Below are 52,960 nucleotides of genomic sequence, written 5' to 3' on the forward strand. Positions count from 1 at the left end.
TGTGCAAAGCGTCAAATCCAAGTGTATCAACCGTCTTTATCCATTTTTCAACCGTATAGTGGGATGGAATACTATACCGAGTCGCCAATGTTTTATAACCGCCTTCGCCTCTGTGATACGCTTCAACTACCTGTTTTTTAAATGCATAATCGTATTTAGTCACTAAAATACACCCTAAGTTAGATCTTGTGGTCTAACTTAGGGGGCGCACTTCATATCTCTTGTTTTCCTTGATTCAGTATTTGCTCTTCTTTAATGAAATCATTGACTAGAACTGTAATCTGAGGCCATTGATTAAAACGCTCATAAAATAATTTCTCAGCTACCAAATTATCTGAGGTACGTTGACTAGCGATTAATAAGTGAATTCCTATAACTTCATCTTTTGATAAGTTAATACCATATTCTTTCTTTATAAGTGGTATTAGAGACTCTAGCAATACGAAATCCCTTTTATGATCAAATATCATCTGCCTAACGATTTGAGGCAATTCTATAAATTGTTTTTGAGAGCTTCTTATCATAGAAATGAATAAGTAATAATAAAATGATTGCGCCATAGCTCCCGTATCAATCTCATAATTCCCTAAATCATTTGATAGATGTGATAATACTATCTCATGCAAGCCTTCCGGAGGATATACAGTGTAGGGAGTTTGTTCGCCCTCATAAAAAAAATCATAAAAAAACTTTCTTATATTTACTTCTTTTCCAGTCAGGTTTACTGGATTCTGTGTTAATCTTATTCCATAATCTGTGAAAATAGGCTCTACTTGAAGAAAAAAGCGTTGTATCTGGCTCTCTGAATAATGATAGTAATCAGCTAAATTAGCTAAATTTTCTAAGTCTCCCCAAAATATATTACCTATTACTTCAAACCATAACTCTTCTTCCAAAAGAAGTGTTTTCTTTTCTCTATACAATACACGATCTATTTCTTTAAAAATATATCCAGTATTTTTAGGAATGAATTCAGCAATATTAAAAAAATATTTTTTTAGCTTAGCAATATCTTTTATAATAGTTCGATTAGATGTATCTACACGCTCAGCTAAACCAGCGATTGTAAATTTTTTTTCTTGTTCAATTACCGATAAAATACGCATCCATCGTCGAGTAACCGTATTTGTAATGAATTTTATTTGAAGATCTCGCAAATCTATCCCTCCAGATAGCTTATTCTCTCTTCATACTACCATAAATTTTTTCTGCTTATATATTTCAGCTCTCCTTTTCAAGAATAATATACTTTTCTTCGATTAATATTTTAGATACCCATTGATATACAGAGTATACTTTTTTATCTAGTATGTTTATTTTCAACTGTTCTCAACTGAGTTAATTACTGGAAGAGCTATTAAATGAGGAATATAAACAGATCAAAAAACTGTTAAGTTTCTGACCCTTCAAATGGATTGTTCTAAAATACAATGACTACTATTTTTAGCCTAACATAGATTTTGTTACAAGTTTCTGTAAACGATATTGAATAATCCCCATAGAAATTTGATCAAAAAAAGAGTATCTAGAAACAATGTTTTCTGTACACTTTTTCTCAAAAAATTAACCTTGGATATTTTATGATTCGATAAATGATTTTGCCCAACCTACATGGCCACTAATAATATTATATATATTTCATCAAAAAGATTGGGCAATAGGGTATACCCTGTTGGCTCAACAATGTTGTTTATATAGCTATGTTGATAACGAAATTTTGATATACAAATACTCTGCCATGCTTGAAATTCTTTAAATGTTGAAAAAAATAAACACAAATTTCCTACATCCCTTTTTTCACCTTATTCTTCCCAGGGCAATTAAATAATAGTTGAAAAAATAATAAATAAAAACAAAAGTAAAATTCCAACAAGTGGTTCAATCCAAATTTTTTCTGAATTAATAAATACATTCTTTTTATTTTTAACTAGTCCTCCACCATATTCTTTTGGAAGGGTTAGTTCAAAGAGAAACCCAAATAATAATGGTATCAAGACTGTATACTTAGGTCCTCTTATCAGTAAGTAGACAGCTGAGCAACTAAGGAAGAACTGTATTACTTTGACTATTCTGATAGAACGAATCGTTTTTAATTTCAAGATACTGTCCCCTTTCTTTTATACAAGATCCATAAATTTGTCTTTCCTACTTTCCACTTAAATATATCACGTTATTTTTAAATAATCACAACTCTCTAATAAAGTGTCGTTTTAGACTAAAAACCGCTAAAAATTTTAGAATCTGGACGATAGGATTATATAAAAACTATATAAACCAATACTTTTAAGTGCTTTGGATTTAACAAAACAACAAAAAAACACAGCGATAACCATTCAGTTATCCACTGTGTTTTATCTAACTATTTTACTAAATTCTAAATTCCCTCTTCATAAAAACGTCCGAGGATTTGGACATTCTCCGCAATGCTGACAAATGCTTGTGGATCGGATGATTTCATTGCTTCACGTAATAAAGGAAGCTCATAGCGAGTAACGATCGTCATTAGGACCGTTTGTTTATCGTGTTTATATGCGCCTTCTGCTTCATTGATGATCGTGATGCCACGACGCATACATTTTTGGATTGCTTCTATCACTGCTTCGGGATGTTTTGTCACGATCATGACTTGCATCTTTTTTTGTTTTGTATAGACGACATCGGTTACCTTGCCGCTTACAAAAATCGACAATGCACTATAAAACATATACTGCCAACCGAAGAGCAAGCCCGCAACGAAAACAATCAACGCATTGAAATAAATGGAAATCGAACCGACTGATCGACCGGTTTTTTTGCGAATCGTGATACTCACAATATCTAATCCGCCAGAAGACAAGCCGTTTTTCAACGCTAAGCCAATCCCAACGCCCGTGACTGCACCACCGAATATTGCACAAATGATTGGATCGGTCGAAAGAATCGTTTGTGGCATGATATGAATACTAAGCGATGTTAAGGTCACAGTTATAAATGTAAAAATCGTGAATTTTTTTCCAAGTTTGAACCAAGCTAAAAAAAACAATGGAATGTTTAACAAATACAGTGTAGTTGAAACAGGGATCTCAAAACCAATCACTGATTTTGACAGCGTCGTTAAGATTTGCGCAAGACCTGTTATCCCACTTGAATAGATATTTCCTGGTTGATAAAAAAAATTCAATGCGACTGAAGCAATCAGCGCATAGACGATCGACACCGAAAGTTTGGTCGTATAGTCATGATACGCCCAATTTTCGAAAGTTTTTTTCATGAGAAAAGCCTCGCTTTATCTGGTATGCCCTTATTATAAGATCTTTTAAGATTTAATCAAGAGACATCTTTGAAAAAAAGATTGTAATTTCCAAAATAATAGAAAAAAGGTTGTGTCAGCGTCACACGCACGAATAAATCGCGACTTACCTGTGACACTTTCACAACCTCTAAATTTCTAAAAAAGGAATTTAACTTTACTGCTTGTTACTCAACTTCTGTAACATCGATATTCAATTCAAATAATTGAAGATCAGAAACAGTGCTTGGTGCATCACTCATCACATCGGCTGCTTTACCATTTTTAGGGAAGGCAATCACTTCACGAATATTATCTTCACCTGCAAGTAACATCACAAAGCGATCAAGTCCTAAAGCAATTCCTCCGTGTGGTGGGAAGCCATAGTCTAACGCACTTAACAAGAACCCGAATTGTTCTTCCATTTCTGCTTCAGAGAATCCTAGTGTTTTCAATACTTTTTCTTGTAATTCTCTCGTATGGATACGTAATGATCCTCCGCCTAACTCATAGCCATTCAAGACGATGTCATATGCCTCTGCATAGACTTTAGCTGGATCAGTTGCCAATAATTCAACATCTGATGCTTTTGGCATCGTAAATGGATGGTGAGCGGAAACATAGCGGCCTTCTTCAGCTGAATATTCAAATTGTGGCCATTCTGTCACCCATAAGAAATTGAATTTTGACTCGTCGATCAAGCCTAATTCTTTTCCTAAGCGGGAACGGATCGCGCCAAGCGTTGCGGCAACGACTTCTTCTTTATCCGCACCAAATAATAAAATATCGCCGACTTCAGCGTTGGTTGCTTCAATCAGTGCTTCAGATGCTTCGCCCATGAATTTCGCGATTGGACCTTTCAAGCCATCTTCTTCCACTTTTAACCATGCTAAGCCTTTTGCACCGAACTGAGTGGCATATTGGCCAAGATTGTCTAGGTCTTTACGAGAATACTTGCTTGCTGCATTTTTCGCATTCAATGCTTTGACCACTCCGCCATTTTCAAGTGCCATTTGGAAGACTTTAAACTCAACGTCTTTCACAACAGTACTCAAGTCGATCAATTCCATGTCAAAACGTGTATCAGGTTTGTCACTTCCATAGCGACTCATTGCTTCATCATACGTCATGCGTGGGAATGGCAAAGTGACTTCGATACCACGTACGTCTTTCATCACTTTAGCAATCAAACCTTCTGTATACGTTTGGATTTCTTCAGCGGTCAAGAACGTTGTTTCGATATCGACTTGCGTAAATTCTGGTTGACGATCGCCACGTAAATCTTCATCGCGGAAGCAACGAACGATTTGATAGTAACGATCAAATCCAGCGTTCATCAATAATTGTTTGAATAGTTGTGGTGATTGTGGCAATGCGTAGAAATGCCCTGCATGGATACGTGAAGGAACTAAGTAATCTCTTGCTCCTTCAGGTGTTGATTTACCTAGATATGGTGTTTCAATATCCAAGAAATCATGGTCATCCAAATAGTGACGGATCGCTTTTGTTGTATCGTTACGCAATTTGATGTTTTTCGTCATTTTTGGACGACGTAAGTCAAGATAGCGATATTTCAAGCGAATCTCATCATTGATCGTTTGTTCATCTTCAATCAAGAAAGGCGGTGTTTTAGCTTGGTTCAAGATAATGATCTCATCCGCAATGATCTCAAACTCACCAGTTGCCATTTTAGGATTGATTGCTAGTTCATCACGATTTTTGACTGTTCCAGTTACTTCAATGACGTATTCACTACGGCATTTATCGGCGATTTCCCATGCTTCTTTATTGATTTCTGGATTAAAGACGATTTGAACGATTCCTTCACGGTCACGTAGATCGATAAAGATCACGCCACCTAAGTCACGTCTTTTTTGTACCCAGCCTTTTAATGTAACTGTTTGTCCTAACTGCTTTTCTGAAACAAGTCCACAGTATACTGTTCGTTGTGCCATCATTTTTCCTCCTGTTCAGTCGATAACGTCATTTCATCATAAACTTTGTCAAAGTGGTTATAGATTTCTTCTAATGCATAACTTTTCTCTGTACGATTAGCCATTGATTTGACGTTGATTGTTTGATTTGCTAATTCATCGGCGCCGATCACTAAGACCAACTTCGCATCGGCTTTATCTGCTGTCTTAAATTGGGCTTTCGCTTTACGTCCCATGAAATCACGATCGGCAGAAAAACCAAAATCACGGATTGCTTGAACGATTTTCAATGCTTCGATATTTGTTTCTTCACCTAATGCGACAACATAAGCATCTAATGAATTCAGTACAGGGACAGCGACTTCCTCTGCTTCCATCGTTAATAAAATGCGTTCGATCCCCATCGCAAAACCAAATCCAGGTGTCGCTGGTCCGCCTAGTTCTTCAACTAAGTTATCGTAACGTCCTCCCGCACAAATTGTTGCTTGTGCGCCCATTTTAGGTGCGTCACTCATTACTTCAAAAATCGTATGCGTATAATAATCCAATCCACGAACCATGTTGCTGTCGATTTCGTAAGGCACATCTAACGCATCCAACATGGCAATCACTGTTTCAAAATGCGCTTTGGCTTTTTCACTTAAATAATCTAAGATCGATGGCGCTTCTACGACAAATTTTTGATCACGTTTATCTTTGCTGTCTAATACACGCAAAGGATTTTCGTGTAAGCGGCGTTGTGAATCTTCACTTAATTCAGCTTCGAATGGGACAAGATAATCGATCAACGCTTGGCGATAGGCTTGACGTGTTTCTTGATCCCCTAAAGAGTTGATCACTAAGCGGATTTGACTGATCCCAAGTTGTTTGAAGAAGTCTAACGCCATCACCATGCTTTCAACATCTGTCGCAGGATTTTCAGAGCCAAATGCTTCTACACCGATTTGGTGGAATTGACGTAAGCGGCCTTTTTGGGGACGCTCATAACGAAACATTGGTCCCATGTAAAATGTTTTGTAAGGTTTAGTATATTCTGGCCCAAATAATTTGTTTTCAACAAACGAACGAACGATTGGCGCAGTTCCTTCTGGTCGTAACGTCACATGACGCTCGCCCTTATCGTAAAAATCATACATTTCTTTTGAAACGATGTCCGTCGTATCGCCTACACTGCGAGCGATCACTTCGTAATGTTCAAAAATCGGCGTGCGGATCTCATTATATTGATAATCTTTGAATAATAAACGGGCAGTTTCTTCAACAAATTGCCATTTTTCGGATTCTCCAGGTAAAATATCATTTGTTCCTTTTGGTCTTTGGAAGTTCATCTTTTTCTCTCCTTTTCTTCACACTATGTAGTCAATGCAAACAAAAAACACCCTTGTTCGCCATGAACAAGGGTGAATGATTATTTCATACACGGTACCACCTATATTTGAAAGATTGCTCTTTCCTCTCACGATTAACGCTCGTCTACGGGACGGCTTTGCACGCGTCCATCTCCAGAGTGTCTTTCAGAAACTACTTGTTTTAGATCGCTCTCAGCCACGACGATCCTCTCTTATAAAGCCTTTAGTTACTTACTCGCTCTTTCATCGATATTTAAATATTAATTATAACCTACTAAAAACACAGCTTAAAGTCAAGTATATTCTTGCTGATTTCTTTTTCAAAGTCTTTTTGATTCAGCTTTTGTTCTTTTTGATTTAGACTAAATAAAAAAGGAGGTAGAAAAATGTCAGAAGTAAAAATTGGTCATTCTCAAGTATATGCCGAAGCAATCGGCTTAGGTGCAAATGCAGTTGGAGGGCATAATCTTTTTTCTGGATTAGCGGATGAAACCGGAAAAGAAGTTGTCAGAGCCGCCTTAGATAATGGCTTGAACCTCATCGATACTGCTTATATTTATGGCGAAGGTCGTTCGGAACAATTGATCGGAGAAGTCTTGCAAGAACCAGCTTATGATCGTTCCCGCATAATCATTGCCACCAAAGCGGCACATTTGCCAGATCAACCGAAAAAATTTGATAATTCTCCTGAATTTTTGAAAAAATCAGTTGATGAAGCTTTAGAACGTTTGCAGACAGATTACATCGATATTTTTTATATCCATTTTCCAGATGAAGAGACGCCTAAAAACGAGGCAGTTGCCGCTTTGCACGAACTGAAAGAGGCCGGGAAAATCCGTGCAATCGGTGTATCGAATTTCACTTTAGAACAGTTGAAAGAAGGCAATCAAGAGGGCTATATCGATATCGTACAGGATCAATTCAGTTTGATCCATCGCACAGCGGAAAAAGAATTATTCCCCTATCTTGAAGCCAATGCGATTGGTTTTGTTCCTTATTTCCCACTTGCCTCAGGTTTATTGACAGGAAAGTATGATTTAGAAAGTCCGAAACATTTTTCTGCTGATGATCCTAGAAAAAACAAACCAAACTTTCAAGGTGAGCGCTATGAACGTATCATTGCAGCGGTCGACCAACTTAAACCAATTGCTGAAAAGTATCAAGCAACAACTGCTCAATTAGTCTTAGCATGGTACATCGCGCACCCACGTATCTCATTTGTCATTCCTGGTGCCAAGAAACCAGAACAAGTCGCAGATAATGCCAAAGCTTTGGATATTCATTTATCTTTAGAAGATGCCCAAACAATCGATCAGTTATTCCGAGAGTTTGAATAGTACCCAAAAACAACCATCGCAAGAAAATGCGGTGGTTGTTTTTTTATTATGTACAAGATGTTTCAGCATAATCCTAGCTCTTTTTTCATTTCGTCATGCGAGACACTTTCATCAAATTTCTGATGCTCCTTCATCGCTTCATTATAGATCGCCAAGTCCATTTGTTTTTCTAGCGTACCTAATATCATCGTGCTGGCTAATTCCGATATTGTCAGTCCTTTCAAATCAGCCATTGCCAACATCCATGCTGTTCCTCTGATACCCGAATGGTAATTTTGCTCATTCCTTTATCCCTTCTGTGTATTGTTTTAGAACGAGGTCGGAAGAGAAGGTCTCTATCACCTAAGAGGCTACTTCTCTTCCACTACCTAATCGATTCTAAAGTGAGAGAAAAGTGAATGATAATTTTATCTCTCACTCAATGATCAGCTCAATCTGAAAACCTACGTTATTCTTTATATAACAAACCTCGACTATTCGGATAAGTCGGAAATTGATTGAATGGGATCGTCCAATCTTGTTCTGGAACAGAAAAGGCAAAACGATTCACTAATTGATCAGATAAGACGCGCAAACTATGCAAAGTGATCCATTCACCTGCGCATCGGTGCATTCGTCGGAAATCACCGCCACCTTGAGCAATCATTTCGTACTCTTCTTCATAGGAGATTTTTTTCGCTTTGTCGATATATCGTTTGATCAAAAACGCCTCGGGTGATTCAATCGTTCGTTCGTCATGATTCGTTCCATACAAATCTAAGATCACCCAGCTGTCTTTAGGGATGCGATAGCCATCTACTTCAACATCTTGTAAAGCAAATGCCGGTAACATGGGGAAAAATGGATAATATCGACGCATTTCCTGAATAAAAGGATCTTGTAACTGAGTAAAATCATTTTTTAGTTGTTGATAGATATCTGGACGACTGAATAGCGCATGCCCCATCAATACTGCCCATACTGTCAATGCCACAGTCGGCCGAATGATATTCAACAATTCCACCGCTGCAATATCCAAAGGCAAAAGATTCCCTTTAAGGTCAGTCGCATTCGCAAAAGCATAGAGCGCTACATTTTCTTTTCCGGCTATTGGATTTTCTCGTGCTTCTTCTAACAACTCTTGCGCCCATTTTTCTGATTTTTTTCGATTCTCTACCCCTTTAAAATGATCGATCGGCGAAGTCACTGTTCCACTGATCATGGCGATTTGATAATCTGCCAATTGGTTGATCTCTTCTTCTGAATAATCCGCTAAGTTGATTCCAGACCATTCACAAATGGCGGTAAAAAGTACTTTTTTACTCAGGTCAAATAACTCAAAGGTACCATGCTGTTGTTCCAACTCATGTGCCAACACTCGATCTAATATTTGATGATAGTCTTCCATTCGCTCTGGCGTCATCAAATCCATAAAAATTGCTTTACGATGATGATGCTCCGCGCCATCTAAAGACTGTACGCCATCTTTACCGAACAATGTTTTTTGCACCATTTTAGGCATTGCGCCTTCTCTTTTGAAATTTCTTGGATCATAAAAACGTCTTGCTGCCTCTTCTCCGTAGATGATCACAGCTTCCTTATTGAATATCTTTGCTTTCACAACAGGTGATTGGGCTTCTTCTCTTAATGTTCCTAGCATTTTGTAGCCTTCGTTATAGTATTTTTTGATTTCGGTCATTTTGATATCGACCACTGGAATTTTTTGCATCTTTTTATTCCTCCTAATAAATAACTTTAGATATTATTAGGATACTCCTTGTCAGATAAAACTGACAAAAGAAGTGTTTGGGGCAAAACTCGATCATTTTTCCTCTTGTGCCGCCTATACCCGAAGAAATGATTACTTCACGACTCATTCAAGTTAAATAAAATTTCATTATAACGTTCCGTCGCTCTGTCACTCACTTGTCCTTTTTCACAAAAAGATAATTTTCTTAACTTAGGTACCACTCTTTCCACTCGAATCATTCCCTCGTCTAATTGGGAAGCCAACGAATGTAGTGCTTCTTTAAATCGCACGTCTTTTCTAGCATATTTGTAAAAAGATAGAACATAGACATAATAAAATAAATTGTAACTTCTAAATGGGTATGCTACTTGCATGAATAGTGTCCCGATCCCATGATGGCAAGGTCCAATCGGCTTTTTTATCGTCCAATGAGTCAATAAAAATTCCACTGCTTGGTCCAACCGCTCATCAATGTTGATCCATTCGGAGAAACGAAAAGCATCTAAAACTGTTAAGGTCGTCATCGGTGTAGAAAATTCAGTTTCAGGACCTTTGCCATAACTATACTTATTGCACTTCCATCCGCCATCATCTTCTTGAGTCGCTAGAAAATAATCAAATGTCTTTTTGAGTCTCTTGTCTGTTGCATGATCCAAATAACACAATGTTCGAAGTGCAGCGGCTGTATGGCAGGGGTAGATCGCACCCTTTGGCGAAACTTTGAACCGTCCATCTTCCCGCCATGTTTCAAAGATCAAATTCGCCGTTTCTTGCATGACCTTTTCTCCAGGTAAAACACCGGCATCTAAAAGATACAACGGGCATTCTAACGTAGTAAAAGGAGCGCCTTTGATCAACTTTTTATCTGGTGTTGCCCAGTAATCAAAGCCATTATCGTAGCGATGAGAAAGGATTTCGTCTATCGTTGCTTGATTCTTATTAGCCATTGGCAAGCACCTCCTATCCTCTATTTTAACTTATCTACGTACTCCTGACGAACAAAAACAGAAAGCGCATTCTTAAATTGAGAACATAGCAAACAAAAATAAGCCTGATTTTGAAATATTCCATCAAAATCAGGCTTGTTCTTTTTATAAAAATCATTTGTTTTGAGAATCGATGATGATCGTCACTGGCCCATCATTGACCAGAGACACAGCCATATCTGTGCCAAATTCGCCTGTTTCCACTGTGATTCCTCGTTGTCTTAGCCCATCATTAAAGGCTTCGTATAAAGGAATCGCTGTTTCCGGGCGAGCCGCTGCGATAAAACTTGGGCGATTGCCCTTTTTTGTATCTGCAAAAAGCGTGAACTGAGAAATACTCAACAGAGCACCTTTGACATCTTCAATACTTAGATTCATTTTCCCTTGTTCATCTTCAAAAATACGCATCTGGGCGATTTTTTTGATCAGATAATCCACATCTGTTTGCGTATCTGTTTCATGAACACCTAGTAAAATCAACAAACCATGATTGATACGACCAACTTCCTGCTCATCGATCGATACAGCCGCTTGACTTACTCGTTGGATCACTGCGCGCAAAATTCTACCTCCTAGCCATTCATCCGGCGTACACTGTATACATCCGGTACGGTCTTGATTTTATCGACAATACTTTTTAGGTGAGACAAGTTCCGTATCCCTACTGTTAAATGGATCGTTGCCATTTTGTCTTTATTCGTTCGTGCCTCAACACTGTTCAGATTTTTAGTCATGGCATTCACCGTCTGTAAGACGTCATTTAACATGCCCGAACGATTGTAGCCATAGATTTCCAAATCAGCATCATACTCTTTGTTCGTATTTGAAGTGTCTTCCCATTCCACGTCAATCAAACGTTCTTCTACATTTGGCTTATCTGGTTGGACATTTGGACAGTCTTTACGGTGGATCGAAATCCCACGTCCTTTTGTAATGTAGCCCACAATATCATCACCTGGAACAGGATTACAACAACGGCTGATTCGGATCAACAAGTTCTCAACGCCTTGGATGACCACGCCACCTTCATGACGAACCTTCATTTTTTCAGGCTCTTTTTTAGGTTGGTTCATCAGCTCTTCTGCTTCTTGTTTTTGTTGCTCGATTTTTTGTTCTTTTCGCTCTTTTTCAGTCAAGCGATTGGCCATCGTCAATGGACTCACTTCGCCATAACCGATCGCAGCATACATGTCTTCTTCTGTTTGGAAATTCAAACGTTCTAATGCTTCGTTTAATTTGCTTTTCGAAAGGATCTCCTTCGGTACAAAGCCAAGATCTGTAATACACTTCACTAAAGCTTCATGACCTTTTGTCACATTCTCGTCTCGATCTTGTCCTTTGAAGAAACGCTTGATTTTATTTCTAGCTTTACTTGTAGCGACTAACTTCAACCAATCTCGACTTGGACCAAATGAATTTGGAGATGTCAAGATTTCGATAATATCGCCATTTTTCAATTTGTAATCTAATTGGACCATTTTCCCGTTGATTTTAGCACCAGTCGTCTTGTTCCCAATATCTGTATGGATGCTATAAGCAAAGTCTAGCGGTCCTGAACCTTTTGGAAGCTCAGTGACATCGCCTTTTGGAGTGAATACATAGACTTTATCGCTAAAGATATCGCCTTTCACACCTTCCATGAATTCTGAAGCATCGTAACTTTCATCTTGCAATTCGATAATTTCATGGAACCAACTTAACTGCTTCGTCATCCCATCTGGTTCAACTTTATCGCCTTTACCTTCTTTATACGCCCAGTGAGCAGCAACCCCGAACTCGGCGATTTCATGCATTTCCTGTGTACGAATCTGGATTTCGACAGGATTGCCTGCAGGTCCGATGACAGTCGTATGCAAAGATTGGTACATATTCGCTTTAGGCATGGCAATATAATCTTTGAACCTACCTGGCATTGGTTTCCATTTCGTATGGATCGCCCCTAGCACCGCATAACAGTCTTTGATCGAATCAACAATGACCCGAATTGCAAGTAGATCGTAAATTTCATTGAACTGCTTTTTTTGGTCTTTCATCTTTCTGTAAATGGAATAAATGTGCTTTGGACGGCCGTAGATTTCCGCAAAAATCCCTAATTCTTCCGTAGCTAAACGAATATCCTCAACAGTTCCGCTGATATAGTTTTCACGTTCTTCTCGTTTTGTCTGCATCAAGTGAACGATTCGGTAGTATTGCTTTGGATTAAGATAACGCAATGCCGTATCTTCTAACTCCCATTTGATTCGACTGATCCCTAAACGATGCGCAAGCGGTGCATAGATCTCTAAGGTTTCTTGTGCAATGCGTCGCTGTTTGTCTTCTCGCAAATGTTTCAACGTACGCATGTTATGTAAACGATCGGCTAATTTCACCATGATTACACGTAAATCTTGAGCCATAGCTAGTAACATTTTACGATGATTTTCTGCTAATTGTTCTTCGTGGGATTTGTATTTGATTTTACCTAACTTCGTCACACCATCAACTAACATTGCGACATCATTTCCAAAGGCTTCTTTTAAGTCGTCTAAGGTCACTTCTGTATCTTCTACTACATCATGTAAAAAACCTGTTGCCACTGTATGGGGGTCCATCCGTAAGTCTGCAAGAATGCCTGCAACTTGGATTGGATGGATGATATAAGGTTCCCCTGATTTGCGAAACTGTCCTTCATGTGCAGCCGTCGCATAGTCACACGCTTTTTGCACGAAAGCAACATGCTCAGGGCCCATGTATTGGCTAACCATCTTAATGACAGCAGGTCCCGTCAATATTTCTTCTTTTGGCATGGGAAACATCCCCCTTTCTACTAATTGATCAAATCATGAAACGATCTTTATCGTGAAAATCCTCTTTTTCCTTTACGGATCAGGATTAAATAATTGTTCTTATTATACCGATTGTCTTAGTGTTTTTCAATTCCTTCTCAACTAGGAATGAGCCGCTCACTCTTTTGTAATCGGTCAAAAAATTGAAAATAGTTCTTCGTTCATTTATGCGTAAAATCTTTTTTGATTGTCGCGCACTTATTTTTCTTGTGAGGCTTGTAGTTCTAATTGAAAACTCGCCGCACTTAACAAATACAATGGCGCAGTTTCCGTTCGTAGGATTCTTGGACCTAGACCACAAAGAATACCACCTTGTTCTTCGAAATAGGCAACTTCTTTTGCGGAAAGTCCGCCTTCTGGTCCAAACACTGCGAGGATTCGAGTACCTGGCATAACAGATTGGAGTATCTTCACTAAATTAGCAGCTTCTCCTTGTTTTGCTGATTCTTCATACGCAATCAAAAGGACATCATAAGAAGTGAGACTGGCATAAAATTCTTTCTCTGTTTCCATCAATGTCACTTGCGGTACCACTTGCCGATGCGACTGTTCCGCCGCTTCTTGCGCAATCTTAGCTAACCGTTCTTGGCGCTTCTTCCGTTTTTTTGCATCCCATTTCACAACAGAAGCAGCAGCAGGGAATCCTACAAACGCATGAGCGCCTAATTCCGTCCCTTTTTGTACGATCCAATCTAACTTGTCCCCTTTAGGATAACCGCTAGCAATCGTGATGTTACATGGCAATTCTTTTTGAACACTTTCTTTTGCCACTTCGACTAAGAAGACTTCTTTTTCGGTCATTTCAGTGATTTCCGCAACGATCGCGATTTGGTCGTTAAATGCTAAATAGACGTGATCTTTCGCTGCCATTCGCATGACTCTTGCCATATGATGATAGGCTTCGCCTTCTAATACATAACGTTCTTGTGGGCGATAAGGTTCATCTAGAAAATATCGTTGCATTTAATCCACCTCAGGTTTTTTTAGCATAATGGCATACCAATCTTTTTGTTGGAACACTTGATCAACGACAAACCCTTGTTCTTCCATCGCCGCAAGAACCATCTCTTTTTTCTCTTCAATGATTCCAGAAACGATCAATGTGCCAGTTTGTTTGAGTAAACGCCACGCATCAGGGATCATCAATAAAATGATATCTGCCAGAATATTGGCCACGATCACATCACTTTCGATCTCGATTCCTTTCAATAGATCATTTGCTGCCACATGGACATCTTTTGCTACTTCATTTAGATCCATATTTTCTTTCGCTGAACGAACCGCTACTTCATCCAGATCATAGGCGTAGACCTCTTTTGCCCCAAGATGTTTCGCTGCAATACTCAACACCCCTGAACCTGTCCCAACATCTAAAAGCCTTTCTCCGCCGCGTAAAGTCGACTCCAAGGCTTGTAGTGTTAAAGAAGTTGTTGGGTGTGTACCCGTGCCAAATGCCATCCCTGGATCTAATGTGATGATTTTTTCTAATGGATCATTTGTTTGATAACTTTCCCAACTTGGTACGACAGTTAGTAGACGTGTGATCCGTACCGGATGATAATATTTTTTCCAAGCAGTTGCCCAATTGCTTTCTTCCACTTCGCTTACTGTGACGATGTTCTTGCCGATCGCTAAACCAAACTCTGGCAATTTTGTAACACGCTCTTTGATAAAAGGCAATATTTCTGGTAAAAAGATCGTTTCTGGAAAATAAGCCATGACAATGGCCCCTTCTTCGATTGTTGTAAAATCTTCTTTTGTTAAGATTTCCCCGTAAGGATCAGATTTAAAGTTTTCGACATCTAATGAATCTTCGATTGCGACACCACTCGCACCTGCTTCCATTAAAATGTTTGCGACTGCTTCGACTGCTTCACTTGCCGTCTCGATTTTGACTTCATTCCATTTCATATACGTTGCTCCTTAATAGCTAGGATAAGGCAAATATACCTCTTTACCATTTTGTTGTTTTTCTTCGACTAAACGTGCGAATACATGGTTGTCCCATTTCAATTCAAAGACAGCTGAATCGTCTTCTGCATCTAAAAAATCTAACAGATCACTTTGACCTTGTGCTAAAACATCATTCAGGTAGTCGATCAATGCATCGGCTACGGAAGTTGTTAACCCTTTCTTACCTTCATAAGGAATCGCCGCCAGATAATCTTGCTCATCAAATGTTGATTTATCAGGGTTGAATAACAAGACACCATCTTCAAATTCAATAATATCTTCCTCTGAGACCACACCTTCGGCATCATCTAGTTCAAAGTGTGCTTGATTTTCCGCAAATAAACGGACAACGACTTCGATCGTATGGTTTTTTGTATCCCAATCTAACGCCACATCATAGTCTGTGATTTTCTTTTCGATTGCTGCATCAAGATAGTCCAATATGGTTGTTTTCTTCATTTTGTTTCCTCCAACCCCAGTCTTCATCGACTTGGTTCTTTTTTTGTAACGAAAGATATGGATTTCCAGCAACTACAAACCGCAGAGGCATTTCCGTCCATTCTCCTTTATTCGGTATACCGATCCTTGGTAACGCTAAGATTTTTTTTGGTGTCCGTTTTTTCTCAAAAACGAACCGCAACGAGCTATCACGAATCGACTGTCCATATAACTCTGGTGATAGACCTAAAGCCGCTACTAGCTTACCCGGTCCATTACTAATCTCAGGTCCTGCCTTCCCTTTGCGATTCAGACTCATTTGCTCGATCCCTTCCACCGGCTCGATCGCTCGGATCATCACTCCTTGTGGTACTCCTTCAGGTTGTGTGATGATATTTAAGATCAAGTGGGTGTGCATCGTGTACAGATAAATCGTTCCTGGTTCTTCATACATGGCACGCACTCGAGGCGTACGCCGCATTCCATAACTATGAGCGGCCAAATCTTCCGGTCCTAAATAAGCTTCTGCATCTACGATATATCCACCTAAGTGTCCATTTGGCGTGTCATATTCCAAATACATTCCTAGTAGATCTTTCGCAACTTCAGCCGTTGTTTTATTTAATAAAAGTTCATCTAATTGTTTTTGATTTGTCATTTGCTTCACCACCTTTATCATACACAATATTAGTCAAAGAAGCTATGAAAAAAGCGGGTCAACAAGTTGACGATTTCCCTTGCTAAACTAGCGAAAACTATTTCTAGTTTCTTTCCATATTCTGACTAATCTCCCGCCTTCATCGACCCTTTATCCTACGAAATATGTTATAATAAACGAACGAAAAATCCAAAGGAGGCAAACTGATGCAACAACCATTAGCCTATCGGATACGTCCGAAAAATATCGATGAAGTCGTTGGCCAACGCCATTTAGTTGGTGAAGGTAAGATCATTCGCCGCATGGTTGATGCAGAAATGTTATCTTCCATGATTTTATATGGTCCCCCCGGCACAGGGAAAACAAGTATCGCTAGTGCGATTGCTGGCTCAACTAATTTTGCTTTTCGGATGTTGAATGCAGCGACTGACTCAAAAAAAGATCTGCAAGTCGTCGCTGAAGAAGCTAGAATGAGCGGTACGGTCATTCTTTTACTTGATGAAGTTCATCGCCTAGATAAAACAAAACAAGATTTCTTGCTGCCACATTTGGAAAATGGCCGAATCATCTTGATCGGTGCAACAACTGAAAATCCGTATATCACAATCAACCCTGCGATTCGCAGTCGAACACAGATTTTTGAAGTAAAACCCTTAGACGAAGAAGATATCCAATCAGCGATTCATCGCGCCTTGTCCGACAAAGAAAATGGCTTAGGTGAAACGCCGATCGAATTAGACGATAATGCCATGCTCCATTTATCTCGTGCAACTAACGGTGATTTAAGAAGCGCACTCAATGGGTTAGAGCTTGCTGTCCGTTCCACTAAAAAGCAAGAAGACGGCACGATCCATCTGACACTCTCCATTATTGAAGAATGCATCCAGCGAAAAGCCTTGACCCATGATAAAAATGGTGATGCCCATTACGATGTCATTTCCGCATTTCAAAAATCCATTCGTGGGAGTGATGTCGATGCGGCACTACACTACTTGGCGCGATTAGTCGAAGCTGGCGATTTAGCAAGTATTTGTCGACGTTTGATGGTGATTGGGTATGAAGATATTGGTTTAGGCAACCCTGCTGCTGCGGCTCGAACGGTTAACGCTGTTCTAGCTGCCGAACGTTTAGGTTTGCCAGAAGGACGCATTCCTTTAGCAGATGCCGTCGTCGATTTATGTCTTTCGCCAAAATCCAATTCTGCTTACATTGCATTGGATACAGCAATCGCAGACATCCGAGCAGGGAAAGCAGGCGAAGTACCTGATCATTTGAAAGACAGTCATTATCAAGGTGCTAAGGCATTGAATCGAGGCGTAGGCTATCAATACCCGCATAACTACGAAAATGCTTGGGTCGATCAACAGTATTTACCTGACAAATTGAAACATACACAGTATTATCAACCAAAAAATACAGGAAAATATGAACAAGCATTAGGTCAACAATATCAGCGAATCAAAGAATGGCAGAAAAAGTCTAAATAACTACTGTCACTGAAAGCGCTCAAAATTAATGAGCGCTCGCATTGCTCTTTTTGAAACCATGTGCTACTATAGAAGTGGGAAATCTGTGATGTTCGAATTGTCCTCTTTGTGTGTTGACCGAACATTTTTATTGATATCTTGGGACCTGTCTTGTGTCACAGCTGGTAACATGCCTTATCATTTGGTAGTTCAATGCGACGACCATGGGACCCACCTGCTTGAATTCGCGGGATCAATACTACAGGACAAACAACGGCATTAACGGAGATTACCATTTTTTTAACTTTTAAGAGGCAGTATCGATTCGTCGGTACTGCCTCTTTTATGGTATGATTAGCTTTAGAAAAAAATAGGAGTGAATACGATGATTCGTTTATTGATGGCGATTGCCGCCTTATTGCTATTATTTGTCAGTTATTATTTATTCAAAAAACAACCAATCTTTTTTGTTCTTATCGAGCAGAATAAAAAGAATCAAGATTTTCTTCGGCTTTTCGGATCGATCTATGCATTTTTAGGACTATTAGGACTCGTTGTCGTGGGCATCAACCACCGTTTTTTTGCATTGCTTTACTTAGTTATCGTGATCGTTGTCGCCTCTGTCTTCAGTATAGGATTTGCCAAAAAAATGACGAAACCTGACAGTAAATAATTCTCATTTTTTTTAAATTGCTTTACAATAGAATTGTAACCCACGTATCTTTTATAAAGGAGTGAATGCCGATGTTACAACAGTATAGAAAAATCATGGTAGCGGTCGACGGCTCTGCCGAAGCCGAATTAGCGTTTAAAAAAGCAGTAAACGTTGCTTTAAGAAATAACAGTGAGCTTTTATTAGCTCATGTCATTGACACACGATCTTTTCAAACCGTTTCATCCTTTGATGGCATGTTAGCGGAACAAGCAACTGAAATGGCAAAGCAAACACTAGCCGATTATGAAATGAAAGCAAAAAAAGCTGGCTTACCTCAAGTAACAACTGTGATTGAATACGGATCGCCGAAACATATCATCGCTAAAGAAATCCCTGAAGAAAAAGAAGTAGATTTGATTCTTTTAGGTGCAACTGGACTTAATGCCGTAGAACGTCTGTTTATCGGTTCTGTTTCAGAATATGTCATCCGTAACGCAACATGTGATGTCCTAGTCGTACGCACGAACTTAGAAAACCAATTACCGAAAAAAGAAGATAAGTGATTGTTTAGCAAAAAGCATTGAGAAATAAAGATTTCTCAATGCTTTTTTATTAGTCAACTACTACCTTGGGACTCAGCATGAGCAATCTTTCTTTGCTATCTACTGTGCCTTCTGCAATAGGAGTAATTGATTCATACGATAACGAATTGGTAATAATCACCATTACCGTATCATCATAGCCGGCTTGCTTGATCTTTTGCCGATCAAAACGTCCTAACACCTGGCCTTTCTTCACCTTGTCCCCTACCTGAAATTCTGTCGAAAATCCTTGACCATTTAATTCAACTGTATCAATACCGACATGGATCAAAATTTCTCCGCCAGTATCTGTTGTCAAACCATAAGCATGTTGCGATTCATAAACAACTGTCAATTCACCATCAGCCGGTGCATAGATAACCCCCTCCGACGGTTTGATTGCTACTCCTTTTCCCATCATTTCTTGAGAAAACACAGGGTCATTTACTGCTTGCAGAGGTACAATCTCACCAGAAACAGGAGCTACGATGACCTCTTCGACTACTTGTTCATTTTCTTTGGTAACAGTCGGTTTATCAGTTGCTGTTTCCTGTTCTTCATCAGCAAACAGATATGTGTGTTTTTTTCCATAAAAATACGTCGTAGTAAAACCAACAAGTAAACTAATTAGGATTCCCACCATAAAAAAAGGAATTTGATTAGGTGTAATTGAAATAAATCCGATGACACTGGCAGGACCTAATGCAATAGCCAGTACATGGAAAAACCCGATGAACATGGAAGAAACACCTGCTGCAATCATTCCACAAATAAAAGGAAACTTTAATTTAAGATTGACACCAAAAATTGCTGGTTCTGTAATTCCTAATAAAGCTGAGATACTAGCTGAAGTAGCTAAACTTTTTTGCTTTGCATTTTTAGTCAATAACATGATTGCAAGCGTTGCTGCACCTTGCCCCACATTCGCCATTGAAGCAACTGGGAAAATAAACGTTCCCCCCGTGCGAGCCACATCAGCCAATAAAGATGTTTCAATCGCTGGAAAACTTTGATGAAGACCAGTGATCACTATTGGTGAATAGAATAAACCAAAAATGCCTAAGCCAACTGCCCCAGTTGTTTGGTACAACCAACTCAATCCTGCTGTTAAGCTATCTCCAACTGTTTGCATCACTGGACCAACCACAACAAATGTCAAAAAACCGGTAATAATAATGGCTAGCATCGGTGTAAATGTATAATCAAATGCGTTAAGTAACCGTTTATGGAAAAATTTTTCTAAAGTTGCTAAAATCCACGAAACTGCTAAAACCGGTAAAACTGATCCTTGATACCCTGCTTGAGCAATGTTTAAGCCAAAAATATTCCAATACGGCATTGTTCCTTCTGCCACAGCATTTGCTACACTGTATCCGTTAACTAGTTCTGGCATGACCATTGCCATTGCCATCGCTGCCCCTAAATAAGGATTACCGCCAAATCTTCGGGTCGCTGAAAAACCCACTAAGATTGGGAGAAATGCGAATGGTGCAGAAGCTAATAAATTAATAATACCAGTCACATCTTTCAATCCGGGATAAAGCTCAATGACTGATTGAGGACCAAATAAATCTTGTGCAGTCAAAACATTATTGATTGCCATTAGTAACCCGCCAGCAACTAAAGCAGGAACAATTGGGACGAAAATATCCGATAATACTTTGATCAAAGCCATGAAAGGATTTGTTTTCTGTCCTGATTGTGCTACCGCTTTCAAATCAGCAGTCGAAGCCTCTTTTGTACCTGTCAGCTGTATCAGCTCATCATAAACATTGTTCACATCACCTGCACCTATAATAATTTGAAATTGATGATTCGCTTCAAAGGTCCCCTTTACTTCATCAATAGCATCCAATGCCTTTTGATTTACTTTTGTTTGATCTTTTAATACTAAACGCAAACGTGTTGCACAATGTGCTGCTGCTTGAATATTGTTTTCTCCGAGTGCATCAACAATTTCTTTTGCTACTTTTTTATAATCCATTTTTATCCTCCCTTGTATGATCTAAAAATAAAATCTTTTTTGTAACCGCTTTTTATAGGAAGAGTATGTCACGACTTACGAAAAATGTCAAACGTTTATCAATTTTATTTTTCTTTTTTTGCCTTAATATAAATAATAAATAGAAATATAAATAATCAACAAATGATATACGTTTGACATTTCAGGTATTTGGGGCTATCCTATGAAAGAATACGTTTACAAGGAGTTGTACTTATGAATAACAATTTTAATTGGACACGTCAACTACGTTATCAAGCTTATGAAGCATGGCCTCAAGATTATCAAACAATATTAAAGGAACAAATAGTTCGTTCTCCTTGGCGTTTGGATTACCACATTCAACCACCTACTGGTCTATTGAATGATCCAAATGGCTTTTCTTTCTTTAATGGCAAATGGCACTTATTTTATCAAACTTACCCGATGGGAGCAGTTCATGGCTTAAAGTCTTGGTATCACTTGACTTCTGAAAATTTAGTGGACTGGCATGAAGAAGGATTGAAGCTTCTACCAAGTACTCCATTTGATAGTCATGGCGTCTATTCCGGTTCAGCACTTCCGGTTAACGACAAATTATTTTTGGCCTATACAGGAAATGTCCGTGATGAAAATTGGACACGCACTTCGTATCAGTTAGGGGCATGGATGCAACCTGATGGAGAAATCGTAAAATTAACCAACCCGCTGATTTCTGAGCCACCTTTCGGCTATACACAAGAATTTCGAGATCCTCAAGTAATTTTTTTTAAAAATGAATATTTGTTATTGATAGGTGCACAAAATCAAAACGAACAAGGAGAAATTTTAGTTTATCGTAGTCCTGATTTAGACACTTGGTCTTACGCAGGTCCTTTACAGTTTACTCAACAATCAATGGGATTTATGATTGAGTGCCCGAATTTAGTATTCATTGTCGGAAAACCACTATTACTCTTTTGCCCACAAGGCTTAGTACATTCTAGTTTGGACTATCAAAATATTTATCCGAATACTTACGTCATTGGAGAAGCCTATGACATTGAAACGAATCAGCTAACGCGACCTTCAGACCTTAAAAATCTTGACGAAGGCTTTGATCTTTATGCTACTCAAGCATTCAACGCTCCTGATGGTCGTGCCTTGGCTATTAGTTGGATTGGGTTACCTGAAATCAATTATCCGACTGACTCATTCGGTTGGGCCCATTGTCTTAGCATCGTTAAAGAGTTGACAATTGAACATGGGATTCTTCATCAAAGACCCGTCAAAGAAATGAAGCAATTACGCATTGATTCGCCGATTTTCTTAAACCAATCAACCTCAAAGATTGACGCTGGACAGAATCGCTACGAACTCAATTTAGATTTTAAAGAGAACCAAACTGGAGAGATTTATTTGTGCAGTGATTCTACGCAAAATAACGGTTTTATCCTCTCTTTCGATCGCAGTCATGGTAAAATGAAAATAGATCGTAGCTTATCAGGAGAAGTATTTGCAGAAGACTTTGGTGTGACAAGGGAATTTACAATTACGCAAGAACCTTTGTCTTTACAAATCTTTGTCGATACTTCCGTAGTCGAAATCTTTGTCAATGACGGTAAACAAACGGCTAGTGCCCGCATTTTCCCTTCAAGTGAACAAACCACACTCTGGATTGAATGTGATGAAGCCTTCTCAGGGTCGCTTTGGAAGTTACGTAAAATGAATGAATAGAGGATAAGTTAAATGGTTGTTAAATTAACCGATGTAGCCAAAAAGGCTGGAGTCTCGCCGACCACTGTATCACGTGTCATCAATAACTACGGCTCATTGAGCCAAAAAACAATCGATAAAGTGAATCAAGCAATGAAAGAATTGAATTATCAACCCAATTCGTTGGCTCGCTCTCTTCAAGGAAAAAACACCCAATTGATTGGCTTGATTTTTCCTACAGTCGCTAACCCTTTCTTTGGTGAATTAGTCGAACAATTAGAAAGTAAGCTATTTGACCTAGGATATCGTTCAATACTATGTGATAGTGCAAACAATAAAGAAAAAGAACGGAACTACCTCAATATGTTAGCTGCAAATAAAGTCGATGGTATCCTTGCTGGAGCACATAATCTGGGGATCCAAGAATACGAAAATATCGAACTGCCCATCGTCTCCTTCGACCGCTATTTGGCAGAAGGAATTCCAATTATCAGTAGTGACAATTTACGTGGTGGGTACTTAGCTACTGAAAACCTTTATTTAAAAGGCGCTAGAAACATTGCCATCCTAACTGGCTCACAAGAATCAAATTCGCCTACCAATCAACGACTGAACGGATATTTGGCATTTATGGAAGAATTTCAATTAGAACCGCACGTTTTTCATTTTCATTCCACTGCCCGTTCAACTGCTTTAAAAAATTTAGAAATCAAACGCATTTTAGAAATGGAAACAATTGATGCTCTGTTTTGTACAGATGATTTAACCGCTATTTTAGCCTACAATCTCTGCCAAGAGTTACACATCAAAATTCCTGAAGAAATAAAAATCATCGGGTACGATGGAACAAAAATGATCCAAAATTATTTTCCCCAACTCTCAACGATCGCACAACCAATTACAGATATTGCTGATATTTTAGTCGATTTATTGCTCCAACGTATCCAAGATCCGGAAAAAGCACTTGAATCCAATTATGTATTACCAGTAAAATTGATCCAAGGCAGCACGACATGAGATAATCAGCTATTTGAGCGAACGTTGCTCGACTTCGCTCTTATTTACGAAGAAGCTATTTCTGGAACACTATTTATACGATTTTAGAGAATGTGGGAAAAAGGAATGACCTATAACGTACGTACTCCAACAAAAACCCACACAAAAAAAGAGCTGGACAATGTCCAACTCTTTTTTTAAACCCTTTATGTTAATCTGGCTAATTTCTTACCGTTAGCCAAATCACATGAAAAAATCCATTACTTCTTTATTTTGAAGCAACTTAACGCAAGCGCTCTACGTCACGTGCAATCATTAATTCTTCATCTGTTGGGATAACTAATACTTTGACTTTTGAGTCTTTTGTTGAGATATCTAACTCTTCGCCACGTAGTTTGTTCAATTCTGGGTCGATTTCACAGCCAAACCATGTCATACCTTTGATGACTTCGTTACGAACATGACCGTCGTTTTCTCCAATACCAGCAGTAAAGACGATTGCATCGACACCGTTCATTGTTGTTACGTAACCACCGATATATTTACGGATACGGTCAACGAACACATCATAGGCTAAACGGATTTCTTCTTTATCATAGTTATTTTCAAGGTCACGCATATCGCTAGATAGATTTGTTAACCCTAAAAGACCAGATTTTTTGTTTAAGATATCAACCATCTCATTGATATCGATTGATAATTTTTCCATTAGATAAGGTAAGATCGCTGGATCGATATCACCAGAACGAGTACCCATCGTTACACCTGCTAATGGCGTGAAGCCCATTGATGTGTCGACAGATTTTCCACCGTCAACGGCAGTGATCGAAGCGCCATTACCTAAATGACAAGTGATGATTTTCAAGTCTTCGATCGGTTTACCTAACATATCAGCTGCACGTTCAGAAACGTAGCGATGACTTGTTCCGTGGAAACCATATTTTCTCACTTTAAAATCTTCGTAGTAAGCCATTGGTAAGCTGTATAAATAATTATGTTTTGGCATAGTCGCATGGAAAGAAGTGTCAAAGACAGCTACACTTTGGATATCTGGCAAGATTTTCTTGAATGCTTTGATTCCCATCAAGTTTGCAGGATTGTGCAATGGCGCAAATTCTGCTAATTCTTCGATGCGTGTCATTACTTCTTCGTCGATGACTACAGAGTCACCATAAGTTTCTCCACCATGAACAACACGATGTCCAACACCTGTGATTTCATCGTATGCGCCTAAGATATTTAATTCGATCAATTGATCCAATAACATTTTCACAGCAATTTCATGATCATCAATATCCAAGATTTGTTCAAATTTTTGACCTTCACCATACTTGATTGTAAAAATTGAATCATTTAGACCAATTCTTTCAACGATTCCCTTAGCGATTACAGTTTCTTCTGGCATTTGATATAATTGCCATTTTAAACTTGAACTTCCAGCATTGATTGCAATTGTTTTTGACATGTTACTCTCCTTTTTAGTGAATGATTATAACGAAGACGATTTCCAGTTTTCAAATTCTCTGAAAAACTTCGTCACCTTCTCTGGTTCTTTTAGTGAATCAAGTTTAACAAGCAATACCTCTTTGACTTGCTTTGCCTGTTCTCCTTTTTTCTGTAAAATCAAAATACTTTTTTGCGATTGCTTATTTCGGAACAATTCATCAGGTAATTGGATCATTCCTTGAAGATAGCCTTCTTCTTTAAACCATTTTTTTATGTGGTCGCTTTGCTCTGTTTCCAAGAAATTGCTTGGCATCAAGAATAAACCGAATCCATCTGGCTTGACGTATTTCATTGCCTGTTCCAGTAACAGATGATGCGCGTAACTATGGCCTTCTGTTGCGCTGGTCAAAAAGTCTTTTGCTTTTTGATCATTCGGGTAAAATCCGACTGGCAGATCACTGATAGCGACATCGACTGGCTCGATCAATAAATCTTGTAACCCATCTTGATGGAAATACTGAACATTCGCTTGTGTCAACTCACTTGTAGAAGCGGCGACAGACAATAGCGTATCATCGATATCCACACCAAAACCTTCTGTTTGGTATCCGGCAATCTTTAGGTTTAAAAGAACTGTTAATAACAAATTGCCCATACCTGCTGAAATATCTAAGACACCGATTTTTTCTTTATGATCCGAGAATAGTTGCTCGATCAAGAAAACAAACAAGAAACCAATACTATCTGGTGTCAATTGATGGTTGGCTTGCAAGTGTTCCGTCTGACTGCCCTTTAACAAAAGAAGCTGAGATAAACGACGCCATTCTTCCGGTTCAAAAGACAACTCACTCAATTTTTGATAAAGTTTTGAGATCTGTTCAGCTGTCTGTTCATTTGGTACGCCATCTACCACACGTACTTGATAGTTGTCTCGTAAATTTTCGGCATTTTCAACATAAGCTTCTAAAAAAGAAGTTCCCAATGCATTTTGTAAAAGCTGAATAGCTTCCAGGTTTTGCTCAAACCCTTGTTCCATTTTTTCTGGTAACATCGTGCGCCTCATTTCTAGATATATTATAACAATTATTTTACCTGTTTAATTCTAACGAACAATTGCCAAAATTTCAATCGTTTTCATCCTTTTTCTTTGTGAAATTGCGAACATTCAACACCGCAAAAACAGCTGTATTATAGAAAAGAGGGATTACTGCTTTGTAATCCCCTAATCTGTAGTATTTTCTGTACTAGCGCTCCTATTTTCTCTAAATTCAAATTGGAAAGGTGAGACAGTTACCACTAATTCCACTTGTTCCTGTGTTACTTTATACTGGACTGTACCTACATTGTAATCATACTCCCCTTTGCTCTGCTCCTTCAACTGATCGGCTTCCATCAGAAACATTTGCTTGATGATTTTTGCTTGATAATATTTTTTGATACGTACATAGCTGTCTATCTTTAGACGATAACTTTCGAGGAATCCATGCATGAGGAATACACACAACAAAAATAGAGCCAAGGTCGAAAATAGAACATTTCCTCTCAATTGCTTATGTTTTTGGTTTTGTCCAAATACCATACCTAGTTTCTCCATTCATAAATTCGACATGCAGAGAAATCATTTGATCCTCTTCTTTGAAACGCACTCGTTCGACACCAGTCAGCATCGGTTGATGTCCACCAGCAGTTCCACGTTTTCTGATCATTTGCTGATAGCCTTCAATGATGAACGTTCTCTCATTTTCATAATACAAGCGATCCCCCACGAGCGAAACACGTTGACTAGAAGCAAGCTCATTTTCGAATTGAGTTAAGAAAATCAACCATTCTGTTTGTTCGTCTTTTTGTAAGAATGTATTCATCTTCTCAGTTTGCCGGATAAATAAACCAAATGATAAAAGTATCGCATTTAAGACAAGTAAGGCGATCAAGCATTCAATCATCGTAAACGCAGCTAGTCTAGTTCTTCCGTTCAAATTCGATCACTTCGTTTCCATTATTGATTGAGATCTTGTTTATTCTCTGATCTTGCCTATTTATTACTGTAGTCTCTTGGTTCCATTCCACTGGTCTTTTTGGCAACTCTCCATGCAGACGATAGTTTCTCACATCTTCATACAACGTCCGTAACAGAAGTATTTCTCGATCCTTTGTTTTTTCTTGTTGGATCAAAAATAAATTCCCAGAACTCATAATATAAATACTCATTGCTGTGATCATCAATGCTGTTAATGATTCTAGCAATACAAAGCTAGCTAGATTGGACTTTTTTGATATAACGACCACCCCCTAATTGGAATTGATAAATGATTCTTTGCTGCTTTTCTACCCAATAAAATTCATATGCCTTCAATGAACTTTCATTGCCAGTATTTGCAGCGTAAGTGATCATGGCATGACGCTCGACAGTCAACGTCTCAGGTATCGGTACCACTTGCCATTCCATGGACGAGTAAGCAGGGACATCAAATAAAAGACTGTGTCGGATCGGATCATAGTAAAAACGGGTAGCTTGTTGATGGATGATCGCGCTCTGTTGTGCCAGATCGATCCGTTTTTCTAACTGATCAAAAAAACGTTGGGTCGACTGCTCGTGTTCTAAAGAGCGGAAAGATAAGACAGGAAAGACAAAGAAAGACAGGGAGAGGACCAAAACGGTGATTGTTTCTACCAAAGTATACGCTTCAGCGCTGTGCTTTTTAGTTTTTGCGATATGCATCGGCATGTTCCTGTTTGATGTAGCCCTCTCGTAAAAGCTCATCAATACTTGGAACCTTTCCGTCATTTTGTAGTGCGTATAATTCACTTTGCGCATCGATCAGTTGCATGACTGCTTCACGTCCTTCCTTGTTGACATGGTCACGATAACGAGAAATATTTGGGATAAACAATAAAACCAGCGCACTGATAACTAACAAGACGATCAACATCTCTATCAGAGTAAAACTTTTTAGGCGAGCCACTCTTTTTTTGATTTTCATAGTAGAACCTCCTCGATATTTCCATATACTGGTAATAAAATGGCTGCATAAATCAACAGAATCAATGCAGCGATCCCTAAGAAAAGAACTGGTTGGATCCAATGTAACCAACGATGGATCTTTTGAAAAAATTCTTTACGTGTGATTTCACTGTAAAACAGTAATTCCTTACCTAAATTTCCTTTTGCTTCCCCTTGTAGCACGATACGACTGAATTCTGTCGTCAAAAAAGAGTATTGTTCAAATTGTTGCGCCAACGGAATACCTACTTCGAGTCCTTGCATCAACTGATACGCTAAAGACTGGACTAAACTTCCCTCTTTTGTTTCCTTTAAGCAACGTATGATTTGTTTCAAATCAAGTCCTTCATAAAAAAGTTTTCCTATTTCTAGTGCCAGATAGGCCGACTGATAAGAGCGATAGAGCCTTCCGATCGCCCATTGTTTACTGATCCACTCACTTCGTTTGATGGCTTCCCAGTTTTTCAAGCGGAAAAAAATCGCAGATCCACATAAAAAGCAACTACCAAAAACGCCCAAGAACAGCCAATGACTCGATTGAAGCAAGTAAATTCCCCAATGTGTCGTTGATACCATCTCAGTTTGAAGCAATTGAGGCAAGACTAACTCCCGTAGACTGACAAAGATACCTAGTAAAAAAATAAGTAATAGAAGTGGATAGCTGATGACCTTCTTTAGTTCTTTACGGAATGTTTCAACTAGTCGAAATTGCTCGGCGATCCCTTTTAAAGTCTCCACCAAATTTCCATGGATTTCTGCCAATTCTACCTGGACGAGTTGCTCTTGTTTAAACCCCAATTGCTGTAAAACAGAGTGAAAGGATTCGCCAGCTTGCAGATTCTTTTTGGCGAAATGGATATAGACTTGTGGCACTAGCTGAAGCAAATCCACTAAATCCAGTGCTTGTTGTAAGCTGAAACCATTTGACAATAGTTCACCAATGGTTTGGATAAAACGCGCTTGTTGCTTAGGAGGCATTTTTTTAAAATGGATGGGATTGCCAGACACTCTTTTGCGCCTCTTCATAACTAGACCTCCATTCTTTTTTGATTTCACTACCAGAGAAATAATAGGACCACAATGCTGTAGGGTGACCATTGAAATCAGGCAATAGCTCTTGATAGATGACTCCGGCTAAACATTCGTCAAAAGCATCATTTTTCGTTAATTCCTTCATTCGTGCCAATGTTCCATGCAGATCTCGGGCATGAACGGTGGCAAACACTCGATGTCCTGTCAAGGCTGCTCGGATCGCTGCATCTGCTGTCTTTTTATCCCTGATTTCACCAACGATCAATAAATCAGGGCGATGGCGTAGAGCAAGTTTTAACAACTGATCATAAGTCTGATCAATTTTCTCATTCACTTGTAACTGCAAAAACAAAGGCTCTTCAATTTCTACTGGGTCTTCGATCGTGATCACTTGTTCCTCGTTCCTACGAGCAAGGTGATACATCAGCGAAGTTTTCCCCGAACCGACCGGCCCACTAAACAAAAACAACCCCCGATCGATCGTACTGCGTTCAATGATTTGCAAGTCTTCGGCAATGAAGCAACGAAATTGTTTCTCACTCAATGCGTAAAGTAAGCGGATGACCAAACTTTCTCTTTGTAAATAATCCCCTACTGATGAGAGTCTTAACCTGATTTTTTGCTGACCCAATAAATAAGTAAGTGAGCCTAATTGCGCTTTTCTTTTTTCACCAATATCCATTTGTCCTAGATATTTGAAACTAGCAATCAATTGCTGGCCAGCTTCAAGAGAAAGTGCGCGCTGAAATGTTCGGCTTTTACCTATTCGAAAGTAAACCTTGAAATCTTCTGGAAATGGTAAGATATAGATATCTTGTACTTTATTTTTAGTCCCTCCATGGATGATCTCGTTTGCTAAATCTTTTATCTTCATCTCTCTCCCTCCAAAAAAATATACGTCTTTTTCAAATAAATCGTTTATTTTTACAAAATTTAATGAAAATCGTTGGTTAAATCCGAATTTATGTTATACTAGTAAAAATTTATTTTGGGAGGTTTCAGAGTGGATTCGCATTTAAACAAACACATTGCAGTTGCCGGAAAAAAACAACCCGCTGACTTGGTCATCAAACATGCAAAAATCGTCAATGTCTTTACCAAAACGATCATGGAAGGTGATGTCGCTGTCTGTGACGGAAAGATCGTAGGTATTGGGGAATACGAGGGTACGACCATTTATGATGCAAAAGGACAGTATTTAGTTCCTGGTTTGATCGATGGTCATGTGCATATCGAGAGCTCTTTGTTAGCGCCAAAAGAGTTTGCGAAAATCTCTCTGTTACATGGGGTTACGACAGTAGTAACTGACCCTCATGAAATCGGAAATGTGGCAGGAAGCTTAGGTCTTGAATTTATGTTGACAGATGCGAAAGAGACACCGATGAATATATTTATCATGTTGCCTTCTTGTGTGCCTGTCACACCATTTGAAACTAGTGGTGCAGTCTTAGATGCAAAATCACTTGCGCCATTTCTTACGCATCCTGAAGTCCTTGGCTTAGCCGAAGTGATGAACTATCAAGCAGTCGCTTCAAATGAGCAAACGATTATCGATAAATTGCAACTAATGCACCAAAACAATAAAAAAATCGATGGCCACGCTGCTGGTATCCACGGGGACGATCTAAACGTCTACTTGACTGCTGGCATACGTACAGACCACGAGGCAACGACCGCCGAAGAAGCAAAAGAACGTTTAGCACTAGGTATGTATTTGATGGTTCGAGAAGGAACCGTAGCAAAAGATCTACATGCTCTGTTACCTGCGATCACACCGGACAATTCACGACGCTGTTTATTTGTAACTGATGACAAACTGATCAATGATCTAGTAGCAGAAGGCTCGATCGATCATATCGTCCGCGAAGCAATCTTGGCGGGTATGGACCCACTACAAGCAATCCAAATGGCTTCATTGAATGCGGCAGAATGTTTTGGTTTACAACATTTAGGAGCAGTTGCGCCAGGCTATCAAGCAGACTTTTTCTTAACTGATGACTTGAACAAATTGCCGATCAATACGGTTTTCCATCAAGGAGAAACGGTTGTGGTAGATGGACAGTTGGTGCCTGATTCTACAGAAACAAACAATCAGCCTGCTATTGACGCATTACCAAAAATGGCAGTTCCGCCATTCGATTCAAATTCTTTGAAATTGGCTTTAGCTTCATCAACTGCTCATGTCATTGAGATCATCCCAAATAGCTTGTTGACAAATGATTTGTTGGAGCAAGTCCAAGTCGAGGACGGTGCTTTCACTCCTTCCATTGCAGATGATCAACTAAAAATCGCTGTCATTGAGCGTCACCATCGCACAGGAAATATCGGACTTGGCATCGTCAAAGGATTTCAATTAAAAAGTGGTGCCTTAGCGACTACGGTGGCTCACGATTCACATAATATCGTCGTCGTAGGAACGAATGATGAAGACATGCGTTATGCTGCTGAACGTTTGATCGAACGTGGCGGCGGAATGATCGTTGTAGATCAGGAAACCGAATTAGCTTGTTTACCGTTACCGATTGGCGGATTGATGTCTCTAGAACCTTTTGAAACCGTCAATCAACAATTGCTGAACTTGACTGAGCAAGCGCACAAGCTAGGAGCAAGCCAATCATTCGATCCTTTCTTGACACTTTCATTTCTAACGTTATCAGTTATTCCTGAATTGAAGATCACCGATATGGGTCTCTTCTCTTTTTCAAAATTTGACTTGATTTCCGTCTGTGACCAAAAAGAGTAAAAATGAGAACAAAAAAGAAGAGAAAGGAACTTGTTGTTCCCATTCTCTTCTTTTTCTATTTGTTTTTATCTACAAATTGTGCTTCTACACGATAGATCCGTTGTCCACGAGAAGAGAACTTCTCTTCATATTCTGTCATGATATTGTCTTCAAAATCACTTTGATGTAAATCAAGCCAGACTTTTTTCAGGCGCATGCCGTACTGTGAAAAACTAGCCAATGAATACTCAAACAATCCTTGATTATCTGTCTTGAAGTGGATCTCACCATTTGGTTTTAAGATTTCTTCATCGACAGCTAAGAATGTACGGTACGTCAACCGTCGTTTCTCATGTCTTTTTTTAGGCCACGGATCCGAAAAGTTCAAATAAATTTGATCGATTTCATTTTCTGAAAAGTACTCAGTCAAAGCGGAACCATCCACATGCAATAATCTCAAATTAGGTAGTGGTTCTTCCAATACTTTGTCTAACGCAATGGAAACGACACTCACTTGCATTTCGATCCCGATATAATTGATTTCTGGATGAGCTTTTGCCATCCCAGTAATAAACTGGCCTTTTCCCATACCGATCTCAATATGGATTGGTTGATCATTGCCAAACAATTCTTTCCATTTCCCACGCCATTTCGTTGGCTCACTGATGACGATCTCTGGATGAGCGGCTAGCATTTCTGCTGCATTTGGTCGGTTACGAACACGCATCTTTTTCTTCCTCTCTATTCCTATCAAAGATTGTTCCTTAGATTCTACTTATTTTAGCCTAAATTGCTAGGAGTCTTGCCCCTAAAAACAAAAAAATCAACTGAATATCCGAGCTTAACCACTAAAAATACGTTTAAGTTGTAAAATCTCTTCATTCATTCGTCGATAATCTTCACGTTTACAGTAGCGGGTGATTTCTTGTAATAAATTCATCACCGCATACCAATGTAACTTTTCTAAAATCTCATCTGTTGGTCGGATACCATAACTGATCAACCATTGGTTCCAGCTAGACAAAGGCACGTAATTTCCTAGAATAGTCGCAATATCCACAGCAGGATCAGCGAACATGATCGAATCCCAATCAACTAGATATAAATAATTTTTACAGACTAACCAATTCCGATGATTGACATCGCCATGGACGACTGCTAGTTTCTCTTTGTCCACAGAAGGGACTTGTTGGCATAAATAGCGATAAACAAGTTGCAAAAATTGATTATTTTTTAAGCTATCGGGTAAATCTTGTTCATAATATTGAAGCATTTTCTGAGGTGTCAATACCCTACCACCGATCCGAGAAAGCATCGTTTTTAAAGACGTCGAATGATGTAAATGATACAGCACATCTATGACATCATTTCTTTGACCGATCTCATTAGGCGTCAACAAGCGGCCTTCTAGCCACTCTTGTGCGGTCAACGTATCGCCATCCCCTGTTCGCTTTGTCCACACTAATTTCGGCGTAATGCCTTCACGAGAGAGTGCAGCGAGCATTGGCGTTGTGTTTCTCTTGATAAAAACTTTGTCTTTATCACGCATGCCTATGTATGTTTTTCCTGTGTCACCTTTGATGGGGCGTAACCGCCACTCTTGGTCTAACTGAAACTCCATCGCGCATTCTCCCGTCCTCTACTATATGTTTGCAGTACCTATTATTCTAGTCGCCCAAGTCTTGAACGTCAAGCACATATACGTTCTTTTTCCATGTTTTACTCTCTAAAAAACCAACTTTTATCAAAATAAAAAAGTGTCGGGCGATTTATTCTCATACTTTAGGTTTATTACACACGATTTTTACAGGATCAAAAAAGAGGAAAGTTCGAAAAAACATAAAGTGATTTCGGACTTTCCTACATGACATATACAGTCATTATAAAAAAATGAAGTTTTTCAGCTTATTTTTCAACTACTACTCCGCAAGTTTCTTTAAACGAGTTGGCACGTACCATTTGATTAAGAGTCCAGTGACAACAAGATAGACCAAGATTGGCAGCCATCTTTCGTTTCCTTCAAGGACAACCGCAGCAATCAAACCGAATAATAAAGCAACAAAAGTCAAAAGCCATGTCAAGAGACGTTGGATTGCTCCTTGTTTTTGACTTTCCTGAATAGGATACAATTGGACCAAGATCATATAGCGAAATTGACTGTATAAAGGTAATAACTGAAACCCGATCAAATACAGAAAGAGTGAACCAATACCTAAAGTAAAGTATAGATCGTTGATTCCTGCGATAATGATCGAACCGATCACTGTTAAACGCATATATAAGCCGATAAAGTCTGACCCTCTGGCAAAACGTCTAGCAAACAAATAAAGGTATGTGTTTTTTGTTTCTTTTTTGATTCCTTGTAACACAGGATCAAGATAGCGACGTCTTTTGACTTTCGCAGTGATCTCCGGCACATCTGTAAACAAGTTGATGAATTGATAGATTTGGTGCAACCGTTGTTTTTCTAACTGGATCATTTTTTCCCAATCCAAATGGGCGGACATATTTTTCCACAAGAACATATAATAAACGACCGCTTGCACGCTTGAAAGAACTAATCCCGCCCAGATATTCCCATAAAAAGAGAGCAGTAAGATAGCGAAAGACGATAGCCACCAACCATGTTTGAACAGATTTTTTCGTGTTTCTTCCAAACGATAAAAATCAGCACGTTTCACTTGTAAATGACTAGACTTCAAACTCCATAATATAAGTAGATACACAAAAAACATTGAAAAAGGTTGTTGCGTCGAAACAACGACCAACGGCATCGCAAATCCGCCTACAAGCCCTAGAAAAACCAGCGGAAAAATACAAGAATAGCGAAATGCTCGTTGCAAATATCCTCTCATCTCGTTTTCCTTTGGTAAAAGAAAAACGAGATCCGCAGGCTCCGCAAAAGTCGCAATTTTTCCAACGAATAAGCAAAGCAACCAGATCACTGAAACGATGACCCCTCCAATTGAGAAAGGTGCATGAAGTGTTTTTAACCAGTTAGAATAATAAAGCCCTAATCCCCCAATCAAAAACAAACAGACCAATACAAAATGATCGTTGAACACATAGCGTAAATATTTCATCATTTTTTTATGATGTTTTGCTAGTCTTTTTTGAAAAAAATCACTCATAGCCTTGCTCCTTCGTCAGCGCGATGTAGATTTCATCTAGTGACGCTTCTGGCATCTGAAAAGCAACCTGTAACTCTGCCAACGTGCCATCTGCTCGGATCTCTCCTTCATGGAGAACGACAAAACGATCACAATATTTTTCAGCAGTTGCTAAAATATGCGTAGACATCAAAATACCTGATCCTTCATTTTTCATTTCAACCATCAATTCCAGCAACGCATTGATTGCCAGTGGATCCAGACCGAGAAATGGTTCGTCAATGATATACAATGATGGCTCAATCAAAAAAGCACACAGAATCATGACTTTTTGTTTCATCCCTTTTGAAAAATTGGCAGGAAACCACTCTAAACGGTTGGACAAACGAAATGTCTGTAACAACTTCTCTGCCCGTTTCATCGCAACATCCATTGGAATATCATAGGCCATAGCCGTCACTTCGATGTGTTCTTTTAACGTAAGTTCTTCATATAATGAAGGTGTTTCTGGAATATACCCAATTTGCTTACGATAGCTTTCAACATCCTTTTTTAGAGTTAATTGATTGATTTCGATTTTCCCTTTCGTCGGTTGCAATAAACCAATGATATGTTTGATCGTTGTACTTTTCCCGGCGCCATTCAACCCGATCAATCCAACCATCTCTCCTGGCTGAACGGTAAAACTGATATCTTTCAAAACAGGTAAATGTCCATAACCACCTGTAACATGTTCAATATTTAAACTCATCTTTCTTCCTCCGTTAATATACTGTTCTCATTATACCACGAAGAAAATCACGTCCAATTATTTTTTACGCACATTCTCATGAACTTATGTTAAAGTTGAGGTAACGAAATTTGAACGGAAGAAAGGTGTTTTTAATATGGACAATTGTATATTTTGTAAAATCATCAAACAAGAAATCCCGAGCTACAAGATCTATGAAGATGAAAAAATCTATGCGTTCTTAGATATTTCTCAATCAACTAAAGGTCATACGTTGATTATTCCTAAAGAACACGTCACTGATATCTTTGAATACAATGAAGAATTGGCGAGTGATGTTTTTGCTCGCATTCCCAAAATCGCTCGTTCAATTGAAAAAGCATTTCCTGAAATGGAAGGGTTGAATATTATCAACAATAATAGAGAGTTAGCTTATCAGACCGTTTTCCATTCCCATATCCATTTGATTCCGCGCTATAGCAAACAAGATGATTTCTCCATCCACTTTGGGAACCATCAAGCAGATTATACAGCAGAAGAGATGACTGCCATCCAAGAGCAAATCAAAGAGCAGGTGATGAAGCATGGTTAAAAATTTTCTAAAAGGACTAGCTTTCGGTGCCGTTACCGGTGCCGCAGCTGGATTATTATTTGCCCCGCGGAGTGGAAATGAAACAAGAGAAAAATTGATTGAAGAATTAGATGAAGCAACGGAATTGACCAACGAATTAAATAACAGTTTGAATCATTTTAAACAAGCGTTATCCGAAACAAAAAGAACAGCTGAAACCGTTATTCCAACTTTTCAAGAATCGATTGAAAAAGACATTGAAAATTTTAAATTTCAAGCTGAGCCACGAGTTATGCAGATTCAAGAGCAAGCAGAAAAACTGTCTTCGCATTTCCCTGAATCCTTGACAGACGTGCAATAATGAGCAAAAACCAAGCACTTTTGTTATGTATATGTCTTTTTTATGTATCAAGATGATTGGAATGTGACAAAAATTTGAATTTTGTTTGAAACTATCGGGCAGAACGTTTTTATTCACCGGTAGTTATGGTATAGTTATATTTGTGAAAACCAATAATAAATTACAGGAGTGCAAATTTTAAATGAAAAAGAAAAAAATAATTTTAGCTGCGACAAGTGCGTTAGCTATTCTAACACTAGCAGCTTGTTCTGGTGGCGGGGATACAAATAAGGATATCGTAACCATGAAAGGCGGTACGATCACCGTCGCTGATTTTTATGAGAAAGCAAAATCTGAATCAGCAAACCAACAATTACTTCAACAAATGGTCATCTATGATGTATTTAACAGTAAATACAGCGATAAAGTATCTGATAAAGAAGTAGATGCTGAATTCGATAAAACGAAAGAAACTTACGGCGATAGCTTCGAGTCACAATTAGAAGCAGCTGGTTTTACTGAAGAAAGCTACAAAGACTTCCTTCGCAACAACCTTGTCTTCAAAGCAGGGATTGAATCTCACGTAAAATTGACAGACGAAGACTTGAAGAAAACTTGGGAAACATTCCATCCAGAAGTAGAAGCACAAATCATCAAAGTTGCTAGTGAAGACGAAGCAAAAGAAGTGAAGAAATCAGCTGACGACGGCAAAGATTTCGAAGAGCTAGCAAAAGAAAAATCAACTGATACAACAAAAGACGATGGTGGGAACATCAAGTTTGATTCAGAAACACAAACTGTTCCAGCAGAAGTCAAAGAAGCTGCTTTCAAACTTAAAGACGGTGAGATCTCAGATGTGATCACTGCAACAAACACTTCTACTTATGCTACAGAATACTATGTCGTGAAAATGGTCAAAAACCAAGATAAAGGTAACGACATGGATAAATTCAAAGATCAATTAGAAGAAATTGCGACTCAAGCAAAAGTAAATGACAGTGAATTTACAACAAAAGTAATCGGTGAAGAACTAAAAGAAGCTAATGTGAAAATCAAAGATGACGCATTCCAAAACATCTTGACACCATTTACTACAGCTACAACAAATACAACTTCAACTGAAGACTCAGCAACAGAAAGCTCTGAAACAAAGACTTCTGAAACAAAATCTACTGATTCTACTGAAGCATCAGAAACAGAGCAAAGTACAACTGAATCTACAAACGAATAATCCTTTGACTTTTACAGGAAAAATGGACAGGAAGAGAATTCTCTTCCTGTCCATTTTTATCATCGAATAAAAGAAAGTGGCATCGCTATGTTGCACCAGTCACTCCAAAAAGTTCACCTAACTTTTGAATAGAGAGCATTGTTTGTCTTCTGTTTGATGTGTTGAGGATGGCATAGAGGTAAATTAGAGGGACAACTCAAACAGCATTCATCCCCGATTGTGGCTAGAGCTCTTCTACCTAATTTAATTTCCATTCTTTTTCTTTTTACTCACTAATTAACTAATTCTAATGATGGGAAGAATTAGACAGAATCAATCAAATCAGCTTCATCACCCGTTTGTAGCTCAAGGATCTTTTTTGTTAAATTCGCCCAATCGACCACTCTTGGAGGATCTAGCCATACAATGACATTCGTTGATTCACTATCATAGACATCATTCATATTGGTGATCACGATATCTGCCTCATGATGAAGATTTGGATCAATGATTGCCACATTTAAATTCACATACATCGCTAAATTCTTTTTGATAAACTCATTGTAAAGTTCTCCATAAGAAAAATCGATACCAATTTTGACCGGTACTTTCAAATGATCTACTGGGACCGTATGGATCAGTAACATCAAGTAATTAAAAAAAAGAATACTTTTATTTCTTGAGAAATCGCTAAATTCATCTATGATATTCTTCGTATATTCTAGTAAAAAAAGATAGAATTCTGGATAGGTTTGATAAAAGAATTGAGTATCTATTTCTATTCTATTGAACTTTTCTATCGGATAATATTTACTCGTAAAATGTACTCTTTCTAATCCCTTCAATAGCTCACTTTTTATAGCGGGCGCTAATCGAGTAAAATTCTTTTCTACTTTATTCACAAACAATTGATTTAATAATTGGATCTTACTATCTTCATTCCTATTGATATAGCTATCATCTAGCTTATTGTAGCTATATAACCATGCTAAAAGATAGTACGTATAGTTGATAGAACGTAGAGAAAGTGTTTGTTTTAATCTTAATGTTTCTGCTTCATCAAAAAAATGAACGATTTCATCTTTAATGTTGATCTCTTCTCTAGTATTCTCTATTTTTCCAAGCGCTAAACAATGAAACAATTTCTGTTTTTCATAATTAGAAAATACAAACATCTGTTGTAATGAATCCATTATTTGTTCAACTTCCGAAATTATTTTTTGTTCATATACATCTTCAAAAGACGGGTTGATCAGTAAAAATAAATGATACATAAAAAATAAAATGTTTGTTCTACTGCCAATCATCTTTCCTTTTTCAAGTGTGATATTGTAGTAGTTTAATTCTTTTTGTAGACGTTTTATCGTTTTGTACGCCACTGAATAACTGACGTGGTGCTCCTCCATAAAATCTTCTAACGAGGTAAATTCTCTACTAAAAATAGAAATAAGTAATGCAGTGGATAATGATTGTTTAATGTACTTGGATAGAACGTAATTACTTGTATAATCACCATTGATTTCTAAAATAATTTCTACATTTTCAGTCGATAGTTTAAAGCTTTCACTCAAATCCCAGTCGCTAATATCACTTTTCAAATTGTCAATGGTCTTTTTCACAAGAAAAGGAGACAATTCTAGTTCCTCCTGAAGTTTTGACAATGATTCAGTCAAAGTGACACTTCTTTCAAGATACTTTAGTAAGTTGTAGCTTCTTCTATCTTCTTTATTTAGTAAAAATTCATAATCCATTAGTAAATCAACTCTTTCTTCCGTAAATTACTGTTCCTACTAATTCATTCACAAGGTCTAAATAAAAATTAGTTCTTGGCTTACCTCCTGCTCCGCTTGGATCATCTTTCATGATTGCTTCTACTGAGTAATCATTGAACAAATCTTCTGAAAGATCTAGTCTTTTATTACGCTTTGTCTTCTCTGTTTCTTCCTCAGTTGTTTCTGTAGTATGTTCTTCTTCCTCGTTTTCCTGAGGTTCTTCACTTTCTTCTAAAATGGCTTCTACCACCTGATTTGTATTGTCTAAAGGCTCAATTTGTTGGCTAGGATCCGCTGGATTATAGATTGGATTTTGGTTTTCTTCCGCATAAACGCTCGTCTCCAGCCGAAAAAACGATAAGAGCAAGGTACTCCACAATAAAATATTTTTATATCTCTTCATAGGTTTCACACATATCGCCAAATCGTATAGTTTCCTATCATTAAAATGAAAAGGATGATTAGAATAGGAACTACACTATATTTCACAATACTCCTTCTCATTATTTTTCTATCATTGTTTTCATTCCTCTGTTGTATGTGTTCAATATGTTCTTCTACCTCATCTAGCAACTTAGCCACAATAACGATCCTCTTGTCAGTGATTGTTGGCTGATTACAAGTAATAATTGTTAGTTGTGCATGATCCGTATTTTCCAATACACTAAAATCTGTTTCCATAACAAGTTTATTTTCAACAACTTCATAGTTCAGACCCTTTGACAAGTACTTTACATAAATCTTATCACCTACTTCCAAGTTCGTGACATTCCCTAGTAAAATTTCTGCCATGCCCAAATGATGACCGAACAACAACATATTTTCAGTTTCTGGATTTCTTTCCGGATACATCGATCCTACACCAAATAGCATCTGATCATTATTCAATCCTGCAAAAATAGGTGTATTGATATTCTGACTTGGAATAACGATTTCTCCAATCGCTTCTCCTATACTTTCTGAGCTAGTATACAAATAATTCTCTAATGTAGGTAAATGAATGATTTCATTAGGTTTTTGAGGTGGTAATTCTGACGAGACTACCACTTTAGTCGTTTGAATCCTGATCAGGGTTAGCGTGTTTTTTATTACAGGAAATGAAAGCAAACTTACACCTATCACGAAAAGTAGATGAATCACAAATTTAATCTTCTTTTTCCTCATTTTTCTTTTTTCTCCAAAGTAGCCAAAGAATCAACAACACTACTAATAATAAGAGCAATGCTCCTATTAAGAGATACATCCAAGTATGATCTTCTGGGATCGTGACATCTTTTGCATTTAGTTCTCTTGCCACTTGCCCATCAATTGTAAAATCTTTTTCAAAAGTCCAATAATTCCTGTATTTGATTGGTCCCCCCTCAGTTTCTCTAACAAATTCACCTGATTCATCTTCATTCGCAAAAACAGTGGCTCTTATCTTATATTCACCTGGTTCGAGCGCAGCACCATTTAAAGAAGTGGGGAAATCAAATCGCGTATTAGGTGCAATCTGTAATTTTTCCTTATCCTCTGCATATAATACTGTATCATTCCCTTTTTTTGTGATTTTTGTTTGGAGGTTCACTTGATTGATATAGGTTTTTTGATCATTTTGAAGAGTTGCCAAAATCACGTTTCTTGCATTGATCTGACCTGGCTCTACTTCATGAAGTATCAAGTTAGGTGCTACTTTATTTTCCGTTTGTCTCATCAGCAATGCGACAACATACGAATATTCATTTTTTATGGAGAGACCTTGTTGATCATCTCCACTTTGATCTTCTTCCGTGATTTCTTTAAAGGTGATACCTCCTGCTAAGACACCATCAAAGATTGTTTTTGGCATATTGACTTGAAAGACGATTGTTTCTTTGCTTTGCGGTGCTAACGTCACTGTCTCTGGGTATTCAACATAATCTGCAATATCAATATCTAAACTATCGTCTTTCTCAATATTGTTTTCTCCATATTCAACTACTACATTTGAATTGGTGGTCACACTATTTAAAGAAACATCAACTTTTACTTCTTTATCTGTATCATTTCTTAATTCAACGGATAACTCTTCTGTTTGTTCGGGATCAAGTCTAATATCAAAATAGGTTTTAGTTCCATCTATTTGACTGTCTGGGGGTGTAGTCGTGATAGCAAAATTGAACTCACTCGCAGACACAGGTATATTGGAAAAGAGAGCCATTAAAACAAATAATAGGACCCATTTTATCTTTCTTTTTTGTTTCACTTTACTTCCTCCTATACGGTATGTAAGGCATTTGAGACTAACAGGATACGTCATCATCCAAAAGCTACTAATAATGATAGTCATGAACACATCATGACCATGTCTAAAATAGTAAGAAGCATTTTGACTAGAAACCGAAATTCACAAAAATTTAAAATCAATTTTTGTGAATTTCTTCTTATTTTCTATAATGGACGATGCGGTCCCAATCTCATCTCAAATTCCTTGATCCATTGATTAATTCCCTGGTGTATCTGATAATGTCCAAGTTAATCTAGTCGCATATTTTTCGGCATACTTTGTCGTTGCTCCAGGAACATTTAATTCAATACTTGTATCTGCTGTTGGAACACTTCCCCAAGCAAATAGGTATGTGCCTGCTCCGTTACCAACACGAGCAGTCATCACGGTTGATTGTGCACCATTTGCATCCAGTACGATATCCGCCGCTCCATCTGGTGCACCAGATGTTGAAGCAGTGACCACATTCCCGTTTCTTAAACGGATCGTTGCACCTGTTAAGACTTTTCCGCTAGATGAAGTAAATTGACCTTCTTGATTCACTTTGAGTGTCCAACCTGCTTCTGTTCCACGATTATCTGTCACCTGTACGTAATTGGGGCCTTCTTTGATATCAGCCAAGGGGTTGCCATTTTCATCCAGCTCTCTGTACTTTTGTGATGCAGCAAAATATGTTTCATCTTTAGAAGTGATTTTTTGCATCCCAAAGTCTAAACCTGAGGCATAGTCGATCGACAAAGGCCCATTTGTTCCTGGATCAGGATCACCACCTCCTGGCTCCGTTGGGTCAATTGGAGCTACTGGATCTACTGGATTCGTTGGATCAACTGGAGTTGTTGGATCAGTATTTGGTACAAATTGAACTACCCCATTTGAAGTGTATACGCCCCCATCTGCTGCAAAAGCGGTTGTGGAAACGCCCAATGTGCTCAATGCAATTGTTGCTATAATAAACTTCGATGTTTTTTTCATTTGTTATTTTCTCCATTCTTCCATTCATTTAGTTATGGTACGTCTTCAAGCGTCCAAGATAACGTGCCTACAAATGTTCCGACTCTTTGAAATTCGACAGGGACTGTTGCTTTGATCCCATTTTTAGTTTGCGGATCTAGTAAATGTGACAAGTTTATTTCGCCTTTTTGAGTACTATCGCTAATGACTATGCTCGATTCACCGATTTCCATGGAACCGTTTGCCGTCATAAAAGACAGAACACCTGGTATCTCGAACCCGTTATTTGTTAACGGTGTATGTTGTTTTAATTGTAAACGCCAGCTACTCGAATCCCGCTCATCCATGATTTTCAACTGTCCGGTCGGTTGTCCAAAAATAGTCAATGTTGTTGCCGCTATTTTATGGCTACCAAAATCAAAACGAGTGGGTGCTTCAGATAGAAACAGGCGACCGATTCGGTAATAAAAATAGATATCATCAGTAGTTTCAGAAAATACATCTTCGGTATTTCCTGAATCAGATACAAAAACATATCCTCCGATGACTAAAGGCTCTTCTTTATACGAATCTCCAATTACTCCTATAATCGTTTTCGGTGGTGCAACATCTTGTTGTGTATCGATATCTTTGTAGTAGACTTGGATCGTCTTTTCTTTTGGTTGCGCTATAGTAATACTTACTTCATTTGATTTTTTAATAAGAACCGATTCTTCTAAATATTCAAAATTGGTCGTTATTACTTTTTCTGGTGTACCATCATCCAATACGGTTTCTACCTCTAGCAATAATGGTTGTTTTGAAATAAGATGTTTTGCTAAATCCACGGTAAGCCGATTTCCTGTAACCGTAAATTCTGAATCACTTATTGGCTTTCCGTCAAGGGTGATCGAACGAGGATTAGGTCCTAGTTCGGCTGGAAGCTCAATACTCGCTTTAGGATTTCTTTGATCGATAAAAGTACCTTCTACATTAAGTGTTTTCCTAATAAAAATTTGATCGTTTTTTACTGCTTCTCCTGTCAAACCATATTCACCGTCATTTACTTTGACATGTGCTTCTGATGAGACACTCGTCGGTAACTGCGTCATTGCCAACGCATTTTCTTGTACGAATGTCCCTGTAGAAGAAGTGAATCCCCAATAAACTTCATTTCCTCCAAATTGTGTATTTAGATTTGAAACCACATGAGAGTTACTTCCTACGCCACTTAGATCATACGATAATCTTCTCTCTGCCGCATTCCATTGGACCGTTAACATGCGCCAAGTCCCATTCGATAAAAATGTAGGAGCGACAGTCACTCCAGAGTGTTCCCCCGTATAATGATTGTTATTTGATTTTGGCGTAACAAATGCTACGTGACCAAATCCTGTATCTGCGCTGATTTCTCGATCCATTCGATTCGAAGTTCCGGTATTCTTGTACGTATCAAATTCAATCGATAGCGCATTTCTAATAAATGGACGATTGGCAGCTGTTGCATAGGCTCCGATACCCATTCCAGGTGATCCAATCACCTGCTGAGGTGCCGTATTCATTCTTGGATCATTAGTCAAAGTAAAGGTCATCCCATCTCCAGCGTTCTCAAGATTATTACCCAAATACAAGTAACTTTTAAAGGTGAAATCTGAGAGTAAGCTCACTTTATCCTTAGACCAAATTGCCCCGATTTGTGAAGTTCTTGCTGGATTCAATTGCAGTAATTTACCATCTTCTAACAAGCTTGTACTTGCCCCGATTGGAGATTGGAATACCTCATCGATCGGAATGATTTTCGGATCATTTGGTAAGGTTATTGAGTAGGGGGTTATGCTTGAACGGACAAATTCTGGATCTCTTTCAAGCAAATTTTCTTCTTGATTACTTTCCTTCTCTTCAGAATCACTTGATTCCGTCTCTACTGGGTAATCACTTGTCTCTTGTTCTTTGGTTATTTCGAATAACTCTTCACTTGTGACAGTCTGCTCATGTTCTTCCAAAGTTTCACTCATAGAGGAGGGATCCTTAAGTTTCTGATCCTCAGTTAGAAAAGAAGAAGAAATCGTCGCCGTTAATAGCGTGCTTAAAACAAGTGTGAATAATTTTCCTCGTAACATCTTTTTCCCCCCTACTTTTTAAATTTCCGGAACATCTGTTAATGTCCAAATGAGACTCGTTTGGTACGTCACTGCATCTTTCGGAGTATATCCAGGTACGGCCAATTGGATATCCTTTGTGACACTGACCGTTTGGATTTGCCCGTGTTCGTCTCGCTCTTTTATTTCGACAACTTTCCCCCAATAAGTCGACCACGTCCCTGCTCCGGAACCTGTTTTTGCTGCGACAAGCACGGACTCTTCACCTGGTACTAAAATGACTTTCTCCATCGCTTCAGGCTTGAGCATACTCACTGCATTACTGTTCACAGTTGGGTTTGCTAACATGATTTGAGCCCCCGCCAAAACATTGTTCAATGTTTTGCTTGTTGCAGTCAGCTGTTCGCTTTGCTTCACTTTTAAGGTCCAACCGCTATTCGTTCCACGATTATCTGAAATTTGGACAAAGTTCGCTGTATTTCCTTGGTTATCTTGATACGCTTGTGCTCTAGCAAAATACACTTGATCTTTGTTTGAGATACGATTATTGCCAAACTTCAAACTTGAAGCATAATCAATTGATAAAGGACCACTCGTTCCTGGATCTGGCCCATCTGGTTTAGTTGGATCAACTGGCCTTACTGGTTTTTCTGGATCTGGATTCTCTGGATTTACAGGATATGTCGGCTCTAAGTTTGGAATAAACTCGACTAAACTGTTTGATTCGTGCTGTGTCTTCTCTTCGGCAAATCCTTCGATCGATAAAACTGAACTTCCTAGTAAAGTTAAAATTGAGACATACAATAAAACTCTTCTCATAATGGTTTGTCCCTTTAAAAAAATCAATTTGGTGTATTTTCTAATGACCAAACCAATTTAGTTGTATATTGTTGCGCCAATTTAACTGATTTCCCTGGGATTGTTAATTGAACAGCGTCCTTATTGTCTGCTTCATCTGCACCAAATCGATAAACCCAAGTTCCAACACCTGTTCCTGCAGCTGCATTGATTGCCAACGTCCCGCTCAGACCTGGAGTCAAGGTCAATTTATTATTGACTGTTGTTGGCGTATACTGAGAATCTACAATAGATGCTGCTTGTCCCTTAGTAAAGCTCAACTCTGCACCCACAAGCTCAACACCTGCACTTGTTTTAAACTGTTCTGGTTGAGCAATACTTAGTTTCCAACCTGCTAAGGTACCACGCTTATCTGTTACTTGAACATACGTTGGTTTCTTAGAACCATCTTGCATCTCATCTGGAGCTGCATAGTAAGTTTGCGTAGCTGAAGAAATCTTTTGCGTTCCAAATTTGAATTTTGAACCATAATCGATCGACAAGGCGCCACCTGTTCCTGGTCCTGGAGGATCTACTGGATCTACTGGTTTTTCTGGATCCGGATTTTCTGGATCCACCGGCGGTGTGACTTCGTTGTCGCCTGCTTCAAAAGTGATTGTTCCCTCTGTGTTGTATTCTTTCGGAAAAACATCATTCGCAGAAACCTGAAGGCTCCCAGCGACGATTCCTAATAAAACAATAGTTGATAACATAGAAATTTGTTTTTTCATTTTATTTATACCCCTTTTTCTTTTTTTCGTTAATAATCAAAATTGACAGCCCACTAAGCAGAATAAAACCGATTTGCTCGTATATCGGGGGAAGATAGTCCCCTGTCCTCGGTAAAACGACCATGCCAGCTACTCGTCCATCATTCAAATACTTTGAATGGTATAACCCAATGCCGCTTGCGGTAGGTTGATCTTCCTTTTCATACTCATAGCTTCCATAAAAACTTGTCTCCCCAATCGACTCACTTTTATTTTCTACTGCATCCGTTCTTACAGCAGTCACTACAAATAGAAACAATACTACGATAACGGATAAACTTTTTTTCATCTGACTCTCCCTTCTTTTACTTTGATTAATCGTTATCGAGTTAAATTATAATAAAATTTTTCAGATTTTAATTTTTTTTTATTTTGATATAATTCAAAAAAAGAGATTAAAGGGGTATATTCATTACTAAATCAGAGGTTAATACACTGTTTAATAATTTTTGTTATTTAATAATTTGCCTAAATCAAGCCATATGTTGAATATTAACAGTTTTATAGCTTATACTTCCAGATATATTCTCACTTTTAAATTTATATTTTTTCTCAACAACTGAATTTTTTTTGGATTCGATTTATTTTTATTCATCATTAAGAATAAAAATAATTCAAATCCAAAGTCATATCATTCTTTAAATAGTGAACTTAACCCTAATAATTCAAATCATTTTCTAACTTTATAGATAACTCTTTTCTATTTCCGATTGACTTAATATACAGCTTTTTTATTTGTATTTTTTTTCGCATAACGAAACTACTATATTGTTTCATCATTTTCTCTCTCTATAGATTGAATGTTCATCCATCTTATCGAACGAATTTATTCTAAACTGGATTACTCTCTTTGATAGAGATCAAAAAAAAGATGTTGGCATAGTACGCCAACATCTCTAAACTATTGAAATAAACAACTAATTGTTTTTTTAGAAACTTTTTGCAATCGTCACTCATTGAATCCGTCTTTGTATTTCTATTTCGGTACATAAAAACTACGATTATCTAAGCCAAATATCCGATCCGTATACTTTCCTGGCTCTGTTTGACGAATCGCAGTAGTCATCATTTGCATCGAAGCATCGATCGTGTCGATTTGATGTAAAACTTCAGCTTCCATGATCCTAGGACGAACGGGTGAACCATATTCAAGTAACCCATGATGTGATAGCACCATATGACGCAAAATCAGTACATCCTCTTCATCTTCGCTGATTTTCAATGCTAAACAAGCCTTCGTGATTTCTTCATCCACTAAAACTAAATGCCCTACTAAATTACCGGCTAACGTGTATTCTGTTGCCATTGAACCAGATAATTCAATCACTTTCCCTAAATCGTGTAGGATGATCCCTGCATAAAGTAACGGTCGATTCAACTCAGGATATTCATCTGCGATTGCTTTACCTAAATGCAACATTGATACGGTATGGAATGCTAAGCCACTAGCAAAGGCGTGATGGTTTCGTTTCGCTGCGGGATATTCAAAAAATTGTTTTTGATATTTGTTTAATAAGTAACGCACGATACGATTCCAATGTGCATTTGTGATTTCAAATAACAATTGATTGATTTCTTCTTCCATTTCTTCTTTTTTCAATGGCGCTCGTTCCATGTACAAACTTGGATCACTTGGTTCATCGACTCTCGTTAAACGCATGTGCAAGATCTTTACTTGAGGATTCCCTTGATAGACCTCTCGTTTACCATTTAAAAAGACGACTGTTCCCGGCGTAAATTTTTTGATTTCATCTTCTGACGCATCCCAATATTTACCATCGATCGTTCCTGATGTATCTTGAAACGTAAAAGCGATAAATTTCTTGCCATTTTTAGCGATTCTGACATCTGCATTTTTGATCAAAACAAATTGCTCGAATTGTTCATCAACGACTAATTCACGTATTTTTTTCACTATTTGCACCTTCTAACTTTCTCACAGATTGTTCTAGCTCATGATAATAGCTTACCATTTCTTGGTCAGAAGACAAGCAGATTACTTGATAGGTTTTACTAAATTCAGCTAATAATTTAGCTAAACGATATTTTCTCTTATGATCGTAGTGTAGCCAACCATCATCAATGATCACTGGACAAATCGCTCGTTTGGCTTCCAAAGCAAGATAAGCAAACCGCATCGCCATGATCATCTGGTCCTTTGTTCCTGTTGAGAGTTCATAGATCGGAAACTCATCCGTACCATTCATTAGCGTCAATGTATCATTTTTCAAGCTTATTTCTTGGTATTGTCTGTCAGTAAGGACACTGAGATAATCACCAGCTAATTTAAGTAACTGAGGTAGCTGTCTCTCACTTAATTCCGTTGAAAGATCACCTAAAAATGTCCCCGCAATCACCAAGCCTCCCCACTCCTCAAACAAGGCTTGTAGTTGCGCTTTTTGCAAACTCTCTTGCTGGTACAACTCATCTAATGTTCCATCTTGTTGTAGACCCTCGATTTGCAGCTGCAATCGTTGGCGTTGTTCACTCTTCGTACTTTCTTCTCGTTTTAGTTCTTGTAAACGTTCGGATTCACGAGCAAGCTGAGTTTGTAACTGTCCGTAAGTTATCGTGTGTTTAAATATTGGTGAAAGGATCTGATTCAGTTCTTCAAAACGGGCTTGTTGTTGTTTCGTTTTTTCCGCTTTTTGTAAAAAGATCGGTACTTCTGACGGATAAGAAAGGTTCGCCGCAATAAACTGCTCCTTGTGTTCTTCCAACCACATTTTTTGTTTCTTTTTCAGGGCGTTGATTTCTTGTTTCAATAAAGTATTTTGTTGATAGCTTCTAGCATACTTCATTTGTTCCATTTCTTGGATAAACGTTGCTAACAGATCCATTTTTTCAGAAAGTGATTGATGTTGGAGTGGTAACCACTCTTTTGCTAGGTCAAATGCCCCTTCTATCTGTAAGAGCTGTTCTTGGATTTCTCGTTCCCGTTCTTGTTTCTTTTGAAAAACAGCAAAAAGTTTTTGGTAATCTGTTACTTCTTGGCCATCATTTTTCATCGTTTCAACCGTATTCATCGACCCTAATGAATGAGTATACGCAAAATCAGCAACTGCTTGTGCCAAGTTTTGTCGCTTACGTTTGTTCTCATTGATCGTTTGATTGATTTCTTCTAATTGTGCCAATACGATATCCAGTTGTCCTAGTTTCTCTTGCCATTTCCCTTTGATTTCTGGTAATCCTTGATCAGTCGTTGTCTTCGCGTTTTTACGAGTCAATGTATAGCCAACCACTCCTAAAGCAAGCAACGGCCCTAAGATTTTCCATGGCATAGGTAAGAATAAGCCAACTACAGCTAGCACTACAGCACCAAGATAAAATTTCAAAAAAGACTGCTTTTCTGGTTTTTCTTGAATTGGTCTTGCTTGAATCAACAGCGGGTGGGCAACTTCTAAGTCATTGATCTCTGCTTCTAGCGTTTGCTGCTGTTCCTTCACAATATCAAAACGAATCGCTAACTGATTGTATTGATCGTTTAATTGTTGCGACATCGTATACAAAGATCGCCACTCTTCATCTTCAAGAAATTCTTGTGGTCGTTGCAATCGATCCCAACGCCAACGCTGTTCTAAGACTTTCAATTCAGACTCGGTTTCTCTCGTTTCTACTTGCAGTCTTTGCCATTCACTCATTAATTGCTCAGTGGAAAATTGCTTTTGTTGGAGTGCTTTTAGTTCTTGTTCTTGCTCTAAGTAGAAATAATAGCGTGCAGATTGCTGATCCATTCCACTATGTCGTTCTAAGGAAGCCTCGAGTTCCTCCAGACGTTCATTCATTTGTTGATAACGCTTGGTAAATACTTCTAAGTCTTGTATCAATGATTCATCTGGTACTTCTGCCAGCATACTATTTTTCAGTGATTGCCATTCTTCATATAAAGAAAAATTCAATTCTTGTTGATGATATAAGGTAAGTTTTTGATCAACTTGTTCGATCTCATGCAATAAGAGCTGTTGTTGTTCTGCCAGCCGTTGCTCTTCCATGATCCATTCACTATAGATCGCCTCTTGCTCTTGCTTCTGTCGAATCTTTTCTTGGAGGTATTTCCATTCATTCAGACGCTGATTGATCACTAATTTTTGCCCTTTTCGCTTAAACAGCTTATCTGCTGATTGATAATATTCTTGTCTTTTTTGAAAGACATGTGAACTTCCAGTGATTCCTAATGAGATCAGTGCATCATGCAATTCTTTTTCTGTTAAGTGGGCGAGTTCACTCAGTTGCTCTTGTTGAAACGTAAAAACCTGTTGGAACAACTCCTTTGTCAAAGGTGATAGTAGTTTTTCCAAGAGTTCATCGCTCCCACTTTGACCATTGAACGTGACCTTCGCTTTCCCTCGATTCTGTTGCTTATACCTTTCAACATAGATTTCTCCATGGATAGGATGTTCCAACCATATTTTCCCACCATATGCAGAGCCATCTCTAGGCGTATAGTCTTTCTTTTTCTTTCCTTTAGAAGGAAAGCCAAAAAGAATTGCTTGGATAAATTGGTAGATCGTCGATTTTCCCGCTTCATTCTCTCCATAAATCAACTGATTGCCAGAGCTAAAATCAAAAGTTTGTTGTCGCCATTTTCCAAAAGCTGCTATTTCGATCTTTAATATGTTCATTCAGTATCCCCCTCGAACAAAAAGTCTTGGCGAATGATTTCTTGAGCCTTTTGTAACGTAGATTCTTGAAAATCCGGTAGTAGATTCAACACTTTCACTGCCTCTTGATTTGTATAGGCTTCTTGGAGTATATGCTGAAAGTCTTCTCTCGCTTGGTAATTTTCAAATAATTGGTCAAACATCAGCGACGATGCGGATAAAGAAATTTTTGCATCATTTTCTCTTTCTAAAGTAGATATACGCCAAATAACCAAATTCAAAAATTTTCGTTTCATTTCTTCTTTCAAATAATCTAATAATTCTCCAGAGTGAATACGTTCCAATATCTCTTGGCTTAAATGTTCAAAATCAATAAATTCAATTTCAACAAGCGTCATAGTACTTGGTTCAATCAATTCTTGTTGGATTTTCTTCAATACATCCGTCGTTTCTCTCACTTCTTTGAGAGAAAGTTGCTTGCGTTCCCAATAAACTTCCGCAACCTTTAAAGGAGTCGTTTGACAAGTCGCTCCATGAAGTTCAACTAGAACGACTGAAGTAGACGATTCTTCTTTTTTAGTATGTCCCTGTGGAGCACCAGGATATAGAATCGTTCCTTTTTCATTCAATTTAGTGGGCACGTGGATATGCCCTAGCGCCCAATAATCATAGCCTTTTGCTTCCATTTGTGTAGGTTGAAATGGTGCGTAATTTCCTTGAATAGTTCCAATTTCACCATGATAGAGTCCAATATGGTAATCAACAGAAAAACGTGCTGGAAATTCTTGGACTTTTTCCTCAGTGATCCACTGTTTTGTATAACTGAAGCCGCTAAGTGCCACAGTTTCACCAGCATTTGTCGTCATTTGTTGTGTCTCGACACTTTCTGAGGTAAATAAAGAAAGATTTTCAGGAAATTCAAACCAATACCGCTCTTTTTGGTAAAAATCATGATTCCCGAATGTTAAAAAAACCGGAATATTCTGTTCTGCTAAGCGCTTGATTTGTTCTGAAAAATGCTTTTGGATCTTTAATGAAGGACGATGTTGATGAAAGCTATCTCCTACAAGTAATACAAAATCAACTTGATGTTGGATTGCTTGTTCCACAATGTTTTCAAGTACGGTCAAATTGGCCCGTAGTAATTTTTTTTGAACTTTTTCATCGATTCCAACTAATCCTTCAAACGAACGATCCATGTGCAAATCTGCCGCATGAATAAATTTGACCATTCTGTTACTTCCTCCCAATGTATAAATTAATAAAATACAGATTTGACTATATTACTTTACTAAAACAGATCGACATCTGTTGGCATTTTTTGTTTATCCACGGTTTATCATAACATTTCCATTACTTTTTTTCAGCAAAAAACCGAAAATTTGTTCGCATACGTACAAAAAAAACAGCTGAACTTTCGTTCAACTGTTTTTCATTTGCGCGGCGGCGTCCTACTCTCACAAGGGGCAACCCCTCACTACAATCGGCGCTAAGAAGCTTAACTTCTGTGTTCGGCATGGTTACAGGTGTATCCTTCTCGCCATCGCCACCACACTTGGTGTTATCTATTTCTGAGTAAATCTTGTTCACTCAAAACTGGATTTGAAGTATCAGTAAGAAACTCTCCGAGTTTTTCATTTTATTTTGGTTAAGTCCTCGATCGATTAGTATCAGTCCGCTCCATACATCACTG

The 52,960-nt window shown here is 38.3% G+C and carries 49 protein-coding genes, 1 rRNA gene, 1 other RNA gene, 1 pseudogene and 1 other annotated feature; of the genes and pseudogenes, 11 read left to right on the forward strand and 41 right to left on the reverse strand.

Translation table 11 applies throughout. The features are described from left to right. Positions 1–212: 212 nt before the first annotated feature. From JZO83_RS11465 to hisS, 5 genes are all read right to left on the reverse strand, one after another. Entirely contained in the window at positions 213–1,157 is a 945-nt protein-coding gene (locus JZO83_RS11465) for a helix-turn-helix domain-containing protein (protein ID WP_207115818.1), read from the reverse strand. 663 nt (positions 1,158–1,820) lie between these two features. Continuing rightward, a complete protein-coding gene (locus JZO83_RS11470) occupies positions 1,821–2,099 on the reverse strand; it encodes a hypothetical protein (protein ID WP_206856346.1) in 279 nt (92 codons plus the stop codon). A 275-nt stretch (positions 2,100–2,374) separates the two neighbouring features. Next, entirely contained in the window at positions 2,375–3,250 is an 876-nt protein-coding gene (locus JZO83_RS11475; RefSeq protein ID WP_206856343.1) for a YitT family protein, read from the reverse strand. Positions 3,251–3,456: 206 nt separating this feature from the next. Then, complete coding sequence (gene aspS, locus JZO83_RS11480; protein WP_207115819.1) at positions 3,457–5,223, reverse strand: aspartate--tRNA ligase; 1,767 nt, start codon at positions 5,221–5,223, stop codon at positions 3,457–3,459. Continuing rightward, the gene (gene hisS, locus JZO83_RS11485) at positions 5,223–6,530 is read right to left on the reverse strand and encodes a histidine--tRNA ligase (protein ID WP_207115820.1); all 1,308 of its coding nucleotides are present in this window, start codon (positions 6,528–6,530) and stop codon (positions 5,223–5,225) included. Before hisS ends, aspS begins: the two co-directional genes overlap by 1 nt. Positions 6,531–6,595: 65 nt before the next feature. Further along, positions 6,596–6,807, reverse strand: a binding site (T-box leader). Between the two features lie 130 nt (positions 6,808–6,937). On the opposite strand from hisS, the gene JZO83_RS11490 reads away from it, so the two are divergent. Then, complete coding sequence (locus JZO83_RS11490; RefSeq protein WP_207115821.1) at positions 6,938–7,888, forward strand: aldo/keto reductase; 951 nt, start codon at positions 6,938–6,940, stop codon at positions 7,886–7,888. 62 nt (positions 7,889–7,950) lie between these two features. On the opposite strand, the gene JZO83_RS11495 is transcribed toward JZO83_RS11490, so the two are convergent. The 9 genes from JZO83_RS11495 to JZO83_RS11535 all read right to left on the reverse strand — a co-directional run bounded on the left by JZO83_RS11495 (position 7,951) and on the right by JZO83_RS11535 (position 16,477). Further along, positions 7,951–8,121, reverse strand: a complete 171-nt coding sequence (locus JZO83_RS11495; RefSeq protein ID WP_242542626.1) for a DUF6290 family protein — start codon at positions 8,119–8,121, stop codon at positions 7,951–7,953. Between the two features lie 215 nt (positions 8,122–8,336). After that, positions 8,337–9,596, reverse strand: a complete 1,260-nt coding sequence (locus JZO83_RS11500) for a cytochrome P450 (protein WP_207115822.1) — start codon at positions 9,594–9,596, stop codon at positions 8,337–8,339. 137 nt (positions 9,597–9,733) lie between these two features. Further along, on the reverse strand, positions 9,734–10,564 hold the full coding sequence (locus JZO83_RS11505; protein ID WP_207115823.1) for a prenyltransferase: 831 nt from the start codon (positions 10,562–10,564) through the stop codon (positions 9,734–9,736). Positions 10,565–10,717: 153 nt separating this feature from the next. After that, positions 10,718–11,164, reverse strand: coding sequence for a D-aminoacyl-tRNA deacylase (gene dtd / locus JZO83_RS11510; protein ID WP_207115824.1), 447 nt, complete (start codon positions 11,162–11,164; stop codon positions 10,718–10,720). An 11-nt stretch (positions 11,165–11,175) separates the two neighbouring features. Further along, positions 11,176–13,389, reverse strand: a complete 2,214-nt coding sequence (locus JZO83_RS11515; RefSeq protein ID WP_207115825.1) for a bifunctional (p)ppGpp synthetase/guanosine-3',5'-bis(diphosphate) 3'-pyrophosphohydrolase — start codon at positions 13,387–13,389, stop codon at positions 11,176–11,178. A gap of 237 nt (positions 13,390–13,626) precedes the next feature. After that, positions 13,627–14,391 (reverse strand): 16S rRNA (uracil(1498)-N(3))-methyltransferase, encoded by a 765-nt coding sequence (locus JZO83_RS11520; protein WP_207115826.1) that lies wholly within the window; start codon positions 14,389–14,391, stop codon positions 13,627–13,629. Then, the gene (prmA, locus tag JZO83_RS11525; protein WP_207115827.1) at positions 14,392–15,339 is read right to left on the reverse strand and encodes a 50S ribosomal protein L11 methyltransferase; all 948 of its coding nucleotides are present in this window, start codon (positions 15,337–15,339) and stop codon (positions 14,392–14,394) included. 12 nt (positions 15,340–15,351) lie between these two features. Continuing rightward, the gene (locus JZO83_RS11530; protein ID WP_206856318.1) at positions 15,352–15,840 is read right to left on the reverse strand and encodes a DUF3013 family protein; all 489 of its coding nucleotides are present in this window, start codon (positions 15,838–15,840) and stop codon (positions 15,352–15,354) included. Next, a complete protein-coding gene (locus JZO83_RS11535; protein ID WP_207115828.1) occupies positions 15,809–16,477 on the reverse strand; it encodes a DNA-3-methyladenine glycosylase in 669 nt (222 codons plus the stop codon). The genes JZO83_RS11530 and JZO83_RS11535 overlap by 32 nt, the downstream gene beginning before the upstream one ends. A gap of 206 nt (positions 16,478–16,683) precedes the next feature. Here JZO83_RS11535 and JZO83_RS11540 point away from each other — a divergent pair, with 206 nt between their 5' ends. The 4 genes from JZO83_RS11540 (at position 16,684) to JZO83_RS11555 (ending at position 19,161) form a co-directional block, all read left to right on the forward strand. Further along, the gene (locus JZO83_RS11540; RefSeq protein ID WP_207115829.1) at positions 16,684–17,964 is read left to right on the forward strand and encodes a replication-associated recombination protein A; all 1,281 of its coding nucleotides are present in this window, start codon (positions 16,684–16,686) and stop codon (positions 17,962–17,964) included. 77 nt (positions 17,965–18,041) lie between these two features. Next, a non-coding RNA gene (gene ssrS / locus JZO83_RS11545) (6S RNA) lies at positions 18,042–18,236 on the forward strand. 92 nt (positions 18,237–18,328) lie between these two features. After that, positions 18,329–18,616 (forward strand): hypothetical protein, encoded by a 288-nt coding sequence (locus tag JZO83_RS11550; RefSeq protein ID WP_207115830.1) that lies wholly within the window; start codon positions 18,329–18,331, stop codon positions 18,614–18,616. Between the two features lie 71 nt (positions 18,617–18,687). After that, a complete protein-coding gene (locus tag JZO83_RS11555) occupies positions 18,688–19,161 on the forward strand; it encodes a universal stress protein (RefSeq protein WP_206856310.1) in 474 nt (157 codons plus the stop codon). A 49-nt stretch (positions 19,162–19,210) separates the two neighbouring features. On the opposite strand, the gene JZO83_RS11560 is transcribed toward JZO83_RS11555, so the two are convergent. Then, complete coding sequence (locus tag JZO83_RS11560; protein WP_206856308.1) at positions 19,211–21,163, reverse strand: sucrose-specific PTS transporter subunit IIBC; 1,953 nt, start codon at positions 21,161–21,163, stop codon at positions 19,211–19,213. Between the two features lie 234 nt (positions 21,164–21,397). Here JZO83_RS11560 and JZO83_RS11565 point away from each other — a divergent pair, with 234 nt between their 5' ends. Both JZO83_RS11565 and JZO83_RS11570 read left to right on the forward strand, forming a co-directional pair. Continuing rightward, positions 21,398–22,876, forward strand: a complete 1,479-nt coding sequence (locus tag JZO83_RS11565; protein WP_207115831.1) for a sucrose-6-phosphate hydrolase — start codon at positions 21,398–21,400, stop codon at positions 22,874–22,876. 12 nt (positions 22,877–22,888) lie between these two features. Next, positions 22,889–23,872: a LacI family DNA-binding transcriptional regulator gene (locus JZO83_RS11570; protein ID WP_207115832.1), complete on the forward strand. Its 984-nt coding sequence runs from the start codon at positions 22,889–22,891 to the stop codon at positions 23,870–23,872. Positions 23,873–24,134: 262 nt separating this feature from the next. On the opposite strand, the gene JZO83_RS11575 is transcribed toward JZO83_RS11570, so the two are convergent. From JZO83_RS11575 to comGA, 9 genes are all read right to left on the reverse strand, one after another. Further along, positions 24,135–25,316 carry an acetate kinase gene (locus JZO83_RS11575; protein ID WP_206859398.1) on the reverse strand — a complete coding sequence of 394 codons (1,182 nt, stop codon included), beginning with the start codon at positions 25,314–25,316 and terminating at the stop codon, positions 24,135–24,137. 24 nt (positions 25,317–25,340) lie between these two features. Further along, complete coding sequence (locus tag JZO83_RS11580; RefSeq protein ID WP_206859390.1) at positions 25,341–26,348, reverse strand: class I SAM-dependent methyltransferase; 1,008 nt, start codon at positions 26,346–26,348, stop codon at positions 25,341–25,343. 171 nt (positions 26,349–26,519) lie between these two features. After that, positions 26,520–26,876, reverse strand: a complete 357-nt coding sequence (gene comGG, locus JZO83_RS11585; RefSeq protein WP_206859388.1) for a competence type IV pilus minor pilin ComGG — start codon at positions 26,874–26,876, stop codon at positions 26,520–26,522. Beyond that, positions 26,848–27,273, reverse strand: coding sequence for a competence type IV pilus minor pilin ComGF (comGF, locus tag JZO83_RS11590; protein WP_277990901.1), 426 nt, complete (start codon positions 27,271–27,273; stop codon positions 26,848–26,850). Before comGF ends, comGG begins: the two co-directional genes overlap by 29 nt. Continuing rightward, a complete protein-coding gene (locus tag JZO83_RS11595; protein WP_242542628.1) occupies positions 27,257–27,541 on the reverse strand; it encodes a hypothetical protein in 285 nt (94 codons plus the stop codon). The genes comGF and JZO83_RS11595 overlap by 17 nt, the downstream gene beginning before the upstream one ends. A 7-nt stretch (positions 27,542–27,548) precedes the next feature. After that, on the reverse strand, positions 27,549–28,016 hold the full coding sequence (comGD, locus tag JZO83_RS11600; RefSeq protein ID WP_207115833.1) for a competence type IV pilus minor pilin ComGD: 468 nt from the start codon (positions 28,014–28,016) through the stop codon (positions 27,549–27,551). Continuing rightward, positions 27,997–28,278, reverse strand: a complete 282-nt coding sequence (comGC, locus tag JZO83_RS11605) for a competence type IV pilus major pilin ComGC (RefSeq protein ID WP_206859383.1) — start codon at positions 28,276–28,278, stop codon at positions 27,997–27,999. Before comGC ends, comGD begins: the two co-directional genes overlap by 20 nt. Beyond that, positions 28,275–29,324, reverse strand: a complete 1,050-nt coding sequence (comGB, locus tag JZO83_RS11610) for a competence type IV pilus assembly protein ComGB (RefSeq protein WP_207115834.1) — start codon at positions 29,322–29,324, stop codon at positions 28,275–28,277. Before comGB ends, comGC begins: the two co-directional genes overlap by 4 nt. After that, the gene (gene comGA / locus JZO83_RS11615) at positions 29,281–30,204 is read right to left on the reverse strand and encodes a competence type IV pilus ATPase ComGA (RefSeq protein WP_207115835.1); all 924 of its coding nucleotides are present in this window, start codon (positions 30,202–30,204) and stop codon (positions 29,281–29,283) included. The genes comGB and comGA overlap by 44 nt, the downstream gene beginning before the upstream one ends. A 129-nt stretch (positions 30,205–30,333) precedes the next feature. On the opposite strand from comGA, the gene ade reads away from it, so the two are divergent. Next, complete coding sequence (ade, locus tag JZO83_RS11620) at positions 30,334–32,073, forward strand: adenine deaminase (RefSeq protein WP_207115836.1); 1,740 nt, start codon at positions 30,334–30,336, stop codon at positions 32,071–32,073. 55 nt (positions 32,074–32,128) lie between these two features. On the opposite strand, the gene trmB is transcribed toward ade, so the two are convergent. The 4 genes from trmB to JZO83_RS11640 all read right to left on the reverse strand — a co-directional run bounded on the left by trmB (position 32,129) and on the right by JZO83_RS11640 (position 35,913). Continuing rightward, complete coding sequence (trmB, locus tag JZO83_RS11625) at positions 32,129–32,779, reverse strand: tRNA (guanosine(46)-N7)-methyltransferase TrmB (protein WP_104776326.1); 651 nt, start codon at positions 32,777–32,779, stop codon at positions 32,129–32,131. Between the two features lie 114 nt (positions 32,780–32,893). Continuing rightward, complete coding sequence (locus tag JZO83_RS11630; protein ID WP_066025820.1) at positions 32,894–33,673, reverse strand: phosphotransferase family protein; 780 nt, start codon at positions 33,671–33,673, stop codon at positions 32,894–32,896. A 298-nt stretch (positions 33,674–33,971) separates the two neighbouring features. Further along, the gene (locus tag JZO83_RS11635; protein ID WP_207115837.1) at positions 33,972–35,183 is read right to left on the reverse strand and encodes an ABC transporter permease; all 1,212 of its coding nucleotides are present in this window, start codon (positions 35,181–35,183) and stop codon (positions 33,972–33,974) included. Further along, a complete protein-coding gene (locus JZO83_RS11640) occupies positions 35,176–35,913 on the reverse strand; it encodes an ABC transporter ATP-binding protein (protein WP_207115838.1) in 738 nt (245 codons plus the stop codon). The genes JZO83_RS11635 and JZO83_RS11640 overlap by 8 nt, the downstream gene beginning before the upstream one ends. Positions 35,914–36,040: 127 nt before the next feature. Between JZO83_RS11640 and JZO83_RS11645 the strand changes: the two are divergent. The 3 genes and pseudogenes from JZO83_RS11645 to JZO83_RS11655 form a co-directional block, all read left to right on the forward strand. Next, positions 36,041–36,484, forward strand: a pseudogene (locus tag JZO83_RS11645) (HIT family protein); the annotation flags it as partial. Next, positions 36,477–36,824 (forward strand): YtxH domain-containing protein, encoded by a 348-nt coding sequence (locus tag JZO83_RS11650; RefSeq protein WP_206859361.1) that lies wholly within the window; start codon positions 36,477–36,479, stop codon positions 36,822–36,824. The pseudogene JZO83_RS11645 and the gene JZO83_RS11650, both read left to right, overlap by 8 nt. Before the next feature lie 181 nt (positions 36,825–37,005). Next, positions 37,006–38,034, forward strand: coding sequence for a peptidylprolyl isomerase (locus tag JZO83_RS11655; RefSeq protein ID WP_206859359.1), 1,029 nt, complete (start codon positions 37,006–37,008; stop codon positions 38,032–38,034). 302 nt (positions 38,035–38,336) lie between these two features. Here JZO83_RS11655 and JZO83_RS11660 read toward each other — a convergent pair whose 3' ends face one another. The 13 genes from JZO83_RS11660 to rrf all read right to left on the reverse strand — a co-directional run bounded on the left by JZO83_RS11660 (position 38,337) and on the right by rrf (position 52,821). After that, a complete protein-coding gene (locus JZO83_RS11660) occupies positions 38,337–39,764 on the reverse strand; it encodes a helix-turn-helix domain-containing protein (RefSeq protein ID WP_207115839.1) in 1,428 nt (475 codons plus the stop codon). Positions 39,765–39,771: 7 nt separating this feature from the next. Continuing rightward, positions 39,772–40,188: a hypothetical protein gene (locus JZO83_RS11665; protein WP_207115840.1), complete on the reverse strand. Its 417-nt coding sequence runs from the start codon at positions 40,186–40,188 to the stop codon at positions 39,772–39,774. A 5-nt stretch (positions 40,189–40,193) separates the two neighbouring features. Further along, entirely contained in the window at positions 40,194–40,949 is a 756-nt protein-coding gene (locus JZO83_RS11670; RefSeq protein WP_207115841.1) for a class A sortase, read from the reverse strand. Next, a complete protein-coding gene (locus JZO83_RS11675; protein ID WP_242542630.1) occupies positions 40,930–41,964 on the reverse strand; it encodes a DUF916 and DUF3324 domain-containing protein in 1,035 nt (344 codons plus the stop codon). The genes JZO83_RS11670 and JZO83_RS11675 overlap by 20 nt, the downstream gene beginning before the upstream one ends. Positions 41,965–42,246: 282 nt before the next feature. Beyond that, positions 42,247–43,002, reverse strand: a complete 756-nt coding sequence (locus JZO83_RS11680) for a WxL domain-containing protein (RefSeq protein WP_207115842.1) — start codon at positions 43,000–43,002, stop codon at positions 42,247–42,249. A gap of 32 nt (positions 43,003–43,034) precedes the next feature. Next, positions 43,035–45,080 carry a MucBP domain-containing protein gene (locus tag JZO83_RS11685; protein ID WP_207115843.1) on the reverse strand — a complete coding sequence of 682 codons (2,046 nt, stop codon included), beginning with the start codon at positions 45,078–45,080 and terminating at the stop codon, positions 43,035–43,037. An 18-nt stretch (positions 45,081–45,098) separates the two neighbouring features. Beyond that, positions 45,099–45,878, reverse strand: a complete 780-nt coding sequence (locus JZO83_RS11690) for a WxL domain-containing protein (RefSeq protein WP_207115844.1) — start codon at positions 45,876–45,878, stop codon at positions 45,099–45,101. A 23-nt stretch (positions 45,879–45,901) separates the two neighbouring features. Then, a complete protein-coding gene (locus JZO83_RS11695; RefSeq protein WP_207115845.1) occupies positions 45,902–46,627 on the reverse strand; it encodes a WxL domain-containing protein in 726 nt (241 codons plus the stop codon). A gap of 1 nt (position 46,628) precedes the next feature. After that, positions 46,629–46,955: a cell surface protein gene (locus tag JZO83_RS11700; protein ID WP_207115846.1), complete on the reverse strand. Its 327-nt coding sequence runs from the start codon at positions 46,953–46,955 to the stop codon at positions 46,629–46,631. Between the two features lie 687 nt (positions 46,956–47,642). Continuing rightward, positions 47,643–48,581 (reverse strand): HD domain-containing protein, encoded by a 939-nt coding sequence (locus JZO83_RS11705; protein ID WP_207115847.1) that lies wholly within the window; start codon positions 48,579–48,581, stop codon positions 47,643–47,645. Beyond that, a complete protein-coding gene (locus JZO83_RS11710) occupies positions 48,565–51,288 on the reverse strand; it encodes an AAA family ATPase (protein WP_207115848.1) in 2,724 nt (907 codons plus the stop codon). The genes JZO83_RS11705 and JZO83_RS11710 overlap by 17 nt, the downstream gene beginning before the upstream one ends. After that, positions 51,285–52,499, reverse strand: coding sequence for a metallophosphoesterase (locus JZO83_RS11715; protein WP_207115849.1), 1,215 nt, complete (start codon positions 52,497–52,499; stop codon positions 51,285–51,287). Before JZO83_RS11715 ends, JZO83_RS11710 begins: the two co-directional genes overlap by 4 nt. A gap of 206 nt (positions 52,500–52,705) precedes the next feature. Next, a 5S ribosomal RNA gene (gene rrf, locus JZO83_RS11720) occupies positions 52,706–52,821 on the reverse strand. Between the last annotated feature and the right edge of the window lie 139 nt (positions 52,822–52,960).

Origin of the sequence: Enterococcus sp. DIV1298c (genome assembly GCF_017316315.1) — a bacterium.
Lineage (GTDB): Bacteria > Bacillota > Bacilli > Lactobacillales > Enterococcaceae > Enterococcus_B > Enterococcus_B mangumiae.

What these genes read in the sequence shown, in the direction of transcription:
- JZO83_RS11640 (WP_207115838.1), bottom strand. Translation starts at nt 35,913, where the DNA reads ATGAGTTTAAATATTGAACATGTTACAGGTGGTTATGGACATTTACCT.
- JZO83_RS11650 (WP_206859361.1), top strand. Translation starts at nt 36,477, where the DNA reads ATGGTTAAAAATTTTCTAAAAGGACTAGCTTTCGGTGCCGTTACCGGT.
- JZO83_RS11715 (WP_207115849.1), bottom strand. Translation starts at nt 52,499, where the DNA reads ATGGTCAAATTTATTCATGCGGCAGATTTGCACATGGATCGTTCGTTT.
- JZO83_RS11520 (WP_207115826.1), bottom strand. Translation starts at nt 14,391, where the DNA reads ATGCAACGATATTTTCTAGATGAACCTTATCGCCCACAAGAACGTTAT.
- aspS (WP_207115819.1), bottom strand. Translation starts at nt 5,223, where the DNA reads ATGGCACAACGAACAGTATACTGTGGACTTGTTTCAGAAAAGCAGTTA.
- JZO83_RS11685 (WP_207115843.1), bottom strand. Translation starts at nt 45,080, where the DNA reads ATGTTACGAGGAAAATTATTCACACTTGTTTTAAGCACGCTATTAACG.
- JZO83_RS11695 (WP_207115845.1), bottom strand. Translation starts at nt 46,627, where the DNA reads ATGAAAAAACAAATTTCTATGTTATCAACTATTGTTTTATTAGGAATC.
- trmB (WP_104776326.1), bottom strand. Translation starts at nt 32,779, where the DNA reads ATGCGTGTTCGTAACCGACCAAATGCAGCAGAAATGCTAGCCGCTCAT.
- JZO83_RS11660 (WP_207115839.1), bottom strand. Translation starts at nt 39,764, where the DNA reads ATGGATTATGAATTTTTACTAAATAAAGAAGATAGAAGAAGCTACAAC.
- comGA (WP_207115835.1), bottom strand. Translation starts at nt 30,204, where the DNA reads ATGAAGATAAAAGATTTAGCAAACGAGATCATCCATGGAGGGACTAAA.
- JZO83_RS11495 (WP_242542626.1), bottom strand. Translation starts at nt 8,121, where the DNA reads ATGGCTGATTTGAAAGGACTGACAATATCGGAATTAGCCAGCACGATG.
- JZO83_RS11580 (WP_206859390.1), bottom strand. Translation starts at nt 26,348, where the DNA reads ATGTTACCAGAAAAAATGGAACAAGGGTTTGAGCAAAACCTGGAAGCT.
- comGG (WP_206859388.1), bottom strand. Translation starts at nt 26,876, where the DNA reads ATGGTATTTGGACAAAACCAAAAACATAAGCAATTGAGAGGAAATGTT.
- JZO83_RS11575 (WP_206859398.1), bottom strand. Translation starts at nt 25,316, where the DNA reads ATGTCAAAAACAATTGCAATCAATGCTGGAAGTTCAAGTTTAAAATGG.
- JZO83_RS11535 (WP_207115828.1), bottom strand. Translation starts at nt 16,477, where the DNA reads ATGACAAATCAAAAACAATTAGATGAACTTTTATTAAATAAAACAACG.
- JZO83_RS11530 (WP_206856318.1), bottom strand. Translation starts at nt 15,840, where the DNA reads ATGAAGAAAACAACCATATTGGACTATCTTGATGCAGCAATCGAAAAG.
- JZO83_RS11570 (WP_207115832.1), top strand. Translation starts at nt 22,889, where the DNA reads ATGGTTGTTAAATTAACCGATGTAGCCAAAAAGGCTGGAGTCTCGCCG.
- JZO83_RS11555 (WP_206856310.1), top strand. Translation starts at nt 18,688, where the DNA reads ATGTTACAACAGTATAGAAAAATCATGGTAGCGGTCGACGGCTCTGCC.
- prmA (WP_207115827.1), bottom strand. Translation starts at nt 15,339, where the DNA reads ATGAAATGGAATGAAGTCAAAATCGAGACGGCAAGTGAAGCAGTCGAA.
- JZO83_RS11565 (WP_207115831.1), top strand. Translation starts at nt 21,398, where the DNA reads ATGAATAACAATTTTAATTGGACACGTCAACTACGTTATCAAGCTTAT.
- JZO83_RS11680 (WP_207115842.1), bottom strand. Translation starts at nt 43,002, where the DNA reads ATGAAAAAAACATCGAAGTTTATTATAGCAACAATTGCATTGAGCACA.
- JZO83_RS11490 (WP_207115821.1), top strand. Translation starts at nt 6,938, where the DNA reads ATGTCAGAAGTAAAAATTGGTCATTCTCAAGTATATGCCGAAGCAATC.
- JZO83_RS11655 (WP_206859359.1), top strand. Translation starts at nt 37,006, where the DNA reads ATGAAAAAGAAAAAAATAATTTTAGCTGCGACAAGTGCGTTAGCTATT.
- JZO83_RS11630 (WP_066025820.1), bottom strand. Translation starts at nt 33,673, where the DNA reads ATGGAGTTTCAGTTAGACCAAGAGTGGCGGTTACGCCCCATCAAAGGT.
- JZO83_RS11505 (WP_207115823.1), bottom strand. Translation starts at nt 10,564, where the DNA reads ATGGCTAATAAGAATCAAGCAACGATAGACGAAATCCTTTCTCATCGC.
- JZO83_RS11550 (WP_207115830.1), top strand. Translation starts at nt 18,329, where the DNA reads ATGATTCGTTTATTGATGGCGATTGCCGCCTTATTGCTATTATTTGTC.
- JZO83_RS11665 (WP_207115840.1), bottom strand. Translation starts at nt 40,188, where the DNA reads ATGAAGAGATATAAAAATATTTTATTGTGGAGTACCTTGCTCTTATCG.
- JZO83_RS11670 (WP_207115841.1), bottom strand. Translation starts at nt 40,949, where the DNA reads ATGAGGAAAAAGAAGATTAAATTTGTGATTCATCTACTTTTCGTGATA.
- JZO83_RS11475 (WP_206856343.1), bottom strand. Translation starts at nt 3,250, where the DNA reads ATGAAAAAAACTTTCGAAAATTGGGCGTATCATGACTATACGACCAAA.
- comGC (WP_206859383.1), bottom strand. Translation starts at nt 28,278, where the DNA reads ATGAAAATCAAAAAAAGAGTGGCTCGCCTAAAAAGTTTTACTCTGATA.
- JZO83_RS11710 (WP_207115848.1), bottom strand. Translation starts at nt 51,288, where the DNA reads ATGAACATATTAAAGATCGAAATAGCAGCTTTTGGAAAATGGCGACAA.
- JZO83_RS11540 (WP_207115829.1), top strand. Translation starts at nt 16,684, where the DNA reads ATGCAACAACCATTAGCCTATCGGATACGTCCGAAAAATATCGATGAA.
- JZO83_RS11675 (WP_242542630.1), bottom strand. Translation starts at nt 41,964, where the DNA reads ATGGCTCTCTTTTCCAATATACCTGTGTCTGCGAGTGAGTTCAATTTT.
- JZO83_RS11500 (WP_207115822.1), bottom strand. Translation starts at nt 9,596, where the DNA reads ATGCAAAAAATTCCAGTGGTCGATATCAAAATGACCGAAATCAAAAAA.
- JZO83_RS11515 (WP_207115825.1), bottom strand. Translation starts at nt 13,389, where the DNA reads ATGCCAAAAGAAGAAATATTGACGGGACCTGCTGTCATTAAGATGGTT.
- comGD (WP_207115833.1), bottom strand. Translation starts at nt 28,016, where the DNA reads ATGCATATCGCAAAAACTAAAAAGCACAGCGCTGAAGCGTATACTTTG.
- JZO83_RS11560 (WP_206856308.1), bottom strand. Translation starts at nt 21,163, where the DNA reads ATGGATTATAAAAAAGTAGCAAAAGAAATTGTTGATGCACTCGGAGAA.
- hisS (WP_207115820.1), bottom strand. Translation starts at nt 6,530, where the DNA reads ATGAACTTCCAAAGACCAAAAGGAACAAATGATATTTTACCTGGAGAA.
- JZO83_RS11635 (WP_207115837.1), bottom strand. Translation starts at nt 35,183, where the DNA reads ATGAGTGATTTTTTTCAAAAAAGACTAGCAAAACATCATAAAAAAATG.
- JZO83_RS11700 (WP_207115846.1), bottom strand. Translation starts at nt 46,955, where the DNA reads ATGAAAAAAAGTTTATCCGTTATCGTAGTATTGTTTCTATTTGTAGTG.
- JZO83_RS11690 (WP_207115844.1), bottom strand. Translation starts at nt 45,878, where the DNA reads ATGAGAAGAGTTTTATTGTATGTCTCAATTTTAACTTTACTAGGAAGT.
- comGB (WP_207115834.1), bottom strand. Translation starts at nt 29,324, where the DNA reads ATGAAGAGGCGCAAAAGAGTGTCTGGCAATCCCATCCATTTTAAAAAA.